Origin of the sequence: Paraburkholderia sp. IW21 (assembly GCF_041321145.1) — a bacterium.
In the GTDB taxonomy this organism is placed as follows: Bacteria; Pseudomonadota; Gammaproteobacteria; order Burkholderiales; family Burkholderiaceae; genus Paraburkholderia.
Genome location: NZ_JBGGWA010000023.1, coordinates 1 through 50292, shown reverse-complemented (window position 1 = coordinate 50292; position 50292 = coordinate 1). Strand labels below are relative to the sequence as shown.

General features: G+C 61.0%; 41 protein-coding genes and 7 pseudogenes. 17 read left to right on the top strand and 31 right to left on the bottom strand.

Features of this window, described 5'->3' with window-relative positions:
- Nucleotides 1-445: 445 nt before the first annotated feature.
- From ACAX43_RS32425 to ACAX43_RS32390, 8 genes are all read right to left on the bottom strand, one after another.
- On the bottom strand, nucleotides 446-1450 hold the full coding sequence (locus ACAX43_RS32425) for a transketolase family protein (RefSeq protein ID WP_370712403.1): 1005 nt from the start codon (nucleotides 1448-1450) through the stop codon (nucleotides 446-448).
- Entirely contained in the window at nucleotides 1447-2289 is an 843-nt protein-coding gene (locus tag ACAX43_RS32420) for a transketolase (protein ID WP_370712402.1), read from the bottom strand. The genes ACAX43_RS32425 and ACAX43_RS32420 overlap by 4 nt, the downstream gene beginning before the upstream one ends.
- Before the next feature lie 44 nt (nucleotides 2290-2333).
- Nucleotides 2334-3662 carry an MFS transporter gene (locus tag ACAX43_RS32415; RefSeq protein ID WP_370712401.1) on the bottom strand — a complete coding sequence of 443 codons (1329 nt, stop codon included), beginning with the start codon at nucleotides 3660-3662 and terminating at the stop codon, nucleotides 2334-2336.
- Nucleotides 3663-3742: 80 nt separating this feature from the next.
- Complete coding sequence (locus tag ACAX43_RS32410) at nucleotides 3743-4492, bottom strand: SDR family NAD(P)-dependent oxidoreductase (protein ID WP_370712400.1); 750 nt, start codon at nucleotides 4490-4492, stop codon at nucleotides 3743-3745.
- A gap of 189 nt (nucleotides 4493-4681) precedes the next feature.
- Nucleotides 4682-5572: a LysR substrate-binding domain-containing protein gene (locus ACAX43_RS32405; protein ID WP_370712399.1), complete on the bottom strand. Its 891-nt coding sequence runs from the start codon at nucleotides 5570-5572 to the stop codon at nucleotides 4682-4684.
- Nucleotides 5573-6067: 495 nt separating this feature from the next.
- Complete coding sequence (locus ACAX43_RS32400; RefSeq protein ID WP_370712398.1) at nucleotides 6068-6223, bottom strand: hypothetical protein; 156 nt, start codon at nucleotides 6221-6223, stop codon at nucleotides 6068-6070.
- Between the two features lie 51 nt (nucleotides 6224-6274).
- Nucleotides 6275-6439 (bottom strand): hypothetical protein, encoded by a 165-nt coding sequence (locus ACAX43_RS32395; RefSeq protein ID WP_370712397.1) that lies wholly within the window; start codon nucleotides 6437-6439, stop codon nucleotides 6275-6277.
- A gap of 257 nt (nucleotides 6440-6696) precedes the next feature.
- On the bottom strand, nucleotides 6697-7080 hold the full coding sequence (locus tag ACAX43_RS32390; RefSeq protein WP_370712396.1) for a hypothetical protein: 384 nt from the start codon (nucleotides 7078-7080) through the stop codon (nucleotides 6697-6699).
- Between the two features lie 241 nt (nucleotides 7081-7321).
- Between ACAX43_RS32390 and ACAX43_RS32385 the strand changes: the two genes are divergently transcribed.
- The 3 genes from ACAX43_RS32385 (at nucleotide 7322) to ACAX43_RS32375 (ending at nucleotide 9170) form a co-directional block, all read left to right on the top strand.
- Nucleotides 7322-7774, top strand: a complete 453-nt coding sequence (locus ACAX43_RS32385) for an Hsp20/alpha crystallin family protein (RefSeq protein WP_370712395.1) — start codon at nucleotides 7322-7324, stop codon at nucleotides 7772-7774.
- Nucleotides 7775-7798: 24 nt separating this feature from the next.
- The gene (locus ACAX43_RS32380; protein WP_370712394.1) at nucleotides 7799-8206 is read left to right on the top strand and encodes an Hsp20/alpha crystallin family protein; all 408 of its coding nucleotides are present in this window, start codon (nucleotides 7799-7801) and stop codon (nucleotides 8204-8206) included.
- 400 nt (nucleotides 8207-8606) lie between these two features.
- A complete protein-coding gene (locus ACAX43_RS32375; protein WP_370712393.1) occupies nucleotides 8607-9170 on the top strand; it encodes an Hsp20/alpha crystallin family protein in 564 nt (187 codons plus the stop codon).
- Between the two features lie 180 nt (nucleotides 9171-9350).
- On the opposite strand, the gene ACAX43_RS32370 is transcribed toward ACAX43_RS32375, so the two are convergent.
- The 6 genes and pseudogenes from ACAX43_RS32370 to ACAX43_RS32345 all read right to left on the bottom strand — a co-directional run bounded on the left by ACAX43_RS32370 (nucleotide 9351) and on the right by ACAX43_RS32345 (nucleotide 14922).
- Entirely contained in the window at nucleotides 9351-9509 is a 159-nt protein-coding gene (locus ACAX43_RS32370; protein WP_370712392.1) for a hypothetical protein, read from the bottom strand.
- Between the two features lie 479 nt (nucleotides 9510-9988).
- Nucleotides 9989-11011, bottom strand: a complete 1023-nt coding sequence (locus ACAX43_RS32365) for an IS110 family transposase (RefSeq protein WP_370712391.1) — start codon at nucleotides 11009-11011, stop codon at nucleotides 9989-9991.
- A gap of 335 nt (nucleotides 11012-11346) precedes the next feature.
- Nucleotides 11347-12675, bottom strand: a complete 1329-nt coding sequence (locus ACAX43_RS32360) for an NAD(P)/FAD-dependent oxidoreductase (RefSeq protein ID WP_370712390.1) — start codon at nucleotides 12673-12675, stop codon at nucleotides 11347-11349.
- 617 nt (nucleotides 12676-13292) lie between these two features.
- A pseudogene (locus ACAX43_RS32355) lies at nucleotides 13293-13906 on the bottom strand (TetR/AcrR family transcriptional regulator); the annotation flags it as partial.
- Nucleotides 13907-14059: 153 nt separating this feature from the next.
- Entirely contained in the window at nucleotides 14060-14473 is a 414-nt protein-coding gene (locus ACAX43_RS32350) for a hypothetical protein (RefSeq protein WP_370712389.1), read from the bottom strand.
- Between the two features lie 23 nt (nucleotides 14474-14496).
- The gene (locus tag ACAX43_RS32345) at nucleotides 14497-14922 is read right to left on the bottom strand and encodes a hypothetical protein (protein ID WP_370712388.1); all 426 of its coding nucleotides are present in this window, start codon (nucleotides 14920-14922) and stop codon (nucleotides 14497-14499) included.
- Between the two features lie 680 nt (nucleotides 14923-15602).
- On the opposite strand from ACAX43_RS32345, the pseudogene ACAX43_RS32340 reads away from it, so the two are divergent.
- Nucleotides 15603-16151, top strand: a pseudogene (locus tag ACAX43_RS32340) (DDE-type integrase/transposase/recombinase); the annotation flags it as partial.
- A gap of 369 nt (nucleotides 16152-16520) precedes the next feature.
- On the opposite strand, the gene ACAX43_RS32335 reads toward ACAX43_RS32340, so the two are convergent.
- From ACAX43_RS32335 to ACAX43_RS32305, 7 genes and pseudogenes are all read right to left on the bottom strand, one after another.
- A complete protein-coding gene (locus tag ACAX43_RS32335; protein WP_370712387.1) occupies nucleotides 16521-17234 on the bottom strand; it encodes an alcohol dehydrogenase catalytic domain-containing protein in 714 nt (237 codons plus the stop codon).
- On the bottom strand, nucleotides 17231-18100 hold the full coding sequence (locus ACAX43_RS32330) for a 4Fe-4S dicluster domain-containing protein (RefSeq protein WP_370712386.1): 870 nt from the start codon (nucleotides 18098-18100) through the stop codon (nucleotides 17231-17233). The genes ACAX43_RS32335 and ACAX43_RS32330 overlap by 4 nt, the downstream gene beginning before the upstream one ends.
- Nucleotides 18101-18110: 10 nt before the next feature.
- A pseudogene (locus tag ACAX43_RS32325) lies at nucleotides 18111-21093 on the bottom strand (molybdopterin-dependent oxidoreductase).
- A gap of 271 nt (nucleotides 21094-21364) precedes the next feature.
- Nucleotides 21365-22105: an OmpW family protein gene (locus tag ACAX43_RS32320; protein WP_370712385.1), complete on the bottom strand. Its 741-nt coding sequence runs from the start codon at nucleotides 22103-22105 to the stop codon at nucleotides 21365-21367.
- 507 nt (nucleotides 22106-22612) lie between these two features.
- Nucleotides 22613-24634, bottom strand: coding sequence for an acyl-CoA synthetase (locus ACAX43_RS32315; RefSeq protein ID WP_370712384.1), 2022 nt, complete (start codon nucleotides 24632-24634; stop codon nucleotides 22613-22615).
- Nucleotides 24631-25587, bottom strand: a complete 957-nt coding sequence (locus ACAX43_RS32310; protein WP_370712383.1) for a fumarylacetoacetate hydrolase family protein — start codon at nucleotides 25585-25587, stop codon at nucleotides 24631-24633. Before ACAX43_RS32310 ends, ACAX43_RS32315 begins: the two co-directional genes overlap by 4 nt.
- A 34-nt stretch (nucleotides 25588-25621) precedes the next feature.
- Nucleotides 25622-26692, bottom strand: coding sequence for a VOC family protein (locus ACAX43_RS32305; protein ID WP_370712382.1), 1071 nt, complete (start codon nucleotides 26690-26692; stop codon nucleotides 25622-25624).
- Between the two features lie 349 nt (nucleotides 26693-27041).
- On the opposite strand from ACAX43_RS32305, the gene ACAX43_RS32300 reads away from it, so the two are divergent.
- Nucleotides 27042-27797 carry a TetR/AcrR family transcriptional regulator gene (locus ACAX43_RS32300; protein WP_370712405.1) on the top strand — a complete coding sequence of 252 codons (756 nt, stop codon included), beginning with the start codon at nucleotides 27042-27044 and terminating at the stop codon, nucleotides 27795-27797.
- 20 nt (nucleotides 27798-27817) lie between these two features.
- On the opposite strand, the gene ACAX43_RS32295 is transcribed toward ACAX43_RS32300, so the two are convergent.
- From ACAX43_RS32295 to ACAX43_RS32270, 6 genes are read right to left on the bottom strand one after another with little or no spacing between them, the layout of a single operon-like run.
- Complete coding sequence (locus ACAX43_RS32295; protein ID WP_370712381.1) at nucleotides 27818-28522, bottom strand: membrane integrity-associated transporter subunit PqiC; 705 nt, start codon at nucleotides 28520-28522, stop codon at nucleotides 27818-27820.
- Nucleotides 28519-30114, bottom strand: a complete 1596-nt coding sequence (locus tag ACAX43_RS32290) for an intermembrane transport protein PqiB (RefSeq protein ID WP_370712380.1) — start codon at nucleotides 30112-30114, stop codon at nucleotides 28519-28521. The genes ACAX43_RS32295 and ACAX43_RS32290 overlap by 4 nt, the downstream gene beginning before the upstream one ends.
- Before the next feature lie 25 nt (nucleotides 30115-30139).
- Nucleotides 30140-31519, bottom strand: coding sequence for a paraquat-inducible protein A (locus tag ACAX43_RS32285; RefSeq protein WP_370712379.1), 1380 nt, complete (start codon nucleotides 31517-31519; stop codon nucleotides 30140-30142).
- A gap of 11 nt (nucleotides 31520-31530) precedes the next feature.
- Nucleotides 31531-32994 (bottom strand): efflux transporter outer membrane subunit, encoded by a 1464-nt coding sequence (locus ACAX43_RS32280; protein WP_370712378.1) that lies wholly within the window; start codon nucleotides 32992-32994, stop codon nucleotides 31531-31533.
- 2 nt (nucleotides 32995-32996) lie between these two features.
- Nucleotides 32997-36170 (bottom strand): efflux RND transporter permease subunit, encoded by a 3174-nt coding sequence (locus ACAX43_RS32275; protein ID WP_370712377.1) that lies wholly within the window; start codon nucleotides 36168-36170, stop codon nucleotides 32997-32999.
- Nucleotides 36167-37231 (bottom strand): efflux RND transporter periplasmic adaptor subunit, encoded by a 1065-nt coding sequence (locus ACAX43_RS32270; RefSeq protein WP_370712376.1) that lies wholly within the window; start codon nucleotides 37229-37231, stop codon nucleotides 36167-36169. Before ACAX43_RS32270 ends, ACAX43_RS32275 begins: the two co-directional genes overlap by 4 nt.
- 430 nt (nucleotides 37232-37661) lie before the next feature.
- On the opposite strand from ACAX43_RS32270, the gene ACAX43_RS32265 reads away from it, so the two are divergent.
- Nucleotides 37662-38435 (top strand): TetR/AcrR family transcriptional regulator, encoded by a 774-nt coding sequence (locus ACAX43_RS32265; RefSeq protein WP_370712375.1) that lies wholly within the window; start codon nucleotides 37662-37664, stop codon nucleotides 38433-38435.
- Between the two features lie 10 nt (nucleotides 38436-38445).
- Here ACAX43_RS32265 and ACAX43_RS32260 read toward each other — a convergent pair whose 3' ends face one another.
- On the bottom strand, nucleotides 38446-39501 hold the full coding sequence (locus ACAX43_RS32260; protein ID WP_370712374.1) for an AI-2E family transporter: 1056 nt from the start codon (nucleotides 39499-39501) through the stop codon (nucleotides 38446-38448).
- Nucleotides 39502-39804: 303 nt separating this feature from the next.
- On the opposite strand from ACAX43_RS32260, the gene ACAX43_RS32255 reads away from it, so the two are divergent.
- From ACAX43_RS32255 to ACAX43_RS32235, 5 genes are all read left to right on the top strand, one after another.
- A complete protein-coding gene (locus ACAX43_RS32255) occupies nucleotides 39805-39987 on the top strand; it encodes a hypothetical protein (protein WP_370712373.1) in 183 nt (60 codons plus the stop codon).
- Nucleotides 39988-40016: 29 nt separating this feature from the next.
- Nucleotides 40017-40919 carry a LysR family transcriptional regulator gene (locus ACAX43_RS32250; protein ID WP_370712372.1) on the top strand — a complete coding sequence of 301 codons (903 nt, stop codon included), beginning with the start codon at nucleotides 40017-40019 and terminating at the stop codon, nucleotides 40917-40919.
- A 1079-nt stretch (nucleotides 40920-41998) separates the two neighbouring features.
- Nucleotides 41999-43459: an ISKra4 family transposase gene (locus ACAX43_RS32245; protein WP_370712371.1), complete on the top strand. Its 1461-nt coding sequence runs from the start codon at nucleotides 41999-42001 to the stop codon at nucleotides 43457-43459.
- 72 nt (nucleotides 43460-43531) lie between these two features.
- Nucleotides 43532-44707, top strand: a complete 1176-nt coding sequence (locus ACAX43_RS32240) for a tyrosine-type recombinase/integrase (RefSeq protein ID WP_370712370.1) — start codon at nucleotides 43532-43534, stop codon at nucleotides 44705-44707.
- A gap of 131 nt (nucleotides 44708-44838) precedes the next feature.
- Nucleotides 44839-45108, top strand: coding sequence for a DUF1488 family protein (locus ACAX43_RS32235; protein ID WP_370712404.1), 270 nt, complete (start codon nucleotides 44839-44841; stop codon nucleotides 45106-45108).
- Nucleotides 45109-45277: 169 nt separating this feature from the next.
- Here the strand turns inward: ACAX43_RS32235 and ACAX43_RS32230 are convergent.
- A pseudogene (locus ACAX43_RS32230) lies at nucleotides 45278-45575 on the bottom strand (HU family DNA-binding protein).
- Between the two features lie 389 nt (nucleotides 45576-45964).
- Between ACAX43_RS32230 and ACAX43_RS32225 the strand changes: the two are divergent.
- From ACAX43_RS32225 to ACAX43_RS32200, 6 genes and pseudogenes are all read left to right on the top strand, one after another.
- Complete coding sequence (locus ACAX43_RS32225; protein WP_370712369.1) at nucleotides 45965-46279, top strand: hypothetical protein; 315 nt, start codon at nucleotides 45965-45967, stop codon at nucleotides 46277-46279.
- A gap of 194 nt (nucleotides 46280-46473) precedes the next feature.
- Nucleotides 46474-46767, top strand: coding sequence for a nitrilase-related carbon-nitrogen hydrolase (locus tag ACAX43_RS32220; protein WP_370712368.1), 294 nt, complete (start codon nucleotides 46474-46476; stop codon nucleotides 46765-46767).
- A 337-nt stretch (nucleotides 46768-47104) separates the two neighbouring features.
- Nucleotides 47105-47347, top strand: a complete 243-nt coding sequence (locus ACAX43_RS32215) for an antitoxin (protein WP_370712367.1) — start codon at nucleotides 47105-47107, stop codon at nucleotides 47345-47347.
- Nucleotides 47347-47760: a type II toxin-antitoxin system VapC family toxin gene (locus ACAX43_RS32210; protein WP_370712366.1), complete on the top strand. Its 414-nt coding sequence runs from the start codon at nucleotides 47347-47349 to the stop codon at nucleotides 47758-47760. Before ACAX43_RS32215 ends, ACAX43_RS32210 begins: the two co-directional genes overlap by 1 nt.
- Nucleotides 47761-48161: 401 nt before the next feature.
- Nucleotides 48162-48251 (top strand): annotated as a pseudogene (locus ACAX43_RS32205) (Tn3 family transposase); the annotation flags it as partial.
- A 134-nt stretch (nucleotides 48252-48385) separates the two neighbouring features.
- Nucleotides 48386-49302: pseudogene (locus tag ACAX43_RS32200) on the top strand (LysR family transcriptional regulator).
- 7 nt (nucleotides 49303-49309) lie between these two features.
- Here the strand turns inward: ACAX43_RS32200 and ACAX43_RS32195 are convergent.
- Together ACAX43_RS32195 and ACAX43_RS32190 are read right to left on the bottom strand one after the other, a co-directional pair.
- Nucleotides 49310-50008 carry a sterol desaturase family protein gene (locus ACAX43_RS32195; protein WP_370712365.1) on the bottom strand — a complete coding sequence of 233 codons (699 nt, stop codon included), beginning with the start codon at nucleotides 50006-50008 and terminating at the stop codon, nucleotides 49310-49312.
- A 52-nt stretch (nucleotides 50009-50060) separates the two neighbouring features.
- Nucleotides 50061-50292, bottom strand: a pseudogene (locus ACAX43_RS32190) (MFS transporter); the annotation flags it as partial.

Here is a 50292-nt window from a genome sequence, read left to right as displayed (position 1 = left end):
ATAGCCGCGAAGCTCCAACCGCATCGGGGCACTCCGCGGTTTCCTCCATCGAGGCTTATTCGACGCCTGCCAACACGCGCAGAAACACCGTCACGTTCCTGTGGCCGATGGCAGGCATCGAATAACCCTTAACGAACCCGGAAGTTCGGCCAGCGTCCGTCAATCACCAGCTCGGTCCCGACGCGAATTTCCCTTGTCGACCCGTTGCTGCCAGTCACTTGCTCATTCCGAGGGGCCGAACACAAGCGGCAAGCGGCCGGTCAGAGCTCTTCTTCAGTCGGGCAGGCTTTGCTTAACAAATGTCAGCGTTCTGTTTTTTTCCGGTAGCGGTGCGTCGACGGAACTGACGCACCGCCTCCCTCTCAAGCTAGCGGACGACTCGTTTCACACGCAGGCGGAGCGATGTCCGCCATGCTGCAGCGTCTGTCTGGATGACACCGTGGGCTCATCCAAGCCAGCCCTTGATGGTATTGGCCATGACGTTGGTGGAGATGCCATAGCGATCGTGCAAGGTCGGCAGCGCGCCCGCACCGAGGAACTCATCGGGCAGTGCGATTTGACGGTACATCGGCGTGACGCCGGCCGTGAGCAGCGTGGTCGCGACCGCTTCGCCAAGGCCGCCGATCACCGAGTGATTTTCGGCGACCACCACCATGCGACCCGTGCGCCGGGCTTCGTGCAAGATCGTCTCAGTGTCGAGCGGCTTGATGGTCGGCACGTGCAACACGCCAACTCCGACGTTGTCCGCTTCCAGCATCTTTGCCACCTCCAGCGAGCGCATCGCCATGATGCCCGACGAGATGATCAGCACCTCGGCGCCGTCGCGCAGCAGCTTTGCCTTGCCCAGTTCAAACTGATAGTCGTATTCATCGAGCACGGCCGGAACGTTGCCACGCAGCAGACGCGCATACACCGGGCCGTTATGCGCAGCAATCGCAGGCACCATTTGCTCGGTGTCGAGCGCGTCGCACGGATCGATGACCGTCATGTTCGGCATCGCGCGCATCAGGGCAAGATCCTCGGCCGCCTGATGGCTCGGTCCGTAGCCGGTCGTGAGGCCCGGCAGCGCGCAGATGATCTTCACGTCGAGGTTGTCCTCGGCGATGGCCTGGTGCATGAAGTCATACGCGCGACGCGTTGCGAATACGGCGTACGTCGTGACGAACGGCTGGGCGCCTTCATGCGCCATACCTGCGGCCGCGCCCATCAGCAACTGCTCGGCCATGCCCATCTGATAGTAGCGGTCTGGAAACTCCTTTCCGAAAATATGCAGGTCGGTGTACTTGCCGAGGTCGGCCGTCATGCCGATCACGTTCTTCTTCTCCCGGGCCAGTTGGGCCAACGCATGGCCGAACGGCGCGGAACGCGTGACTTGTCCTTCGCCGGCGATAGAAGCGATCATCGCCGAGGTCTTCAGGCGCGGCGTCTTGGTGAGTGTGGTGTCGCTCATGCTTGTCTCCCTGCTTCGAGTGCTGCGAGCGCCAGTTGCCACTCATGGGCATCGACGCGGATGAAATGGTTCTTTTCCCGTTCTTCGAGGAACGGCACGCCGCAGCCCATGCGGGTATCGCAAACGATGATCCGGGGCTGCTCTTTCGGATGATTGCGTGCAGCATCGAAGGCCGCCTTCACTGCATCAATATCGTTGCCGTCCACGCGCTGCGTGAACCAGCCAAATGCTTCGAGCTTCTCGACGAGCGGCTCGAACGCCATGATCTTCGAGGAGGGACCGTCGGCTTGCTGGTTGTTGACGTCGACCATGGCGATCAGGTTGTCCAGCTTCCAGTGAGCGGCCGACATAAGGCCCTCCCAGATGGCGCCTTCATCGAGTTCTCCGTCAGAGAAGAGCGTGTAGACGAAGGCGTTTGAGCCCTTGCGCTTCAGTCCCAGGCAGCGACCCACCGCGATCGTGAGACCGTGGCCGAGCGAGCCGCCGGACATCTCCATGCCGGGTGTGTAGCTCGCCATTCCGGACATGGGCAACCGGCTGTCGTCGCTGCCGTAGGTTTCGAGTTCTTCCGGTGGCAGGAAGCCGGCTTCGAACAGCGCGGCATAGAGCGCAATCGCATAGTGGCCGTTGGACAGCAGGAAGCGGTCGCGGCCTTCCCAGTCTGGGTTGTCAGGCTGGTAGCGCATTGCGCCGAAGTAGGAAACCGCGAGTACATCGGCGATATCGAGTGCCTGGCCGATATAGCCTTGGCCCTGTACTTCGCCCATCAGCAATGCGTTTCTGCGAATCCGATGGGCGCGCTCCGCGAGCGTCACCGCATCTGATGACGGACTGTTCATGGTGTCTCCTTGATTTTAAAAGTGAGTCTTTGCAGCGAACGGTGTCAGCGATTGACGGTTTTGGCTGGCACGAGGAAAACAAGCCCGGCACCGATGACGATAGCGACGGAGATAAAGATGAGCCCCGCAGTCGACTTACCGGTCAGGTCGTTCAACCAGCCGACGATGGCCGGCGAGAAGAAGCCCGCGAGATTGGCGAAACAGTTCACCGCGGCGATACCCGCTGCAGCGGACATGCCGCCGAGGAGCGCGGTCGGCAGCGACCAGAACTGCGACGACGAAGCGAGGATGCCCGCGGCGGCCACGCTGACACACACCAGCGACGCGCCGACTCCGCCCAGCATGGGAAGCGCTGCAAAGCCTGCCGCCGATACGAGCATCGGGATCGCAAGATGCAGACGACGTTCGCGATGGTGGTCAGCGCTTACTCCCACCAGCGGCAGCGCAATGATGGCGCACAGGTACGGGATGGCCGTAAAGACGCCCACCCACAGCGGGTCGGCCACGCCGGATTTGCGGATGATCGTCGGCAGCCAGAACGTCAGCCCATACTGACCGAGCACGACGCAGAAGTAGATGCCAGCCATCAACCACAAACGACGATCGCCGATGAAAGACCAGATCGACACATGGGCGATCTTGTGGGCATTGTCGTTCGCCACGTTGCGTGCGAGGAGCGCCTTCTCCTGATCAGTGAGCCACCTGGCGGCAGCGATACCGTTGTCGAGGTAGAGCAGGATGGCGACGCCAAGGAGCAACGACGGCAGCGCTTCGAGGATGAATAGCCACTTCCAGCCGGCGAGACCGTGTACGCCCTGGAACGCATGCAGGATGTAACCGGACAGCGGCCCACCGACAATGCCGGCAAGCGGAATCGCCATGAAGAAGAGGGAGAGCGCCTTGGCGCGCCGCGCAGAAGGAAACCAGTAGGTCAGGTACAGGATGACGCCTGGAGCAAACCCTGCCTCGGCCACGCCCAATAGAAAGCGGAGGACATAGAACGTTGTGGGCGACTTGACGAAGACAAAGCAGGCCGAGATCACAGCCCATGTCAGCATGATGCGAGCGAGCCAGTTTCGTGCGCCCACTTTGTGCAACATGAGATTACTCGGTACCTCGAAGAGGAAGTAACCGAGGAAGAAAATACCGGCGCCGAAGCCATACACGGTTTCGCTGAATCGAAGGTCGTTGAGCATCTGCAGTTTCGCGAAGCCCACGTTGACACGATCGAGATAAGCGCCCAGATAGCACAGCATCAGGAACGGTATCAGGCGCCGTCCCACTTTCGCATACGTTTTTGATTCGAAGCTCGCCGGATCGGCGAGCGATGTCACATCGCCCGTCATTGACGGCGCAGTGGCCTTCGTTTTCATGGTTGTCTCCTGCCATATCGCCCCGGGTTTTACCGCCGGGTGCATTGACCCATCCGCCGCAATCGCGACGGATGTCGTACTTAGTGGATCAACATGCCGCCGTTGACGTCGAGCGTGATGCCGGTGAGGTAGGCCGACAGGTCGCTCGAGAGGAACAGACAGGCATTCGCGACGTCGGCCGCATCGCCGAGTCGGCCGAGTGGAATGCCCTTGATGATGTCGATGCGCATCTCGGCAGTGAGCTTGTCGCCCGTGATATCCGTCTGGATCAGGCCCGGCGTGATCGAGTTGACGCGGATGTTGTCCGCCCCGAGTTCACGCGCCATCGCACGAGCGAGACCGAGTACCCCCGCTTTGGCCGCGCTGTAGTGAGGACCACCGAAGATACCGCCGCCGCGTTGCGCGGAAACGGATGACATGCAGACGATGCTGCCGCTCTTTTGCGCTCTCATTTGCGGAATGACCGCTTGCGACATGTAGAGCGTACCGCGCAGGTTCACGTCGACGACTGCATCGAAGTTGTCGGCTCCGATGTCCATCGTCTTCAAAGGCTGGGTGATACCCGCGTTGTTGATCAATCCGTCGACACGACCGTACTTCTCGATGACCGCCTTGGCGGCAGCCATGCATGCGGCCTTGTCGGTCACATCGCAGGCGAGGCCGAGGTGTTCTTCGCCGAGATCGCGCGCGGCGCTCTCGGCGTCTTCCTGTCGAAGGTCCAGGATCACCACTCGCGCGCCCTGCGCGGCAAGCGCTTTTGCGGTTGCACGGCCGATGCCGCGCGGCGAAGCTGCCCCCGTGACGATTACCACTTTGCTGTCGAGCAACATATTTGTCTCCATCAATCGTGTTAGTTGGTAGACGCAGTTTCTGCGCTTCAACCATCTCGATCAATGCAGTCCGGCTCAACTATTGCTGAAGAATTTTCAGGTGTCGCTGCACCGCGAAGTCACAGCCGTCAGAAAGCAGCCCTTTCGCGTAAGGTAGGGCGCTGGCGTCATGCCGGGCGCGGCCTGGCGCTACACGGCGTCACGGCTGATCTCTTGCTCGACCCAGGCTAAAAATTTGGCCACGCGCGGCAAGTCCGCGTTCTGGGAAGGGTAAACGAGGTGATGGGCTCCGACCTCGACCGCATACGTGCGATCGAAGACCGGTACGAGCGAACCTCGTTTGAGATGGACCGATGCGAGCATCGTGCTTTCGAGCGCGACGCCGTGTCCCAATGCCGCAGCCTCGAGCGACATGTACGAGCGGTCGAACGCGAAATCGTATGCCTTGCGCGACACCGCGACGCCAAACTTGCCGAACCATTGCTTCCACTGCACGAGAGGCGTCTCCGAGAAGATCAGGCGCTGCTCGCACAGATCCTCGGGGGTACGCACCGGGTGTCTTCTCAGGTATTCCTCCGATGCAAGAGGCGCGATGAACTCGTTGCGTAGCGTTTTGATCTCGCCATCGGTCCAATGAGCGTAGCCATGCCTTACGTCGATGTCATAGTAGCCAGAGGTGAACGACACATCCTCATACGAGCACGCGAGATTCAACTGAATGTCGCCGTTCGCTTCCTGGAACAAAGCCAGCCGCGGCAGCAGCCACATCAACCCAAAGCTGGGACTCGAGTGAATGCGAAGAATCTCGACACCCGACTGGCTCGATGCGCGCTCCGTCGCGCGGCTCAGATCGGCGAGCGATCCGGTGACATCCGCCAGATATTGCTGACCCGTTGGCGTCAGCACCAGTCCCCGCCCCAGTCTCGTGAACAAGGGTCTTCCGACCATGGATTCGAGGTTGGCAATTTGATGACTGACCGCGGATGGCGTTAACCCTAATTCATCCGCCGCCCGATTGACGCTCTTTGCGCGGGCGACACTCTCGAACGCGATGATGGCTTTTAGTGGAGGGATGCGCATTGTTCCTAGATGCAGAAGTTACGAACCGTCCTGGACCAGGTGGTCAGCTTCGCTACTGGCGATTCCAGAAATGTCGCGTATTCGAGAGGTAAAGGCAAGCCGGGGTGGGGCCGGTAAGCAATCGGTTCAAAGGGGTGCGAGACGTTGTGCGAATACGAGGGCGAGCCCGGCGACCGAACGTATCCGGTAGTCGGAAAGTGGCAGGTCTCGGGCCGACAGCCGACATTCAGATTTTCTGACGGTCTGGCGGCTTTTGGCCGGGTGCCGTCCGATGCAAATCGCATATCACGTGGATCGCGGCTAGAGGGAGGTGGTCGGCAGCACGCGACCCGGAGCGGCCGCCGAGCTTTCTGCAAAGCAGCCATTCGGAATCAAGACGGGCTCGCCCAGACAGCAAGACCGTCGGCATTACGTTAGGTCGTCGCCGGCTGAACGGAGGAAAACGAGTGTCGCGTCCCGGACCTTGTTATGGTCCGGGAGGTCCCGCGACTGCCGTCAGTAGATCGGAAACACGAAGTCCGGCGTCGGCGTAAACCGGATACCGGAATCCAGACAGATGACGCGTCCCCTGACCGCGACCCGCTTCCCCAGACAGGGCTGCAGAAGCAAACGATCCGGTACGCCGGCCTTCCCGAGCACGATATCGGTCACGACCTTGTCGTTGCAGGGCGAGGTTGACGGACGGTCCAGCCGGAGCGACGTCTAGTCGCCCGGCGCGTACTGTCCGCTGCCCCGCTGGATCGTGCCGGTGATCCAGATGTCCTGTTGCGACGGCAGTGTTTTCAGGGGCGGCTCGGCGGCCACCGCAGCAGGTGAGCCGGCGGCCAGGACGGCCGACGCCAGCAGTGCCGATGAGCGTTCTTTCATGATGCTGCTCCCATTCGGCTTGCGAACCGCCTGGTTTACCGGAGGTTGGCTGGTTTGGGTCAGAGGCGGTTCACAGCACACCCGTCAGCCAGCCTTCCCGTTCTTATGCATCGCTCTACGGGCTTTGGCGTGATAAGCGCTACGCTCGTCATGAACAGGATCTTCATTTTGGTCTCCTGTTTGCTGATGATCCAGGGTGTAGTCTCTGCCCTGTTTCGGGGAGGCCGCCCCTGTGGCTCAGCGCAGTCGCCCAACGATCACTGGATCGGCGGCACCACGCCCAGTTTCTCGGCCAGCATCCGCTCATACACGCCGAAGTGCAGGTCGACTTCCTCCTGACTTACTGTCGTCACGGCGATGTTCACCTGATCCGGCAGCAGGCCGAGCACCACCGCAATCGCCGCTTCCAGTTGCGGCGCACAAACGCGGTCTTCGGTAAGTGTCGTGCCGACAGCGATATCGTAGGTCTGTTCGTGCTGGAAGACGATCTCGACCAGCCGCGCGCGGGCGCTCATGTTGTTGCCGATCGCGAGTTGCACGACCTCCGCCACGCTACGCATCAACTCCGTCGGAAAGCCTTTGGTCGAGCGCAGCCGGACGCGGTGTCTGCCAAGCGTGAGCCAGTCCGAATCGATTTCCATAGTGTCCTCCGGTTCCGTTGCAATGCACCGCGATAATAGGATTTGGCAGGCGATTTTCAAGACCGGAATTTCACCAGCACCCCTTGAAATTTTCGCCAGAGGTCCTATCTTAGATTTCGCTCAGGCAGACGCGCCGGTTACATCCGGTGCGCTGCGTGTTTCGATTTGTTTGCCAGCGGCCTGGCAGGCGAACTGGAGCGCGTAGGCCCGTTCGCCTCCTCGCTGCTCGAAGGAGGATACGATGAGTGATCTCTTTTCCGGAACCGACCTGATCAGTGAGTTTGACCGTCTGCAGCGGCAGATCGACAGCCTGTTCGGCGGCTTCCCGTCCAGCATCCGCTCGGGCCGCTTCGGCGCCTTCCCGCAGCTCAACATCGGTACCACCGAGGACTCGATCGAAATCGTCGCGTTCGCGCCCGGTCTCGAGCTGGCCGAGCTCGACGTGTCGATCGACAAGGGCCTGCTGACCATCAGCGGTGAGCGCAAGCCCGCCCAGGCCCGGAACGATGACAAAACCCGCGACGACGCCTGCACCTATGCACAGGAGCGCTTCACCGGCACTTTCCGGCGCGTGATCGAACTGCCTCAGAACGCGGACCCCGACAAGGTGCAGGCGCGCTACACCAACGGTTGCCTGTCGATCAGCGTGGGCAAGCGTGAAGCGTCGAAGCCGCGAGCCGTTACCGTCCAGTAATGCCAGCCATTCAAGGAGCAAGCCATGAACGACAGGACCCAGGTTGCTGAGCGCGACCAGAAAGCGGTAGCACGATGCGAGGGCGAGCAGCCGGCACGGCGGATGACGCTCACACCGGCAGTCGACGTATTCGAGGACAGCCAGGGCATCACGCTCTGGGCGGACCTGCCAGGCGTCACAAAGGACAAACTCGACGTGAAGGTGCACGACGGCAATCTTTATATCGAGGCCGAAGCGGTGGTGCCGACGCCCGCCGGTCTGCGGCTGCAGCACGCCGAGATCCGTGAACCGCATTTCGCGCGCGCGTTCTCGCTGAGCCCGGACTTCGACACATCGAAGATCGATGCAAACCTGCAGGACGGCGTGCTGAAGCTGACGATTCCGCGTCGCGACGAAGCACGCCCGCGCCGGATCGAAGTTCAGACGAACTGAGCCCGGCAGAGCCGCAACGACGACAGGAGAAAAGACCAGTGGCGGCCGCGAGGTCGCCATCGCCCGTGCGTGGAGATGTGGATACAGAACATCATGGAGGAAGGGTGATGCGGATAAACGATCAGCATATGGGCCGTGCCGGTGCGTCAGTTCGCAAGCGGCCCGGCCCTCGCTGATGGTGGATATATCGGCTTGGTCACGAGTGGGCGCGATGCCCGTCTGCTTGCCGACCAGCATCTGCCGCGTCACACCCGGGCGGTAGACGCAGCGCGACGTCCCGCCGCACGCCGTCAGTCTGACTGCATGCAGACAGTGTGTCTAGGGACGTCGGCAGAAACGTGGCAGTGTGAACGCAATGATGCACATCCGGTTCTCCTGTCAGACTATCGAGGAGCATACGATGAACACCGACCTGAAAAAGTGGAACCCTTTCAAATTTCTCCGCGGTTCAGGACACAAGCCCGAGGCGGACAGTGCGCAAAGCCCGCCCGACAGCGAACCGTCACGTGTTCCGTGGCCTGACATTTCGCGACTTTTCCCCCGTGATTCGTGGCGTGCGATGGAGGATTTCTTTCATGATCCGTTCGCGGCGCGCGGCGCGCTCGAACGATGGTTTGGCGACTTCAGTTCATCGCGTTTCCAGCCGCGCATCGACGTGGTTGACGAGGGAAAGATACTGCGCGTGACCGTCGAACTGCCAGGCATGGAGCGGGAGGACTTGACCGTTAGCGTCGAGGACGGAGCGTTGGTATTGCGTGGCGAAAAGAAGCAGGATGTGCACAGTGAGGAGGACGGTTGCTATCGGCTTGAGCGCGCATATGGAGCCTTCACGCGCACGATCCCGATGCCGGAAAATGCCGATCCCGACCACGCTCTCGCAAAGTTTGACAAGGGCGTCCTGACGTTGACGGTCCCGAAACACGAGCAGCAGCGATCCACGAGCCGCACGATCGATATTGGCTAACGTTGGCCGGCGACTTGGCGATTGCGAGTTGAATCAATGGGAGTAGCCGGGTGGTTAGCTCAGCTGGAAACTACGGTCTAAAAAATGCGCGCCGGCCGCCGGTTCGCCACGCGTGCCATCCGACCGGAAGATCGGCCAAGTCGCGAATTGTATCGTCCAACTCAACGATGTTCTGCAAACTTACCACGAGGGCATCGCCTTCTTGCCGGCTAGATTGAGAGCGTGAAATTGCCGCGCGCCATCCTCATCGTCAATCCAATCGCGTCCGCAAAGGACATCCTTGCTTGCGATAGCTGCGACGTTTGGCGGGTCATTGAAAAACCACAGGTCGCTTTTCATGTGCTCGTCGCCGGAATGTTTCGCGCGGTGGATTGTCGACGATTTAGGCACTGATGTAGAAGGTCCGAAACTGGCCGAGGTTGTGTGAAAACACTTGCTGAATGCGGCGGCCTAAGAAATCGACCCCTCAGATTGCGCCGTATTGGCTTGGCAACGACTCGGGAAGGGCAAAGTGACACCCGAAAACCGAATACTTTTGCGTTTTCACACAGGCTTATATGGACACCGCCCGGTTTGCCAAGTTGATCTTGATGTGACGCGTGAACGAGGTATCGGCTGCGGTCTTATATGCGGCCTTTTGCAAGCCGAAGCTGCGGGCTCTGATGGAATTCGCCAGGAACGTCCTCATCTCGGCCACGTGCTTGAAGCACAAGACTGTGTTCAGGTTTGCGTTCCTGCGGTCCGACCTGTCTCGCCATCACATTGAACTCAACCCTAGCAACCTACCAGTTTCTCAACGCTTCAAAGTGCCAATTCTGCTATGCGAGTCTGTTGCTTACATGATGCGCTTCGTACGAAGTCTCGTGAGCGAGGATCGCCCAGGCGATTCGCGCCATTTTGTTTGCCAAGGCCACCGCCACTACATTTGCTGGACGTCGTACCTGCATTGCCTTTTGCCATGCGGTTGGCACCTTGGTGTGACACAGAACTGAGCGCGCCCCATGTATCAACAACGTACGCAGGTATGGGTCGCCTCGCCTGGAGATCGAGCCCAGCCGGATCTTTCCGCCTGTACCATTCTGGCGAGGAACAAGCCCCAGAAACGCTGCGAACTCGCGTCCCGACCTGAACGTCTTCGCATCTCCAATTGTTGCCACTAAGGCCGTTGCAGTCAGGCGGCCGATGCCCGGCACTTCGGAGATCGCACGACATGCCGCTTCGTGCTTCTGCCAGGCGCCAATCCGCTTCTCGAGCTGATCGATGTCTTCTTCGAACGCGTTGATGCGGCGCAATTGTTCATGAAGGGTTAGGACTATTGATTGAGGTAGTGCGTCTTCGAGGTCTGCCATGCGCTCCCTGATCTCGGCCAGTCCCGCCACGCGTCCTGCACGAAACGTCACGCCGAATTCATACAGCAACCCACGCAACTGATTTATCTGCATCGTCCGGAACTTTACGAGCAACGAACGCATACGGTGAAGGCTTAGCATCGCTTGCTGATCTTCAGTCTTGGCAGCAACAGTGCGCATGCCAGGTTGCTGCACTGCAGTCCAGATTGCCCGGGCGTCCGCCGCGTCGGTCTTGTTCGTTTGCACGAAAGGTCGAATAAATTGGGCATGCAATAGCACCACCTCGTGTCCGAGCGCGCGGATCTTACGCGCCCACCAGTGAGCACTTCCGCACGCCTCGAGGGCGACCCGACCGGCGGGGCGCTGCGCGAGAAACGCGATTAAGTCGTCATGTCCGAATTTCCGATTCGCGATCTCGCCGGTTTGGGCGTCGACCCAGTACAGCTGGAACACCCGTTTTGCAATATCGAGTCCATATGTCGTAGCATTCATCTGGGGCCTCCGTTCCTCAAGTGGTTGTGTCGCAACTCCACTTTGGCACATTGATGCCGTTCGGTCCTGGGGGCCCTCGATCGTGCCCACTTCCCCGGAGGGAGGGCGGTGTCCATTCCATCTCGACCGATCACTGCCTCATGCAAGCGGCATGGAACGCCCGAATGTCACACAGTTGTGATCGGCAGCACGCCACCCTTCTCCGTCATACGAGGTCAATCAAGATCCCCGGCCGCTTTTAGAATTGCAATAGCCGTTAATCAGTACAGTTGAATCGTAATGGAGGTTCAATCTCCCGAAGCGGGCTGCCGCGATAGCTCGCCCGCGGCCTCGACTCACATCATTTGGGGGCTGCTCAGTTTCGTTCCGTCGGAAAAGCGGGCCAGTCTGTAGGGAGTAATGTCGAACTGTGGCGCCTCGTCCATTACCAACCGGCTCACGAGCACGCCTGCGCCTGGCCCTAGTCCAAAGCCGTGTCCGCTGAAGCCGGATGCGATCACGAGACCGGGTTTCGCATTAACCTTCGAGATGACGGGGACGAGGTCCGGCGTCGTGTCGATCGCGCCCGCCCATGCGTGAGCGATCCGCAAGCCCGACAGCTCGGGAAACACGCTGGCCACGTTATGCAGGGCACGTTCGAGCCACTCGGTATCAGGCCGGGGACCCAGCACCCGTGTTTCTTCGAACGGCGAGACATCATCGTCGCGCCAGGTTGCGCTTGCCTCCGGTCCGTGGAAGAAGCTGGCACCGACGCGAATCTTCAGTTTTTTCTTCAGCTTGCTTCGGAACATGGTGCGGAACTTCACCGAATGCCGCAGATTTTGCGGCGCGAGTTCCACGCGCCCGTAGCCGGGAACAGCGATGGTGTAGCCGCCGTCCAACCGTCGCCTCAGCGCGAAGTTAGGTCCGGAGAAACAGCCTTCGATGACCCCCGGCGCCTCAGCGGTTCGCAACGCCGTTCCCATCACGTTGATGGAGGGCAGATCGATGCCGTGATGTTGGCAGAACAACGCGCTCCAGGCGCCTCCCGCGAGAACGACGGTGTCGGCTGCGAGCCGGCCGCGCTCCGTCCAGATGCCGGAGACACGCCCCGCACTCGTGTCGAGATTTCGTACCGCGCAGTTCTGATACACCGCCGCGCAGAGACCTTGTGCGCCGCGAGCAATCGAAGGCGCGGCTTTCGACGGCTCGGCGCGGCCGTCCGTGGCCGACCACAGCCCTCCAGCCCACGCCGCACGTCCGGACGGAATGCGCGCTGCCAGTTCGCGCGCACTGAGGATCTCGCTGTTAAAGCCGACTTCCCGGGCGCGGGCAAGCCACGACTCCCATTGCGCGATGTCAGATTGATGCTCCGTGCCGTACAGGATGCCCGCCTTACGAAACCCAATGTCCTCGCCCAGTTCTTCGCTTAGTTCGCTCCAGCGCTTGAGGCTCTGCACCGCGAGCGGCAACTCATAGAGGTCGCGGTTCTGCTGACGCACCCAGCCCCAATTGCGCCCCGACTGCTCGCCGCCGATGACGCCCTTTTCGAGCAGAGCCACCTGGACGCCGCGTCGCGCCAGTTCATACGCCGTGCTGACGCCAACAATGCCGCCGCCTATTATCGCGACATCGCATCGCTCCGGGAAACCTTCGTTATCCGTGACTGCGTCGATCCTTAGCATTTCATAGCCGTTGGTTGCCGTTTCTCGGGAGGTTACTGCAGTCAAGACCTTTGGAAATGCGCACCTAAAGCGCGATTTCGCCATCCGCAGATAGTGGCTACGATTTTGGTATTTTGGTATCTTCCACCGCTTCGCTGATAGGACGATCCTGTTGTATCCGAAATCAAGGCACGGTCACCCACGGGGCTATCGCAGGAAACGGACTGCCAGTCCATCCAGTCATATGAGTCCCTGTGGTGCGCCCATGCCCAGTTCCTTGCCGGAGTGGGATTGATCACCTCGACGATATCGTTCGCCGCAGAACCCACGTCGCGCCGATCACTCGTACCGCTTCGGTGATCGATATCTTGGGAATTCGTGTGGTCGTAAAACATGGTTATCTCCTTTGACAGCTTGACATACACAACTACCCGCCCCAACCGTACGAGACCGAAGGGCTCTGTCGGGGCACCGGGTTCTGACGACCGACAGGCTGAGCGAGGTACAGGGCGTTGCCCAGGCAGTTGCCTTCAATTTCATCGTGCTGGACGCTGGTCACGGATATTGTCGGCGCCCGCGGTGGGCGTCCCACGTCTGCGGCCGGGCACGCCCGCGCGATGATCGGCGTGCTGTATTTCTTCCGGTTGTCGCCACATTACGCACGAAAAAAATCCGGCAAGCACGGTCTGTATCCCCTTGTCGCTCGCCGTCTGCGGATCGCACATTCCGGAGAACTGCACACCATCGCTCAGGCTCACCAAGCCGAGCGCGAGCGCGTCCGCCTGCAGGGGCAATGGCCTGCCGTCGCGCTCCGACACCGTGCGGATGTACGCGCTGATCTGGTCGAGCTTTTCGTGCCGGAACGCGTTAATGCGCTCCTGAAATGCGGTGTCCCGATACGCGAGTAGTTTGGCTTCGACCCAAAGCAGAAAGCAGTCTCGATCACGAAAATGCCGGCTGTAGTACGCTATGGCGCGCGCCTTCATTTCCGCGGGCGTGCCGCCCTCTTCCATAATCGCCCTCAGATTGACCTGCGCGCTATCGTGGTCCGGCACAGCAACTCAAACAGCAGATCCGGCTTACCGTCGAAGTTCGAGTAGAAGGCGCCGCGCGTGTAGCCGGCCGCCTCGGCGATATCCTCCACGCTGGTAGCGGCCAATCCCTTTTTGACGAACATCTTCCGCGCAGCCTCAAGCAGACGCTCTCTCGTCTGCTCCCTGCGCTGTGCGTGTGTCAGGCGTTCCCGTTTCATGGCATAACGTACCGGTCAGATCGCCATCTGCGGCGCCATCACATGCCCGCGCGTGTCAGATGATGGTTTTCGCAATGATTCTCTCGACAGGAGATTTGACAGTGTCAGGCTCCAGCCCCGGCGGTTCGCACAACCTCCGGGTTGAGTCGTCACTCAGAATTGCTGCGCCCGCAGCGAATCGAATTCGGCGCGGCAAACGTCGCTGAATCGGCTGAGGATGTCGATCGAACCGTCCGCGAGCATTTCGCGAAGTTGAAGGAACGTCTTTTCCGGGGCGTGATAGGTATCCACAATCTTTCGTCCAACCTGATCGGCTTCGTTCACAACCTCTGTCGAGGATTGGACACGCATACGGCTTATTTTCGCGAACAGACTGACGAGAGCAGCGAGGTCCGGCTCATCGTGCCGAAGCGCGTGGACATAGCAATGCGACGCCTCCTCGATGAACTCCTTGTAGAGGTCCTGCCGGCGGATGCGGTCGTGCGCAAGCCACTCTGCCTTCGCCTGCGTTCGTTGCGTCACAACAGATGTCAGGCCAGCGATCGATGCACCGAACAGTGCTGCCATTGCGGATAGGAGCGTTGCGTTCATCAAGTTGCCTCGGCGAGCTCTATCAGCCTGCTGAATTTGATGCGGTTCGGCTTTCTGCCAGGGTATTCGAAGGCGTAAAAATGCCGTCGCTCGACGATGCACACGGAGCTCACAGCACGCCGGCTGGAGGTCTCGTCGACCAGCGCTCCGAGGTAATCGAGCGAAGCCTGCACAGCGCGGGCAACGCGAGCGCCCCAGAAACGGAGGGACTGCTGCGCGACTTCAACCGCTTCATGCCAGGTCCTCCAGGTAGTGAGTGACGCCACGAGCGGCTTGACCTCAGGGCTGCGATTGCCCCAGCACCGAGGGTTCTGCACAAACGTTTTCTCGCGCGACTCGAGCACGCCCCGTGCACGCTTTTGCGGTACACGCATGATGGTCCCGGCAACTTCCCGGCTGCACGTCAGCCACGTGGCTGCGTCCATGACACCGCTCTCCATTGTGATATCGGCTAATCGATACAATGATATTAAACTCATTTTTGATGTTTACGTCAATATAAACGACAAAATTTACAACGAGGTGAAGGCAAAAGGTGGAATCGTCATACCGAACAGCGGACCGGTCGGATGCGGAAGCGGCCCATCCCATCCCGGGCGGAACACTCACAGGCACCGAAACGGGCGGGAGTCGAAGCGGACGTCGGCAGCCTGGTGCGGCAGGCGAAGCCACTCACTGGAGCTGCACGCTGCGTGTCGCCATGTAATACCAACCCGTCCCGCATGCAGGCGACTTAGGTCCTGCCTGCGCAGCCCGTGCGGAGCACGGAGTTAGCCTCGCGCCGTCTCTTCCCTCTCGGTGTGGCTCGCCCTCCTTCTTCATCTGCGGTCCACGCAACGCTCCCTCGGAGCGTAACCAGCAGCCATCTTTAAAATCTGTAGACGCGGCCCAGGTGCGTGATGAGCGGATTCGTAAGGATGCGCAGCTTCGTCACACCGTGCATACCCATGGCATTCAATGCGTCGATCGTGAGGGGGGCGACATCGGGATATAGGTCACCGAGGCGCTGATCCAGGATACTTGCTCAGCTCAAGGTTGTCCCACCTCGAACGTTGGGTTTCACGAGGGGCTGAGGGCTCTCTCAGGTTGGTGGGGACTGCTGTCGTCCGCGCGACGCACGCCGGGCGGCGCCTGGCATCTGAACGAGATGTTCGTGACGCTGCGGGGCGAACCTTTCTGTTGTGGCATGCGGTTGACGAGCATGGCGCCGAACTTGACGTGCTGGTGCAAAAGCGGCTCAAGGCCCCGGCAACGCGCTTTGCGGCGGGTGCTGCGCTCTGGCACGGTGTCGCGCAGGCACGTTACCGACCGATTGCACAGTAATCCGGCGGCGAAGGCTGATATTCCCGAACTCGCTCAGGTAAAGCACGTTTTCGTCAAAGCGGCTGCTCGTGTGAACAACCGCGCTGAGAACGGTCACGCACCGACTCGCAGGCGCGAATACGAGATATGCCGCTTTCGCGATGCGCGTCGCACGGGGGCCTTTCCCTCATGCTCCGGCCTGATTCGGCAGCACTTCGTGTTGCCGAACCTCGGACGAGCGCGGCATGTCATCGCGCCATGCGGAAAGAACGCTTCGCCATATGGCATGGTTGGACTATCTCGTCCGCAGTGGAGAAAGTTAGATGATATGGATAACTACGCTTCAGCCGCCCCGGTGGTTTGCGCCCGTCAACTTGAGAGGGCCCGCATTGGAAGCAGGATGGCGCGCCCTTTTTTGTGGCTGACGGTGTGCTCGAACGCCAGGAGTGCATAAAGAAAGGCTCCGAGACGCCGACGGACAGGGTCAGCGTGCCCCTCGTGAGGAACTGGTGCAGCATATCGAGAGCGCCTTCGTCCGGTTGAAACACGATCCAGCGATAGTGCGCCCTTTGGGTCGGCCAGCGATTGCATACGCCGCCAGTCCTGGCGTGAACGCCACGCTCCCGGCAGAAGACCGCAACAGTCGATGTTACCCAGGAGGGGATGAACGGTCGTGACATATCCTACGGCTCCTTGCCGGAGGCGATCCAGAAGGGTCGCCTCATCTTCCCAAGCGCCAAAAATTCAGGCCGGCATCGAAATGATCGGGCAGTTCTTCCAGCCGGCAGCGGGTTCTGTCCCATACTGCCGTCGCGCCGAGATTCCGGCAGAGTTCAATATTTGCGGTGCTACAGATGGCGGTGACTGAAGCTCCCCCGATCCCAAGGATCTGCAGCGCCAACTGGCCAAGGCCCCCCGATGCACCGTGCACAATGACGCTCCGACCTTTTGCGTTGCATTCATTGATGCCAGCGCCGCGTAGCGCCAGCCAGAGCGTGGTAAAAGTATAGGGAAGAGCCGCCGGTGCCCTGGATGCAAGGCCGCTGACCGCCGGCCGCACGAAGCGGGCGTCCACCGTCGGGGGCGTGGCATGCGTGCCTCCTTTCTTGCCGGTCGGCACCAACCCCATGCCCCTGTCGCCCAGTCGGCCAGTCGCCCAGTCGCCCAGTCGCCACGGGCTGACACCGGCGCGCACGGAAACGATCTCTCCAGTAAAATCGTTTCCGAGGACCAGCGGAAACTTTCCTGCTCCCTTGAGACTCAGGAGACGCCGGCCGTACCCCTTGGCGCGCTTGACGTCGATGGGATTGACCGATGTCGCCTGGACCGGGACCAGCACCTCGCCTCTTCCCGGTCGGGGCATCGCGGTCCTTCGTGTTTCCAGATGGATCGGGTCCGCCGGTCCCAGGCAAAGCAGCTTCGTTGCGGTGCTCATGAACGCGCGACCTCCGCGTCGTTGGTCGACCGGGCGAGGCTGACCTCGCCCAGATAAACGCTTTCGGCCAGTTCGCATTCGCGCGAAGCGTTGCCGAGGTCATGACGGATCTCGATCCGGTAGATCCCGCTTCCCTTGACCAGGCCGCCGAACCGGAAATCGCCGAAGCCGTCCGTGACGGTTTCGGCCAGCTTCTGGTTGCCGACGTACAGGGCCACCGCCGCATCCGTGACGCACTCGATCACGTCTCCCATCCGGGCGCTAACGCTTCCGCCGATGAAGCAGGTTTCCCAGCGCTCGAGGCCGCTGTACCAGACGCGAGGCTTCGTGCCCAGGTTGGGCCGCAGACCCTTGAGCCCCTCGCGCCGGGCCTTCTCGGCCATCGCTGCGTCATCGAGCTTGACTGTCTCGAACACATCGGTCGGGCATGACTGCTGGCAACGCGGCTGGGGCCAACCCTGGTCGAGCAGATGGGCGTCGAAGATCCAGATCTGCGGCAGTTGCAGCTCTTCATTCCAGACGATCGCCTTGTACGGGCACGACTTCACGATGTCCTTCCGGCCCCGCGCCTTGTCCGGGTCGATGATGACGATGCCGTCTGCGCGCTTGCGAATGGCGTTGCCCCCCACCTTCATGCACGGCGCTTCGTCGCAGTGATTGCACATGACCGGCAGATATGTTGTCTCGACCATATGCGAGTCGCCCTGGACACGGCGCAGGATGCGAACGGGGCTGTCGGCGTTGGCGTAGGCGGGCGCGGCATAGCCGGGAAAATCGTTGCCGACGTGCTCGTCGCGTGCGGCAATGACGCAGTTCTGGCAGTTCTCGCAACGCCCGACCTTGATAACCAGGTTCCACTTGCTCATTCCATGTTCCTCACGCTGCGCGACCGAGCTTGAACGCCTCGGCACTTCGCCACTTTTCGACCTGCACCAGGCAGGAGTTCGGGCTCATGCTGCTCGTGCCGGCAGTTTGAGGCCGGTCCGGGGTCAGCATATTCATGCAGCCGCCGATTTCGACGCGCTCGCCGTCGATTTCAATCAGCTGAAATTCCGCGCTCGCCTCGTACGACTTGACCACTCCCGCGTTGACCAGCGGCGAGACGTCGGCCGCGCAGATCACCGCGCCCCGGTCGTTGTAAACCTTCACGAGGTCGCGATGGGCAATGCCTCGCACGGCTGCGTCTTCCCGACCAAGCCTCAGCAGCCAGAAGCGGTGCCCGCCGATTAGCGCGCGATGGTCCTCGATGCTGTTAACCGAGGAATTCTTGCCGTCGCTATGGGTATGGAAGCTGTAACGACTGTGAGTGGCGATCAACTGCAGCGGATAGCGCTGAGCCAGGTCCGAGCGCAGCCCCTCCCAGGAGGGGATGTACCGGTTGAGCGCCGGGCGCTCGGGATTGTCCGCTGTGTGCCGCTTCAGCAACTCTGGTACGAACTCCAGTTTGCCGCTCGGCGTCTGCAGACCCGTGCCGAATTTTTCGGCGAACTGGGACGGCAGCGGGTGGGGCTCCTGGAGGTCCTTGCGCCGGCCCTCCGCAAACCAGCGCATGTCTACCGGATGGCGCAATTCGGGCTTCTCGGGCGGCACGACGAAATAGCCCTTGCGGCAGAACTCGCGCCACGAAATATGATCGGGCAGATCCGACGAGTCGAAGACCCGCTTGACCCAGTCAAGCTCACTGCAGCCCTCGGTGAACACAGCGCCCAGGCCTAACCGGGTCAGGATCGCGGTGAAAATGTCGTAGTCGGAACGGGACTCGCCCAAAGGCTCGATGCACTTGTGCTGCAGCGTCATGATGCGATGATTGACCGTGCTGTAGCCATGATGGGCGTAGCCGCCGGAATTCGACCATTCCCCGATGTCCCAGCGCTCCAGCGAAGTGCAGGCAGGCAGGCAGGATAATGTCGGCAAACTGAGCCTCACCCTCCATCCAGATGGACTGGTTGACCACAAACTCGATGCTCGAGTGCCGGTAGGCGTCGGCCCAGCGTCCGGAATTCGTCACCGTGCTGAAGGCGGATCCGCCGTAACGGTAGATCATGTGGATCGGCGAATACCCGGGCATGGGATAGGTGAACGGCGCGAACTGGGCTTCCTGCGACATGCCGTCCCAGAGGTAGCCCGTGGCATGGCCGTTGATGATGGCATCGGGAAGTTGCTGCCGCGGCACCATCTGCTTGACGGGATTCATGGTCAGGATGTGCGGCATGCGCTGGTAATTGTTGACCGCATTGGCGGTCCACGCCAGGTCGCCGGAAATGCCGCCGTCCGCGTAGCCGGGGAAACAGAAATGGAGGTCGTGAGGGACACCGACTTCAAGGCAGCCGAAGTTCACGCCCGGCTTACCCCAGCCCTGCATCGCCATCATCATGATCATGCAGCGCGCCCATTGCGCTCCCGTCGCGCCTCGGCCCGCACCACCGAATCCCGCACCGGTCATCCCGACAGCCAGGTGGACCTTCCTGTTCCCCCAGCGGCGCGCAAGCGCGCGGACGTCCTTGGCGGGCACGCCGGTCTCGCTTTCCTGCCACTCGGGTGTCTTGGCAACGCCGTCGGTTTCGCCGAGAAGGTAGGCTTTCCACTCGTCAAAGCCGGTCGTGCGGGCAGCGACGTAATCCTTGTCGTACAGGTTTTCCACGGCCCACACGTACATGATGGCGGTGGCGAGCGCAGCGTCGGTTTGCGGTCGGACCGGAATCCATCGCCCGCCGAGCAATTGCGCGGTGGGGTTGCAGTGCGGGTCGATATGAACGAACTCAACGCCGAGTTCCTTGGCCCACATGCGTCGCGGCGTCCCCTCGAATCCCGCATAGGCGCCATTGGTGCTTTCGGGATCGCAGGACCAGAAGACAATCATGTCCACTTCCTTGAGGCAATCCTCGACACCGCCATAGCCGGATGGAACGCCGATGCGCATCGAGTTACCGAAATGATGCATGGCGCCCCAGTACCAGCCTTCCCAGCTGTCCGGATTCGCGGCGACCCGGGTGAAGCCGATCAGGTTGGAAAAACGCGTCAGCGCGCTGAGGTAGTAGCCCACATTGCCCCACTGGTGGTGGGACGACAGCGGGAACGTAATCGAACCTGGTCCATGAACGCGCTTCTGCCGGTTGATCTCCTTCGCGACGATGTCCAGCGCCTCGTCCCAAGTGATACGCACATAGCCGGACTTGCCGCGGTTCTGCGGATTGCGCTCGCCGTCAGGATCGAAGTCGACCCGCTTCATGGGATGAAGGATGCGCTTGTCCGAATAGACGAGCGACTTGAGCGTCAACGCGTGGGGCGCGACCAATCCACGCCGTGGCGGACTGAAGCGGCGCCCGCGCGCCTCGATCACATAGCTTGGAGCATCCGTGCTGTCCAGATCGATGGGCGTCACCCGGACGACGCGACCATCCTTGACGTAGACGAACAGCGGGCCGCCATTTGTGCAAGTGGTGTAGCGGCGCGTGCCATCGCGCATCCGCGTGCCCATCGGCAAACCGATGGTCTGCATCATGCTCAGAGTTTGCATGACCCAAACCAGCAGTTCGTCTTCGCCTTCGGTCACCACCTTGAAGTTCTTCGCGGCGTGGATGATTTCACCCTGGTCCGGCTTGGGGGAAAAGAACTTCAGCGCGGTGGCGACATCCTTGAAGGCCATGCGCACGTCGGAGCGCCGATGATTGCCGGCACGCGACCGAATGTGACCATTCTTGAACTCGACGACCCGATTGATGCTTCCGTCCATGAGCCCGATCGAGACGACGAGATCGCGCTCCTTCAGGCGTTCACGATAGGCGGGAAACCGGCGTGCCGTCAGCTCAAGGAGCTTGGGCAACGCAAAAAGAATGGTCTTGAGGACCTGTCGTTTCATTATTCGATCCAAAGAGAAGCTTCGTTTGCTGCGCAAGCGCTGGAATGACGGCATGACTGACCACTTTTCATAACGTGCGAGCGGCGTGGGCGAGTGCGGTCATGCCGCGCTGTGGGTCAGAGACCCGGCACTGCCGGGCCCCATTGCAGCAACATGTCGCAATCGACCGTGAAGTCGCGGACCGCAGCCAGGTCCGGGTGGCGAAAGATAACGTCCATGTCTTCGATGAGCGTTCAAACCTCTCGATTCGCGCATTAGCGACCTGTACGCGCTAGAACGTATAGGCGACGTTCAGGAAGACGTTAATGGGATTGATTCGCAGCGTCGATCTGGAAACGATGTGCGTTCCAGTTGCGGTCGTCCCGTCCAGGGCAAGGTGAGTCTTTAGCGGAACGTAACCGACAGCGGTTCCGACAGACCAGTGTTTTGTAATCGCATAATTTGCCCCGATCTCGAAGACCGGATTCCAGGATGAACTGAGTGACGCGTGCGCCGAGCCGCCCGGACCCAAGCTATCGGTTACGAACTGGCTATTGGTTGTCCGAACCTGCGTGAACCACGTATAGTTCACACCTAATCCGACGAAAGGACGGAATTTTGACTGGGCTGCAAACAGGTGGTATCGAAGGACGATGGCGGGCGGCATCGGCCTTGTCGTGCCGAGGGTTCCATACTTCTTGAGCGTGCCATCACCAACCAAGTTCACTGTGAGTGGCAGTCCAATGAGCGTGGCGACACCGATGTTGTCGGTGACGTAATACTCGGTGGTAATTCCCACCGTATCCGTTGAACTGGCATGCGCTCCGGTGCCGGAAAGTTGCTGATTCACCGCAATGCCGCCGACGCTTTCTACTGTAAGCGGCGTTGCACTGCCCTGTGGCGCGACGTGAAGCCATCCTGTCGACAGCGTTATGCTTCCTGCCGACTGCGCATTGGCATTGTTGATAAGCGCAGCCGAGCAGATGCAAGCCGCCACACAGACTGAACTGATCGCGCGTTTGTAATTCCTCATGTCTCTTCTCCTGTCGCTCTGTTTCGAAATTTTTATGAATCGTTGGTGTTGCCGTTGGATCTGCTCAATTGATTGTTGTCCGCCTTTCGTATGGCTACACCGCCGCCTACTCCGGTCGCCCGCACTCTAGTAAGCGTGCATGGCCAGGCGTTCCGTCTCGGGCGGGAACACGCACCACGTACCGTCGCGGTGCCGGAAGAAAAAGAACCCAAGCGGACCTGTCGGCAACAGTAGCTCGATACGCACGCACGGTCTCTGATTCGAGCGTGTGCGGCTGAATCGGGTAACCCGAACCGGCGTCGAGGAAGTCGGTCCGAGCCATTTCTCAACCTGCGAACGCAAAGACCTTTCTGACGCAATACTCATCATCTTTCCCTTCCAAACGAATAGGTGTACTAAATCCAATACGCTGGCAGGCATTTCAATGCGGCATCGCGGCGGGTACTTCCGATTAACCTCTAATCCGGTCGCACGACCGAACACGTCCCTTTGATGTCGTGGCTCGTGTCACGTTGGCCTGCCCTGCGCATCTGTTGCTGCCGGGTCCGTCCCGGTCGGTTGCTCCGCCCGTGCTGGCCTCGCGGCGGCCGAGATCGAAAATGCGAACGGAAACCGCCCCAGCACGGAAGTCGTCAATGCTTCCAAAGCGGGGTCGGCAAGTTTCACGTAGAGTGAAATCCCGCGCGAGGTGTCATCAATGAGGATAACGGTTGCATCCTCGACGCCAGCCTCTACAAGGGCCGACTTTAGGGCGTCTTCCGTTTCGCTCCGTTTCAGCGCCGGCTTGAAGATCTTGCCGACGCCCGTCAGCGGCATCGCGTCCACGATCCGTATCCCCTTTGGCAACGCGGCGCGTTCGTTGATCTCGTGACGCAGAAACTCGACCAGTTCCGCTTCGGTGGCGGTTGTGCCTGGCTTTAGCTGGACATAGGCGACCGGCAACTCGCCCGCATGCATATCGGGGCGTCCTACAGCTGCGGCGATCTGGACTGCGGGATGGCGATGCAGTGCTTCCTCGATTGCCGCAGGGTCAATGTTGTGTCCGCCCCGGATAATCAGTTCCTTCTGCCGGCCGGTGAGCCAGAAGTAACCGTCGGGGTCGCAGCGTCCGAGATCGCCGGTATTGAGCCAGAGTCCGCCCTCACCACCTTCCATCCAGATGCCACTGTTCTGATCCGCTCGGGTATAGCCAACGAACACGTTTGGGCCGGAGATAACCAGTTGACCGACCTCATCCGCAACGCAATCCCGCACATACCGGCCGGTTTCATCGACCACCACTGCTTTCATCGCCTGACCGGGCAGACGAAGACCAATCGAACCGACCCTGCGCTCGCCAAGCGGAGGGTTCACGCTGCTAACGCAGGTACCTTCCGTGAGGCCGTAGCCCTCAAGGATTCTTATCCCTGTACGATCCTGGAAAGTGCGAAGTAACTCCACCGGCATCGGGGCGGCGCCGCACAGGCCATACTCGAGCGAGCTGATATCGTGCTCGCCAACAGGAATGTCCAGCAGCGATCCGTAGAGTGTCGGAACAGCGCTGAAGAAGTTGATGCGGTAATGCTCGACAATTTCCCAGAAGCGCTTTACAAGACCCTCGCTCCGATACCCTTGCGGTGTGCCGAGCACGACGTGGGCACCACGCGAGAACGCCAGCAGACCTGTCACCATCACGGCGTTGACGTGGAAAAGCGGCAGTCCGCAAAAAATCGTTTTCCCCGGACCAATGCTTTCGCCGAAGAACTGACCCGCGTTCCACGCATTGGCCACCTCGTTGCCGTGCCGCCGAACCGCAATCTTCGGCAGTCCGGTGGTGCCGCCCGTGCAGAAGAAGGACGATACATCATCGACACCGATTTCAACCACGCTGTCGAGCACATCGCCGTCTTCGCTGGCTATCGCGGTGCTGAAATCGTGAATGCCCATATGTGAAGGAACGGCACTATGAATGCCGCCAGGTCCATGCAATCTTGAAGACTCATCACGCTGCAGCGTCCGGGCCACGGAACGCTTTTCGCGCGGCATCCGGTCGGCCAGATTGACGAGCACAAGATGCTTGAGGGAAGGCACTTTATGCAGCACCGCTTGCACTTTTTGCCAAAGGTCAGTGCCTGGAAATGGCGCCAGTGTGACGAGCACGCTGGCACCCGAAGCATTGAGCAGTTCCCCGATAGCTTCCCCCTCCAGCAGCGGATTGATCGCGCAGACGATCCCCGCCGCCTCACCGCCCCAGATCACAAAGTGCGTCTCCGGGAGGTTGGGCAGTACATAGGCGACAACTGAGTCGCGCTGTACTCCCAGCCGCGAAAACAGGTTCGCGGTCCGCGTGATCTCGCGCACCAGTTGACCATAGGTCCAGCACTCGCCGTTCCGGTGCTCGTCGGCCGTTGCAAAGAACGAAAGTGCGGGTGCCGATGGATTGATGGCGGCGCCCCGACAGATCATCTCGTAAGTACTCGACGGAAGATCCGCTGGCTGCCCCTGCGTTTCAATGGCAAGGACATCGTGTACGTTTGCGACGCCTTTCATGCCGCCTGTTCCATAACGACGTTATGCTGTACGCCCAGATCGATCGAGCGGTCATGGCTGGCGATATGCGCCTCCACGACGTCACCCACGCGCAGATACTGAGGCCTTTCCTCCTGCATCTTCAGGAAGAGACGCCATTTTTCTGCATCAGGCAGCTGCGCCGCGGCGCGCATCTTTTCAGGTGACGGAATGCTCAGCGCACAGCCGGAGGGCGTGCCGGTTGCGAGCAGGTCCCCGGTGCGTAGATCGTGTATGGTAGAAAGCTCCGTCAAGGTCTCCGCCGGTCCGTAGACGAGGCCCGCTGTGGAGTCATTCTGGCGAACCGTTCCGTTTACCGTCAGCGTCAGCACAAGCTCCTTCAGCTTTGCAATGTCCTGTTTCTCCAGGAGACAAAGATAAGGACCGATGGGGCCAAACGTGCGATAACTCTTGCCCTTGTAGAACTGCATTTGCGGAATCTGAATATCGCGCGCGGAATAGTCGTTGACGATCACGGCACCGGCGATGTACTCGTGCAGATTCTCCTCGGTGACAGTTTCGCGGGACGTAATGTCGCGTTTGAGGACGAGACCGAGTTCGATCTCGTAGTCGAGGAACTGCACCCCGTTTGGCTTAAACACCGGCGAGTCGGCCGGCACGATGCAGCTCGTCGCCTTCGTGAAGATCATGTTGAATTTCTTCACATCCGGGTCCATGCCGGACTCGATCATATGCTGGCGATAGTTTGCGCCCTGGCAGATGAACTGCTGATTGCGGGTCACGGGCGACAACCATTGCACTTCCGACTCGGGAATCGTCGGACCGCTTAGCAGGAACAATCGCTCGACCGGGTTGGCCTCGATAAACTCCGCGGTCGACTTGAACTCGCCGGGAATCGGCGTGATTGCGCCATTAGCGACCACGCCCCACTGGGCGCGGTCTTGATGCAAATAATGCAGAACGTGAAGTGCCATTTATCGATCTCCGGATTCTATGGAAGAGGTTGGTTCAAGCGAAAAGCTTTGCCAGCGTCCGCAGCTTGCTCAGCGTCAGGTCGGGGCTGCGGCGCAGGTTCCTGAAGAGCGCCACGATGCTCGCGGGCGTGAATTTGGGTTTTGTGAAACTGCGCGGCATCGTCGGCCCCCATTGCGCCATTGCTTCGCGGCTCACCGCGTGCAGACCCGACGGCGCATCGGCCGTAAAGAGATCGCCGTCGCAATAGTGCTCGTGCTTGTTGCCCCACGGGTCCTGCCAGTAGTCGAAGATCTGGCTGCCCAGGATATGGCGTCCGATTCCCCACGCATGTGTCCAGCCCTTCTCGCGCAGGACGCGCTGGCCCATGCCGACCGCGTCGGCGTCGACGACTTCGTAGGCGCTATGGCTGTAGGTGGGCAGGAAGCCTTGTGCAAGCGCGAGCGTATGGTGATCGGCCGGCTTGTCACCAAGATCGAGCCGCATGAACGCGACGACGGGTGAGCCATCGGGAAGCACCTGCACATCGCTCGGGATGAAGCCGAAATGCTGCGTATACCATGCGCAGGTTTCCTGATAGTCGGCGAGTTCGAGCACGACATGTCCGAGCCGGATAACTTCAGGCGCGCGCTCGGGCGGTCGCTGCGTCCCGTTAATCCGGACGGCCGCATCCACGGAGTTGAACGGCAATGGCGGCCGATGGGACAGCGTTGAAGCTGGCGCCTGGCCCCATATTGCATCGACGCGAAAGCCGGAAGGGTCGGTCAACCGTACGATATAGCCGCCGCCGGGCAAGGACGACCGCTCGGCCTCGGAGGCGCCAGGCAGATTTGCAAGCGCATCAAGATCGGCCCTGCTGTCGACCTGCAGTCCAAAACCGACGAACCGCGATTTCGGCGCCTTCCGGACGACATAGCAGAAATGCGAAGCACCGGTTCCCCGCAGAAGCAATAGTGCTTCACCGCGCGATACGGTCTGTAGCCCGAAATCATTGAGAAACTGCTCGGCTTTCACAAGATCCGGCCGATCGAATATCAGGTAGGTCAATGCCGATGCTTTCGTCGTGGGATGGGGATGACGGGCCGGCTGTACGGTGGTCAGTTTCATGGCAGGACGGAAATCAAACGGTTTGAACGGCGTATTCGGCTTCGATAGCCGGCGCGCGCCGATGAGATTCGACGTGACGAGCTTCGGATCGCCATTCAGGCTGCCGAGCGAATTCACGCTGCCGGGCAGGCCCAGCCCGGCCGACCTCATGCGCCGACGGCAGAACCGGGTTGTGCGGGCCGGACCGGCCGGTGGTGTTGATTGCTCCTGTCTCCACTGTCACTCCATCTGTCTATTTGTTTATCGGGCGTCAGCATGCGCCTATGTGACATTAAAGTCATCGCTGATAGTTTTGTCAATAGAGACATTCCAATCTATACTTGGGTATGAGCAAAGACTGGAACTCGTCATGGCGAACTCTTTAAACCGGCCCGCGCCTAAGCGCGCCAGCCGTGCGGCCCCCGTTTCCGCGGCCCCCGTTCCCGAGGAGCGCGAGCCGCGCGGAGCGCGCCGCAAGCGCGAGACGCGCGCCCGCCTGCTCGACGCAGCGCTCAGGCTCATGGCAGAAAAGGGCATGGAGGGCGTGGCAATCAACGAAATCACCGAGGCCGCTGACGTTGGCTTCGGTTCGTTCTATAACCACTTCGAGTCGAAAGAAGCCATCTACGCGACACTCGTCGACAACGTGTTCGAGGAGTTCGGCGGCATGCTCGATCGCCTCACCGGCGGCCTGTCCGACCCGGCGGAAGTGATCTCCGTCTCCGTGCGTCACACCCTGATGCGGGCGCGGCGCGATCCCGTCTGGGGACGCTTCCTGATACGCGAAGGTTTTTCGGCGCACATCCTGAGCCGTGGGTTGGGCCAGCGGCTATTGCGGGACATCGGAAATGGCATCGCAGCCAAGCGCTTTGTGGTCGCTGACCCCTTCATCGGCTTTCTATCGGTGGGCGGCACAGTGCTTGCGGCAATTGCAGCCGAGCTGAATTTCGTCGCCCCTGGCGCGCCGGCGGCAGCGCTGCTCGACGAACTCGGCTTCAGCGGGGAACACTTTGCCGAGCGCACGGCAGCAACGCTTTTGCAAACACTCGGGCTCAAGCGCGCGGAGGCCGAGAAGACTTCGACGCGAGCATTGCCGCACATCGAGGCAGCAGTCGAGGCGGAATAAGGCGGACGCGAAAAGAACCGTCAGGGGCTTCGGGTCGCCCCGATCCCCGTTTCAGCGTAGGCCATCAACGGGCAGGATGCTGGACGGGTCACCGTTTGCCGGCTCCCGTGCAATGCAGACGTCCTGGCAAGCTCGCGGAGGCCCCGGGCAATCTGCGTGGCCATTCGTTGCAAGGCCTGCCGGTGACCATCTGCGATTGCATCATAGCCAGCCGAGACCGGCTGGCTGGCTATGCTGCGGCAGATCATCGTTTCCTGACCATTTGACGGCTGTATGCTCCATACGGCTTCAATCAGCACGTGCGACCCAGGCCACGTCTCAAAGCGCTGCACGTCCGCCGAAATACGGTACAGCGGAACGTTGTCCGTGCGCGCCATGTCGTGCACGTCGAGCGCGCCCGACTGCCGTGTCACCGTTGCCAGCACTGCGGTGCGGATTTCATCCGGCAGCGGCGACGCCCAGCGATCGTCCTCCAGCACCTTGACCTGGGTGGCGTTCACCTGAACGACGAGCTGGCTCCTCGCCAGCGCGGAAGGCACGGTAACGGGCCGCATATCGATCAGAACGGCGGAGCTTCCCATGCGATCCGCCGTGGCCGAACCGCCGCCGGAGCCAAGCGTGTAGAACCGGCTCGGCGGGGAACCACATGCCACCAGAGCGGCGAGACAGATCCCTGCGGCCACACGAGCGAAAGCGCGCGACGAAAAAGACTGAAGGAAAATCACGGCCGGTCTCCTTTCTTGCCGAACAGAAGCGCCTGGGGATGGCGTTCCAGATAATCCGCGAGCGCATTGAGAGACTGCAGCGTACGGGTCAGTTCCTGCATCGCATCCTGCACATCCGATTGCAGCGGTGCCGCCTGGTGAAGCGTCGCCTCAGCGGTGCCGAAGGTCCGCTGCGCTGCCGCCAGCATGTCCCGAGCCTGTGGAACGACCTCCGTATCCAGATGCCCGAACAGCTTGTTGGCATTTTCCAGCGCGCCATTCAGGTTGGCGCCGATCTTGTCGAACGGCACCTGATTCAGCTTCCTGGCAATGTCCGCGATCTGCACCTGCAGTTCATCGAGCGTGTTCGGCACGGTGGGCAGTTCGATCGGATTCTGATGCACGTCCACGGTCGCACGCGGGGCTTTGGGGAACATGTCGAGCGCCACATAGAGTTGCCCGGTCAAAAGGTTGCCGGTTCGCAACTGGCCACGCAACCCTTCCATCACGAGGTGCTGAAGCAGCTCATGGCCGCCCGGCGTGTTGGGGGCCGGTAGCGCCTCGCTGCTGCGCCGGTTGAGCCGGTCGGGATAAAGTGCCATCGAGACCTTCATGCTGAAACTCTTGTCCATTTCGCTGTATTCAATACCTATTTCCGTCACCTGGCCCAACGCGATTCCGCGCAGGTCCACCGGTGCGCCAACGGACAATCCGCGCAGCGACTGGTTGAATCGCATCACCACGTTGAGGGGTTGTCCGTCCGGCTCGCGCATCGCGTCCGACTCGTCCGCCGCGAGTCGAAACACCGCCTTGTCAGCCGCCTGTTGTCCGGCGTCCTGACCCGGCGGTGACTGAAACGCGAGACCTCCCACAACCACCGTCGCCAGCGATTGCGTGTTGATCTTAAGCCCGCTCGAGTCGAGCCGAAGATCGACGCCGCTCGCATGCCACCACCGGGTGTTCGTCCCGACATACTGGTCGAACGGTGCATTGACAAAGACGTTCACGATCACACCCGAGCCGTGCGGGTCGAGCGAAAAGCCGACCACCTGGCCCACCTGCACACGACGGTAAAAGACGGGCGCACCGATATCGACCGACCCCAACGAATCCCCTCGCAACGTGTACTGGTGCCCCGGTTGGCCGCTGGTGACGATGGGAGGATTCTCGAGTCCGGCAAACTCCGTCCGTCTTTCTGACGATTGCCCGATGTCGACGCCGATGTACGCACCGGAAAGCAAAGTACCGAGGCCCGAAATGCCGTTGGCCCCCACGCGCGGGCGAACTACCCAGAAACGCGTGCCCTGTGTCGCGAATTTTTCGGCCTCCCTGGTAAGTTGAATTTTCACCATCACGTGCTGGAGATTTTTCGTCAGCGTAATGGCCTGCACGGAGCCGATTTCGACATCCTTGTACTTGACCTTCGTTTTGCCTGCCTCCATTCCGTCTGCGTTATTGAACGAAACCGTGACCGTCGGCCCTTTTTCTGAGATGGATCGGGCCACTAGCGCAATGCCGATCAACGCCGAGATCAGGGGAACTAACCAGATCAAGGAGGGAAGCCAGCGTTTTCGCGGTTTGATATCGGGCAGGGGTAGATCAGGAAGATGCATCGCTAGAGGATAGTGTTTGCTGATTTCAGTTTATGGATGCGACAGAGCTATGAACCCGTGCGGACCCGGCTTCGTCAGGCTGGCGCTGTGCGCGACGGACGTTGTCCCAAGTGAGCCGCGGGTCAAACTGATGCGATGCCAACATGGTGAGGATCACGACCGCCCCGAAAGCGAGTGCGCCCGGACCCGCGGTAATGAAGGCAAAAGAGCCGAAGTGCACCAGGGCAACCGTCAGTGCGACAACAAAGACATCGAGCATCGACCACCGGCCAACGCGCTCGACGATACGAAACAGCCTCGCGCGTTCGAACGGCCGCCAGTCCGAACCCCGGCGAGCGGTCAAGGTCAGCAGCGCGAGAACCGTGAGTTTGAGCATCGGCACCATGACGCTGGCCACGAAGATAACGACCGCGAGAGGCCAGTCTCCCGAACTCCAGAAGTAGCCGACACCGCCGAGGATCGTGTCGTCCTCCGAGCGGCCGAGCGACGATGCATGCATGATCGGCAAAAGATTCGCCGGAATATAGACGAGCGCTGCGGCAATAAGTAGACTCAGCGAACGCGTCACACTGTCCGGACGGCGCTCGTGCAGCAGCGAGTCACATCGCGAACAGTGCTGGTGCGGCTGATGCGCGATCGCCGTCTGAACCAGGCCGCAGGTATGGCACGCGAGAAGTCCTGCATTTCTTGCCGTGACATAACCCGTGGCTCCTGTTTCCCGCGAGCCGGAGGTGTCACTCGGCCCAATGCGGCTGTCACTCACGCTCGACCGGGAAATGTCTGCGGGCCGACGAATCTTCATTTCGTCGCAAACCTCCCACAACACGGTTGGGTCGAACGCGGCAACGATGGCCAACATCACGGTCAATGCGCCGAATGCAAACAGGCCCGGCCCAGGAATCACCTGAGCGATGCTCACCATCTTCACGATCGTGATGAACACCCCGAGCATGAATACTTCGATCATTCCCCACGGTCGAACGAATTGAATGAGGCGAACGACCCGATTGAAGCCAGATGGCCGCTTGCCCATCAAAACGGGAACCAGCACGTAAAGAACGGCGAGCAACTCAGTCAGCGGAAACAGCATCGACGAACAGAACACCATGCATGCGACAACACGCATGTGTTCGCCCCACAACGATTGCACTGCACCGAACAGCGTGGTCTGCGAGCTAATCCCGTTTGTCTCCAGTCTCAATACCGGGAACGCCTGCGCGATGACAAAAGTAATCAACGCCGCGACGGTCAAAGCGCGGATCGCCTCCAGCGACAGACCACTGCGAGGCAGTCCTTTGAAACCCGCACCGCACCGCTGACACCGTGCAACCAGCCCCGCCAGGCGCGGCGGCTTGCGGAAAAGCAGATCGCACTCGTGGCAGGCAATCAGGTTCTGATGTTCCATGCTGGGACACGTCACTCTTTTGACGTCACGTGCTGCTCAGCGGCCGGCAATTCGCCCATCGCCTGGAACAGTGCGGCGGTATCGCTCATACGCTGGCTCCCGGCGCGTATCGCGCCAAGCTGTGCATTGAGAAATCGCTGCTCGCTGGCGTGCTGTGCCGCTGTCGGCAGAGAACCCAGGCGGGCGCGCGACGCCGTTTCGTCGAATGCCGCATGCGCTGCCTTTGCCGCTGCTTCCGTTGATACGAGTGTCTGTGCGTCGTTATCCAGTGCGGCCAGCGAATTCGCGACATCCTGGAATGCCGACAGAACTGCCGATTTATAGTGCAGAACCGCCGCATCGTAGGTATCGATCGAGGCTCTGCGTTGTGCGAACAACGCCCCACCATGGAAGAGCGGCTGCGACAGGCCCGCACCGATTGCCCAGAGCCCGCCCGCGCCTGAGAGCATCGCGGGCCAGCTAAAGCCGCCGCGGCCCATCGAGGCCGTCAGCGACAGGCTCGGAAAGAGCTGCGCGGTCGCAGCACCAACGTCGGCTGCGGCGGCCTTCACGGCGGCGTCGGCTGCCTGAATGTCCGGACGCGAACGCAGGAGATCCGACGGCACGGCGACGGGCACATGGTCGGGCAAGGACAGGCTATCGACGTCGGGAACGGTCGGTGCGTTATCCGGCGTCCGGCCCATCAGTACCGCGAGCGCGTGGACCGCTGAGGAGCGCTGCTGGCGCAAGGCCGGAAGACTCGCCGCGATCGAATCTGCATCCTGCGTTGAATTGAGGGCCTGCACATGCGAAATGGACCCGAGCGTGTACCGTTGCTGATCCTCGTTTGCGGTTTCGCTGGCCACGGCGACGAGCCGTTCGGTGAGCGCGATCTGACGATCGAGCGCCGCCACATTGATCGCCGTGCCGACGATATTGGCGGCGAGCGTGCGCCGGGCCGCTTCCAGTTCATACGCCTGCACGTTTACGCGAGCGGCGCTTGCGGAGTTCGCGTATCGCGTCTGGCCGAAGAAGTCGAATGTGTAATGCGCCTGAAGCTGCCCGGCGAAAAAGTTGTACTGCACCTGCTCAGGGCCGAGCCCCGGCGCAACGGGGGAACGCGCGCGTTCGACCTGGGCGACACCGTCGACTGACGGCAGCGTGGATGACCCGATCTGCCCGCGCAGTTCTTCTTGCGCGGCGGAGAGCGTCCGCCGCGTGGCCGCAAGCGTCGGGCTGTTGCGCAGCCCTTCCTGGACGAGCGCATCGAGCGCGTCGGACCGGTAAAGCCGCCACCACTGCGGCACCGATGTCGCGCCGATATCGAACTGCTGCGCAATACCGCCTGCGGCAACAGTCTTCGACGGCTGCGCCTGCGCCCCGTAGTGCTCGGGCGAAGGCATCGCCGGCGGCTCGCCGCTGGGGCCGAACGAGCAGGCCGTCAGCGCGAGCGCCGTAGCCACTGCGAGAACGGAGGTCTTACAGGCAAGCTTCATGATCAGATCTCCGTAGGCTCGACGACAACCGGTTGCATCCCGCGCTCATCGCGCCGGATCCTGAAGCACGTCGCATAGAGCGCCGGCAGGAAGAAAATGGTCAGTCCCGTGGCGATCGTGATACCCCCCATCAGCGCGGTCGCCATGGGCCCGAAGAACGCTGAACGCAGGAGCGGAATCAAGGCGAGCACGGCGGCTGCGGCCGTCAGCATGATCGGCCTGAAGCGCCTTACGGTTGCACCGATAATCGCGTCGAAACGCCCGTGCCCCGCCGCGATGTCCTGGTCGATCTGGTCGACCAGAATCACGGAGTTGCGCATGATGATGCCGAACATGGCAATCACGCCGAGCAATGCGACGAAACCGAAGGGCTTGCCGAACAGGAGCAGCGCGGCCACGACGCCGATCAGCCCGAGCGGCGCCGTCAGCACGACGATAAACGTCCGCACGAAGCTCTTCAGCTGGATCATGAGCAGCGTCAGCACGGCGATGATCATGAGCGGCATCTCGGCGTTGATCGAGGTCTGGCCTTTCACGCTTTCTTCTACCGCGCCACCTACGTCGATGCGATAACCCACCGGCAGTCTGGCTTTTTCCCCAGCAAGCGCATGCTCGATATCGCGGGTCACGTCGATGCCCTGCGCGTCGCCCCGAATGTCAGCCTGCACGGTGATCGTCGGCTGCCGGTCGCGCTGCCAGATCACGCCGTATTCGAGCGTGTCCCGAACGTGTCCGAGGGAACCGAGCGGAACCGGGCCGTTCGGCGTCGGAATCGCGAGGCTCGTGAGCTGCGCAGGATCGACACGCTCGCTCTTTGGCGCGCGCAGATCGACGTTGATCAGCTTGTCCCGCTCGCGGTACTGCGTGACCGTATAGCCGGAAAGCGTCATGGCCAGGAAGTTCGATACGTCCTCCGACGACACGCCAAGCTGGCGCGCCCTGTTCTGATCGATCTCGAACGAGATCGACCGCTCCGCCGGCTCGTCCCAGTCGAACTGGACATTGCGTGTGCGGGAGTCGGCACGGACCTTCCCGGCGACCGTTTCGGCAATCGAGCGCACGGTTGCAATATCGTCGCCGCTCACCCGGAACTTTATGGGGAAGCCCACGGGCGGACCGTTCTCGAGCCGCGCCACACGCGTGCGCACGCCGGAGAACTCTCTCCCGAGTTTGGCATCGAGCCAGCGCATCAACTCGTCGCGGTTTTCGACGCTTTTGGCCGTGATCACGAACTGCGCAAAGTTAGGCTGCTGAAGCTGCTGGTCGAGCGGCAGGTAAAAGCGCGGTGCGCCGGTGCCCACAAAGTCGACGAAGTGGTCGATCCCAGGATTGCCGTCGAGCGCCTTTTCCAGGCGCTTCGCTTCACGCAGCGTCGCCTCAAACGAAGCGCCTTCAGGCAGCCGCAGGTCCACGAGGAGCTCCGGCCGTTCCGAGTTCGGGAAGAACTGTTGCGGCACGCGTGTGAAGGCCGCCATCGCGATCGCAAAGAGCACGGCAGTGACGCCGAGCACGGCCCAGCGACGCTCGATACACCACGAGACCCACCCCGACAGACGCCGGTAGAAGCCCGTGCTGTAAAGATCGTGCTCGTGATGGTGCCCGCCACGCTCGTGGCTCTTGTGCTCGGGCAGCATGTGGAATCCCAGCAAGGGGACCAGCACGACGGCCGCGAACCACGATACGATCAGTGCAATGGCCGACACTTCGAAGATCGAACGCGTATATTCGCCCGTGCTCGACTTCGCGAGTGCGATCGGCAGGAAGCCCGATACGGTCACAAGCGTGCCGGTCAGCATAGGGAATGCCGTGCTCGTGTAGGCAAAGGCCGCCGCGCGCGTGCGACTCCACCCCTGCTCGAGCTTCACGGCCATCGTTTCGACGGCGATAATCGCGTCGTCGACAAGCAGCCCCAGCGCGAGCACGAGTGTTCCAAGGGAGACCTGGTCCAGCCCGATATTGAACACATGCATGCACAGCGCCGTCACGGCGAGCACGATCGGAATCGAGATCACGACGACCATGCCGGTGCGCAGGCCGAGCGAAACGAGGCTCACGACCAGCACGATTGCTACCGCTTCGGCGACCGACTTTACGAACTCGTCCACGGAGTGCTTGACCGCGTGAGGCATGCTCGAGACGGGAGCCAGCTTGAGTCCCGCCGGCATGGCCGCCTGCAGTTCGGCGGTTTTCGCGTCGAGCGCCTTGCCGAGGCTGATCACGTCGCCGCCCTTTTGCATCGTCACGCCGATACCGAGCACTGCCTGCCCCCCGACGCGCATCTGGGTGACCGGCGGATCGTCATAGCCGCGCGTGATCTTCGCGATATCACCGAGCCGGAACGCGCGTTTGTTCACAGTGATGAGCGTGTCGGCGAGCGCCTGCACGTCCTTGAACGCGCCGCTCGGCCGCACGAACACCCGGTCGTCCATCGTAGTAATGGTGCCAACGGGCGCAACGGTATTTTGTGCGTCGATTGCCTGGGCGAGCTGCTGCGGCGTGATGGAGAGCCCCGTCAGCTCTGCATTCGATATCTCGACGAAAATGTGCTGGTCCGGGTCGCCAAAGTAGTCGACTTTGGCGACGCCGGGCACGCGCAGCAGGATCGTGCGTAACTGGTCCGCGTAGTCGTGCAGTTGCGCAGGCGTAAAGCCGTCGCCTTCAAGCGCATAGATGTTTGTGTAGACGTCACCGAACTCGTCGTTGAAAAACGGTCCAACCGCCCCCTTGGGCAGCGTCGCTGCGATGTCGCCCACTTTCTTGCGCACCTGGTACCAGGTCTCTGGGACCTCCTTGACCGGAGCGGAGTCCTTCATTGCGAAGAAGATCATCGACTCGCCGGGCCGCGAGTAGCTCTTGATGTTGTCGACGTAGGGCGCCGCCTGCAACTGACGGCCGATCCGGTCCGTGATCTGTTCCTGCACCTCACGGGCGGTCGCGCCCGGCCAGTAAGTTTTGACCACCATGGTCCGGAACGTGAACGGCGGGTCTTCCGACTGGGCAAGCTGCGTATAACCGATCACGCCGAACAGGGTTGCAAGCCCGATCAGAAAGATCACGAGTTGCTGATGGCGCAACGCCCACGCGGAGAGATTGAAGCCACCTTCGCTATGTGCCTCGGCGCCGGACGGGGTGACGGGCGCGCTGTCACGCGCGGTTTCACGGTCGCGTGCGTTCATGACGAAAAATCCTCGGGATGCAACGGGGCCACCACCTGCACATGTTGGTCTGCGCTCACTGCGTGCACGCCCTGCATCACGACACGGTCGCCGTCGTGCAGGCCGCCCATGACGGAGACCGTGCGCTCTTCGTAGCGCGCGATGCTGACCGGACGCAGCTCAAGGGTGTCGCTGCCCGCGCGCACCACCCACACAGCGGGGTCCTCGCCTTTGTGAAAGAGCGCCGTCACAGGCAACACGAACGGACGTGCCGCTGGCGCGTCGCCGACAGCATCGAACACGACATTAGCCGTCATGCCGAGGCGGACTTCGGGGCTCGGCGCAGCCAGCGTGAGCTTCACGCGCCAGGTGCGGCTTTGCGGGTCCGCGGCGGGCGACACCTCGCGCGCGCGCGCCTCGAAGGTCTTACCAGGCAGCGCAGACAGGCTCACGCGCGCATTACTGCCGATGGTCAATGCGCCAAGCGTCCGCTCGGGCGCGTCGCAGACAACATCTACGTCTCCCGTCCAGTCGAGGTGATAGACGGCTTGATCTGCCTGAATGTTCTGGCCGGTGTCGGTGTCCTCCGACGTGATGACGCCGTCGTGGTCTGCCGTGAGCGTGGCGTAGCGCAGGTGATCCGTGGCGAGCGCCATCTGGGCGAGTGCCGAATCGCGCTGCGCGAGGGCGGAAGCGTAGGCGTCCTGGGTCTGCTCCATCTGCGCCGTTGCGATCAGGTTTGCCTGCGCCTGAGCGCGGTCGCGATCGAGCTGCTGTTTGGCATACACGAGACGATGTTCGGCGGCGTCGAGCTGCGCTCGCGCGTTGACCAGGTTGTTGCGCAGGTCGGTAGGATCGAGCAGCGCAACGGTCTGTCCCGCCTTGACGGTATCGCCGATGCGCACCCGCCGTTCGGTGACCTTGCCTCCAACCCTGAACGAAAGAGGTGTCGAATACCGCGCCTGTATCTGAGCCGGCAACGAGGCGCTCGCCGTACGCCCGTCGGGATGAGCCGTGACAGCAACGACGGGCTTGAGCTCGGGAACGACGGCTTCGCGCTGGTGGCAGGCCGCTAGCAGCATTGCGCCGCATGCAGCAATCAGAAGACGTCCCCGGAGGGATGGCCGGCCGACGGACGGCAGGAAAGGACGCGCAGGCGTCTGCACGTTAAGACCGGAAAGTTTCACGATGTTCACAAGGCAGGTGATGGTCCAGCAATAAAAATGGGCGAGGCATCGCAAGACACGGTGCGTCTGGCAGCATGCTTTGCCGTATGCGCTAACGCTCGATTCGGCATGTCCGTATCTTAGTAGTCCTATTCGCCTCTTCTGATACAAATCGCTTGCAACTCTTCGTACTTCGTCATCGCACGCGGGTGGATACCGGCGCTTCTCATTTCGTCTACGCGGCCGCCGATTGTCCGGCGAAGGTGACATTAGACACATAGTTGATTATATTGTCAACCATGACACATAATTCTAAAATATGACGATACCAAGACCTGGAGCCGAGATGCCTGATATCCCGAACCCCCGTGCAACCCGGCAGCGCGCGCAGACGTTGCGCGGCCCGGCCCAAGCGGTTGAAGGGCGCCAACCGCGCGGTGCCCGCCGCAAGCGCGAAACCCGCGCCCGCCTGCTCGACGCCGCACTGAGGCTGATGGCGGAAAGAGGAATGGACTCGGTGGCCATCAACGACATTACCGAGGCCGCCGACGTCGGTTTCGGCTCGTTCTACAACCACTTCGGGTCGAAGGAGGGAATCTTCACCGCGCTCGTCGAATGGGTGTTCGAGGAATTCGCCGATACGCTCGACCAGCTCGCCCGCGAACTGTCCGACCCGGCCGAAATAGTCGCCGTCTCAGTGCGCCACACGCTGATGCGCGCACGTCGTGAACCGATATGGGGACGGCTTCTGATCCGCGAGGGATATTCGGTGCATGCACTGGGCTGGGGGCTCGGCCAACGATTGCTGCGCGATAGCCAAAGAGGCATTTCCGCGAAGCGCTTTGTCGTCCCTGATCACTTGATGTGTGTTGTGTCGGTCACGGGCATCATCTTCGCGGCGATCGCCGCCGAGTTGCACTTTGCCGTATCGGTTACGCCGGCGGTCCGGCGGCAAAAAGCGTCAGGAGTCGGCGAACAGAACTTCGCGGAACGGGTGGCGGCGGTCGTGCTACAGGTGCTTGGACTCAAGCGCGCGGAGGCGGAAAGAATTGCGCAACTACCGTTACCCACGGGCAGGCCGGAAACCAAGGTTTGCAGAGCAAAATCCCGCGCCTGCTGATCAATGCCGGCTATTCCCCGTAAAACACGCTCGCCAGATAACGGCCGCGGAGTTCTCGCAGGCCTGCGGCCAGAATTGCGCTGGCTGGAAGCGCGAGCAGGACACCAAAGAAACCGAAAAGCTGATCGAATGCGAGCAAGGCGAAAATCACCGCGAGCGGATGCAGGCCAATGCGCTCGCCGACGAGGCGTGGCGTGAGAATGAAACTTTCGAGAATCTGGCCGATGCCGTACACAACCACCACTGCGCCAACACCATACCAGCTACCGAATTGCAGCAGCGCGGCGAGAAGCGCGAGCGCCAGTCCGGTCACGAATCCGATATACGGAATGAACACGGCGAGCCCGGTAAAAAGACCGACGGGCAGCGCGATCTCGAAGCCCGCGATCGTCAAAGCGATTGGATAGAACGTAGCGAGCACCCCCATCACAAGCAGTTGGCCGCGCAGGTATTGCGACAGCATCTGGTCTATGTCTGTCAGGTACTTTCGCGTTTTGCCCAGCCAGGGTCGCGGCACGAAGCTTTCCAGGCGAGCGAATGCCTCGTGCCTGTCATAGAGCAGATAGAACAGGACGAGCGGCACCAACACGATGTTGCCTACGACAGTAACCATCATGTTGCCGCTCGTGCGCAGTGACTGCCACGCAGCCACTGTGATGGTCCGTTCGCTCACCTTGAGGTCCATCGTCAACATCTCACGGACATGGCTCAAATCGAATGAATAGCTCAGGCCAAGCAAGGCCAGTTTGGGTCGTAACCACGCGTTGAGTGTGGCTGCCAGAGAAGGGAACCGCAGGATCAGTTCAGGCCCCTCTTTGTGGATCACGGCAAACACGAGCAGAACGAGCAGCGTGGCCATCAAACCAAACAGAAGCATCATCAGGAGCGCGGCAAGTCCGCGTGGCGTGCGATGGCGTACCAGCCACTCGACTCCCGGTTGAAGGACATATGCGATGAGCCCGCCAAGCAGGAACGGCGTGAGGACCGGGCGCAAGATCCAAAGCAGGACGCCAGCCGTCAAGGCGGCCGCGCCCCATAGCAAGGCGTGGCGATTGTGCAAAGTCATAAGCGCAACGTGTGGGTGAATAAATCGGGTGTTCCCGCATTGGGGCGTCGCCTGGTGCGGCCGGACACGCCCGTTATAGCGATATCGTACTCATATTTGATTATTACGTCAATTTTGATACATATGAAGAATTATGCGAATCCTGCGGATTTGGTTGCCCTCTGGCGTGTTTCGGATGCCTGTCATGCTTTAGTTGACATTATCATCAGTTATGAGTCTAATGACATAAATGCTTGACGCCAACCGCCGGCGGCAGCCAAACCGTTCGTGAGACGCAAGTTAAATTTTTTTGCAGGATTTTCTATGGCGCAACAATCCAGACCCCAAGGCGTGCAGCCGAAACCCCACGCCGTTCACGAAATCGTGCAGCATGCATTGCGCAGTGCCGCGACAGCCGCAACAGCCAATGGCGCTATCGACGCGCTTGGCGAAGCCCTTCTCGAGTTCGAACGCCTGGTTGGAAACAGCAGCCAGCAGACGCACTGAGCCGTTACTGGCTCAGACAGGACGTCCCAATGGAATATATCGAAAGCTTGCGTCTGTTTCGCACTATCGTCGAGGTCAAAAACTTTAGACGAGCGGGGGAAATTCTGGGCTTATCGCCGTCGGCGGTCTCTCGCGCGATCGCTTCTTTGGAAGACCGCCTGAGCTCCCGCCTGTTCCATCGCTCCACCCGCCAGTTTTCGCTGACAGAGGTTGCGGAGCGCTTTTATGACGGGTGTTGCCGCATCCTCGACGATCTCGACTGCCTGGAAGCCGACGCCGCGAATCATGGCCGAGTGCCGGCCCGCGTACTTCGGTTGGTCGCCCATACGACTGCGACGCTGACATGGCTCGCACCACTGGTTGCATCGTTCAAACGCAAGCATCCAAAGATCGCTCTGGATGTCACGCTCACCGAGCGGCCAGTTGATCTGACAGCCGACGGCTACGATCTCGGTATCGTCCTGCCTTTCATGCTCGCGACGGATCTGGCCGTGACCCGGCTTCTCCAGCGTTTGCCGCTGGTTATCGTCACAACGGAGACCTATCTGAGGACGCGATCTCGACCCCGGCATCCAATGGATCTTGTGGACCATATGTTCGTCACCGTGCCTCCTTCCATGCACAAACCGATCGTGACGTTTCGAACGGAACGGGAGAACATTGCGGTGCCGATCAAATACGAGATCACGTCGAACAATCCAGTCTTCAATCGCGGCGTTCTGCTAGAGGGATTGGGTGTCGGCGTACTGCCGGCAAGCTTTGTTGAGCAGGACATAAAGGCCGGCCGGTTGGTGCATCTGCTGGAAGAGTTTGAAATCGCGGATACTGCGGCCGAGGTCCGCCTCGCCTACAGCGCGCGGACGCTTCTACCCGCCAAAGTGAGAGCGTTTATCGACCACGCCGCGGAATTTCTCGAAGGCGGGGTAAAGTAAAGCGCTCAAGAGCAGCCTCGCTGCCGCCGTGCACGATATTTCGGATCACTCATGTTTTTCCAGTATGGCCCGTACCTTGACCATTCGGACCGACGAACCGCAGGATTGACAATATAGCTTGCGGTCGGAACGAAAACACAAAATTGTGAAAAGCCGGCATTAAATTGAAAGAGACTTCTTCACGTGGCACCGAATAGGGTTAATGTAGTTGTCAGCGCAACGTCTCACTCTGCATCGGAAGCCGCCAACACCGCCAGGACCATTGCCGTAATACTGACGCTGGGTCGACGATTCGTCAGTGGCGAGCGAACGGGCGGTACGAAAATGTCCGGTCGCGCGTTACGTTTCGCGACAGGCGCCGGCCAGTTTTCCGGTGCTTGGGTTTTATGAAGGTTTGCGACGTGATGTCTGTAGTGTTCCGCTCCCGCTTGTAGTGCTTCCAAGGATGCGAACGGTCGTGGTCGTGCCGGGGCGATCACCATCCTGTACTGCTTCCGGTCAGGAGCTGCGTCAAGCACGACCCACTCCCGCTCCGGATAGTCGATTGCTGGAAACGGCATCCATAGAGGTCCCGATCGCTCGCCTCCGCCCCTGGGCGCCTCAAGGTAGCAGAAAAAACTGTCGAGGCAAGCCAGTGCAAAAACACGCAGGATTGTCCAGCGCTCGACCGACGAGGCCCATCCGGGCAAGCCAACTGGCGCGAAGAGCGAAAGCCAGACAAGAACACCAAGCAGCCCATGTTCGCATCGCCCGAACAGATGCGCCGGTCGTCGAACGTAATAAATGTGTCACCGCCGCTCCCCAGCAGCTACGGGCGAAAACGCGGGCGTGTTGACACTTTTACTAGCGCACCGAACGTAGTGAATGTGTCAATTCGCGTAAGTCGAGAGTGAACCAAACCGTGGGAGGCTGTCCCCGTCGTCGCGACCGCCGTCACAAACGGCGTGACGGCGGCGTAGCCGATGAAATATGGGGCATGGACTCTGCGAAATATTTAACGAAAGTAGGCCAGCGGGCCTGCCCCGGCGCGCTGGCCTTATGAGCTATGCTGACGACGTTGCCAACTGATCGGAGTTGCTATGCGACTGATCATCGAGGCCCGCCTGGAGGGTGGGGAAACCAGCGAGACTGAAGCGACGGTTGTTGCGGTGGTGGACCGAAGAGACCGGAGCGTGACCGAGTTGGGACTTACGCTTGCCGAAGGTCGCGCTATGCTCGCTGAGGTTCAATCGTTACTGGTGAGGGAGCAGACTGTCTTGTGGATGAAAGGACAATTGGCTTGCGATCGTTGTGGCTCGGTCCTGGCGCACAAGGACGCACGGTCGATCGCACTGCGAACCGTGTTTGGCAAGGTCAAAGTGCCGAGCCCGAGGCTGTGGACGTGTGGCTGCGCGGCAAAGCCAGGGCAACCGCGTCGCTCCGTGAGTCCGCTGTGTAAGGCTGTGCGCCAGCGTGTGACGCCGGAATTGCAATACCTGCAAGCCAAGTGGGCCGCCCATCTACCCTACCGTCAAGCCACCGAGTTGCTCCGGGAGGTCCTTCCGCTGGACAAAGGGATATCCATCGGTAGTACCCGTCGTCGGATCCTTGCCGTTGGTAGCGCGCTGGACGCGCAGATTGAGCGCGATATCGCGTCTGGACCAAAAGTGGAGGGCGCAGTGCAGGTTCGCGAATCGACCACCGTGGGTTGCGTGAGCGTTGACTCGGCGTGGTTGCGCTTCAGCAGCAGCCCCAGGAGCCGCAAAGCGGCGCGCGACCTTGCCGAGCTGAAATCGCCTTGGGCGCAGAAGTTGACTCAAGATCGACATGTCAACGTCGTCGCGGGCCGAGCAACCCTCGCTGATCGCACCCCGCGTCTCTTTGCGTATGTGCATAAGATGGTGCCATCGGCGCCCGCACGGCTAGACCAATTTCTCTTTGCAAGCGGCGTGACTCAAGACGAGCGGGTCACCGTGATCAGCGATGACGCTGGCGAATTTGGCAAGGCTGTGGACGGCAGCCAGCTCGCCAGAGCAAGGATCCTGGACTGGTTTCACATAGCGATGAAGTTCAAGGCTGCCATGAACTCGGTGTTCGGAAACAAGACGATGAAGCCCGACGACCGAATTGCAGTAGAGACAGCGATCGATCACGCCAAGTGGCTGGTTTGGCATGGAAAGGGCCGGCAATCAGTATTTCGTATCAAAGGATTGGATGCCACGCTCATGGTGAACGACGGCTATGAGTATTCGACGTTGTACTGGAACCTGCGCCGTCTGTATTTCTACATCGAGAACAACGCCGGTGCGCTCGTGAACTATGGCATGCGTTATCACAAGGGGCAACCGATCAGCAGCGGCATTGCCGAGTCCGCGGTGAACCTGGTGGTCAGCCACCGCATGGCGAAGAAGCAGCAAATGCGATGGACGGACAAGGGAGCCCACTATCTAGCGCTGGTGAGAGTTGCAGTTCTCAACGAAGAATTTTCCGTCGAGAGACTTGCCGAGTTAGCCAAAGCTTCTGTAGCTGCGAACTCACCGAATGTGCACCGAGCGGCTTGAATTCACCTCCCACGGTTTGGTTCACTCTCTTTGACAACACTCACAGCCCGCCCCGAGTCCCCTCCATCGCCCATGAAAACCGCCCTGGTCGCGCCGCGTCCCCTCGATGTGCTCGAACTGCCCGCCGATCTCGACGGCCGGGACGGCACCAACCGCGCGCACGGCCACGCGCAGATCGCCGCCAGCGACGACCTGAATGCGGTACGCGCGTGGCTTGCGCGGGTCGCCGACAAGAAAACTACCTTCGAGAACTACCGCAAGGAAGCCGAACGGCTGCTGCTGTGGGCGATCGTCCAGCTCGGCAAGCCGCTGTCCTCGCTCACGCACGAGGACCTTCAGCTGTTCCGCGAATTCCTGAAGAACCCGCAGCCGCGCTCACGCTGGGTCGCCGAAGGCGGCCGCAAATTCCCGCGTCATGACCCGCGCTGGCGCCCGTTCTACGGTGAACTGGCCGCGAGCAGCGAGCGTCAGGCGATGGTGATCATCAACGCGCTGTTTGCGTGGCTGGTCGAAGCCGGCTACCTGGCCGGTAACCCGCTGTCACTGTCGCGCCAGCGCACCCGCCGCACGAAGCCGCGCATCACGCGCTATCTCGACCGCGAACTGTGGCAGGAAGTGAAGGCTTATATCGACAGCCTGCCCAAAGACACCCAACGCGAGCGGGAGCGCTACCTGCGCGCACGGTGGCTGTTCACGCTGTTCTATCTCGGCGGTCTGCGCATCTCCGAGGTCAGCGGCAACACGATGGGATGCTTCTTCTGCCGGCGCGACGCGGATGGCCACGAGCGCTGGTGGCTCGAGGTGCTCGGCAAGGGCGACAAGGAGGGGCTCGTGCCCGCCTCCGCGGAAATGATGGTCGAGCTCGGGCGCTACCGGCGCGAACGCGGCCTGTCCGCCCTGCCCTCCCGGCATGAGGACACGCCGCTCGTGCTGCCGCTGGGCCAATCGATGAAGCCGCTCACGCGCGCCGCACTGCACACGATCGTCAAGGGCATCTTTGCCGGCACGGCCGAGCGGCTCCGGTTGCGCGGCGACAGGTTCAAGGGACAGGCCGATCTGCTCGATCACGCCTCCGCACACTGGTTGCGCCATACCGCAGGCTCCCATATGGCCGACGGGGGCACCGATCTGCGTACGGTGCGCGACAACCTGCGTCACGCGTCACTGACGAGTACCAATCCCTACCTGCACACACCCGACGACGAGCGTCACCGCGAAACCGAGGAAAAGCACCGCATCGACTGGTGAGACGGTCAGGATTCACGCCCGGGGTCGACCACTGCCTCGCCGCACGACTCCCGCCAACAGCCCGATACTCAAACCGCATCGGGTATGCAAAAATCCTGTCGACCCACCCGACAGCCTTGTCCCCCACCGCCATGGAAACCGTTGAAGTCAAACCACACGTACTCGCAGACCGCCGCGGCGTGGCGTTTGGCCTCGTACGCCAGAACAGCACGGTCGAATGCGTGATCACGATCGCGACACTGGAGACCCATTTCTGGCTTGAACCAGGGGCCAGTGAGGCCCGGACCATGAAGACCTTCCGGGATGGGTATGGCCGCATCCGGGCGATTGCTGAGCGCAAGCTGCTCGCCCATCCGGCAGCGCGTCTCGAACTGACGCCGGACGATTTTGCGCGTCCCTGACCGCAGGCAGGCTGGCGGCAACGGCACCCGACTGTTCCCCTCGACGTCCGCTTCTGCGTCAAACGACCGACAACCGAAGCGAAGGTTTTTGCTTCGTCAACCCGGTCATGCGGCGAAGCAGGGGGCACATTGACCCAGAAGCCTGACTGGCGGTGCGCGCACAGACTGCTCAAACAGCATTCACAATATCCTCGCATGCGTTGCCGGCGGTAAATCTGATGGTTTTTGCCGCTGGGATCGTGGCGGTCTCGCCCGCCCACGGATGGCGCCACCAGCGTTCGGCACGGTCTCCTGTCGAAAAAACGGTTCGAAGCCGATCATCTGCACCGCATCGCCGCGCGTCACTGCATCTGTCACGGCATCAAGGCCGTCACTGCCTCAACGATCGCTTCGATGGCAGCACCGGTGCGGGACCTGCTTTCGCCCGTCTGCGCCGCGACGGCATCGATGAGTTCCTGTTTATCCATATCTGCGCCCCATTGATCAAACGCCGGCGCACCGCAGACGGGACGCTCGCCCTATCGCACGTGTGCAACAAAAAATGCAACCTGTGAAATAAGCGGGAAGGGGCCTTACAGAGAGTGAACCATTCCGGGGGCCGGCGTCTTCATGCCGCCTGCGGCTGAGCCGACAATAAATGTGCTGGAACAACAGGACGCGGACGTCAACACGGACAGTTCGAATAACGTACGCCCCCCGCTCGGCGGCGCATTGGCTCGTATGGCGATCCAGGTGTGGATGCGCTGAAGCAACCGGGATCAACCGGGCCGTTTGGGCGGCTTACCGTGGAAGCAGATCCACCGACAGCTATAATGAAATCCAGCATCCACCGCACAACCTGGACAGCAGGTTCGCCATGTATCTTGCCCGTTTTTCGTATGACGTACTGCCAGTGAATCGCCAGCGTGCGATCGATTTCATTCGCCGGGAAGTCGAGGCAGCCAGGGGTAACGGCCTCAACGCACGGCTGCTCATACCAATGACACGCCGGGGAGGTGGGGCAGCGCTCCAGTTCGAGGTCGAGTTGACCAGCCTCGATCAGTTCGACGGTCTGCGCCATCAAGGCGCCGGCTCCAGCGAAGAGACTGGGAGCTGGATGCACGCGTTCAGCGAGATCCTTGTCTCCCCGCCTGATGTCGAGATCCTGCGACTGGATGGCACGGCGCAGTGATTGCGAAGCTATGCGTCTGGCCTGGGTTGTCGTACTTTCCGTGCAAAATCTGGCGGTAGCCGCGCGCAGAGCCGCTTGCAGCAAGGCTCGGCCGTTCGGTCGCAATCGCTGATTCAGCGATTGCGCAAGTACGTGATCAATATGGATTTTCAGGATCAAAGCGCCAGTTTCTGCACGGAAAGTACGACAACCCCATGCAGCATGTTGCCTTGGAGGGGTGTTGCTTTGTGTTATCGGCCTGCCAGCAAGTGCGCCGATTGGATTGCCCAACCGACTATGCCGCAATCCAGGGTAACGATCCGTCCACTGTGCTGATGAGCGGTGGAAGCTGCATCGTCGGCCCGCTTGGCGAGTTCATTGCTGGCCCCATCTTTGAGCGAGATGCATTGCTCGTGGCCGACCTCGACCTCAATGACCTTGCCCGGGCGAAATATGACTTTGACGTCGTCGTCTACCGTCGCGAAGCTCTCCAACGGTCTGATCAGTGAAGACGCACTTCGGAAGATCGACGAAGCCCTCAAAACACTCGGCTAACGTCATCGCTTCCGGGCCATTTCTGATCGGTGTGATGCTCGGCAGCGGACGCGATGCTGTTTCCGGTCGGTGTCCAATTCAGGTTCAGAGGGACGGCCGCCGCGCGATGGGATCGTTGAGATAAATATCCCGGTTCATGTGACGAAGGAGGGCTCGTGGAGACAGGACTGTAAGGCCGAGAGCGCGCCCTGCATCCCGCGGAGGACGGGTCTGAGCGAGATCGAAGCCGGCGGCGCTTTGCGTTGCGAGACAGAATGACATATGCTACGGCCTATGCCAAAGGAGAACATCGTGACGACAACCACCGAAGGCCGGCACGTCCGGCTATTCCGCAACGGCCGCAACCAGGCGATCCGCATCCCGCGCGAACTCGAACTACCGGGCGATGAGGCCATTGTCCGCAGGGAAGGCGCCTGCCTGATCATCGAACCGGTGAAAGCCACGCCGCTACGCGAGCTACTGGCGCAGTGGTCGCCGCTCGACGAGTCTTTCCCAGCGATTGACAGCCTGCCCGCCGATCCGGTAGACCTGTAATGCCGCTGTACCTGCTTGACACAAACATCATCTCGGACGCGATCCGGAACACGCGCGGTTCCTGCGCCACCCGGATAAGGGAGATGGCGCCGGAGAACCTCTGCACATCAATTATCGTCGCGGCCGAACTGCGTTTCGGGGCGGAAAAGAAGGGCTCGCCCGAACTGGCCGGTCGCGTCGATCGCGCCCTGGCCAGTCTCCCAGTCATGGCGTTGAACAGCGACGCCGATCGGTTCTATGGAAAACTGCGTGCGGACCTCGAGTGCCGGGGGCAACTGATCGGCGCGAACGACATGCTGATCGCTGCGCACGCGCTGGCGATCGATGCCGTGGTCGTCACGGACAACACCAACGAATTTTCGCGCGTGCAGGGTCTCCAGATTGAAAACTGGCTGGTCCGCGGTCCGGACTGACGCGGGCCGCACGGCGCTGGTCAGGAGATCCGCTACTGCACGCCCGCAGGAATGGCAGTGCCGCGCCTGACAGTCGAAAACCGGTCGGTGACGCCAGCCCCAAATAAGGACGCGCTCTCCGACCTATCGCGCTGCATCGAAGTTTGTCGAAAATGCATTGTGAGAAGGGGCGCGCTGGCCGGGCACACACTACGTTCGCAAGGTTGACTGCTACTGCACAGCCGCAGGGGGCAACCGCTCTACGACGGTGGCGTTCATCTTGGGCGGCTGTGTTCGCCCCCTATTCCAAAGTGACGCGGGCCAATATCGACGCCGTGCGCAATTTGGTTTGAGCCCGGACCGATATGAAGATGGCCCGCCCGTGCTTATCGGGCGGCCTTATCCATCCTTGCGCGACGGCGTTCCAGACAATCTTCCTGATCGACTACTTTACCGTGCCGGTATTTCGCGGCGAACTGCAGCATGCGCTTAATCGTGGCGAGGCCGTCCACAAGGGGGCTGACCAAGATAAGCGTTAATGCTCTGCAGAATATTAGGCCAGACCTTGCATCGACCTCGACCCCACGCGCACTTCGACTTGTGGTTACACTCGAAGTCTCCGGCTTTTCCCCCTCGCTCGGGCCTCATGGACCTCAAGCAAATCCAGTATTTCATCGCCCTCTTCGAGGACGGCTCCGTCACGCGCGCGGCCAAGCGCCTCGCCTCAATATCGTGCAGCCCGCGCTCAGCATGCAGATTTCGAAGCTCGAAGCCGAACTGCGGCAGACTCTCTTCGAGCGCGGCCCGCACGGCATGACGCCGACCGAAGCGGCGCGCCTCATGTATCGCCTCTACACGCCGATCATGCGCGACATCGGTCACGCACGCGAGCAACTGAGCCGGCGCGACGTGATCATCACGGGCCGCGTGTCCCTCGGGATGGTGGCGTCGGAAGCGGAAAGCGTGTTGCCGGAGTCGCTCGCGAAGTTCGACGCGCTCTTTCCGCAAGTCGAGGTATCGGTGGCCGATGGGTTCAGCGCGCAACTCATCGATGCCGTCGAGGCGGGCCGGCTCGATGCCGCGATCATCAACAAGCCGCGCGGGCGCCTCACGCTCGACGTGGAGCCGTTGCTGGTCGAAGAGATGGTGCTCGTGACGAGCGTCGCGCATGGCCCCGACCTGCCGCAGGACATCGATCTCGCGAGTTCGCCCGGCTTCGAACTGGTGCTGCCCACCCGCCGCAACGGCTTGCGCGGCGTGCTCGACGCCGCGCTGATGGCGGCCGACATCGTCATCAAGCCGAAATTCGAAATCGACCTGCTCAGCACCATCGTGCAGTTCGTCGAGCAGAGCAACGTCGCGACGATCCTGCCGCGCGTCGTCGTGCAGCGCAAGGTGGATGAAGGGCTGCTGTGCGCCCACAGGATCGCGTCGCCGCCGATCCTGCGGCACATCATTCAGGTGAGTCATCCGAAGCGGCCGATCGGGCCCGCCGCGCACGCGTTGATCCAGATCATCACCGACGAAATCCGGCGCGTGACGACGGGCGTGTCCCCTGAATGAACCTTGCTTATCGATTCCCTTCGAATGGCTCGCGTGCAGTGCGCGCATCGCTGCGCGTGCCGAACAGCGTGTCGCAGATCGGGAACGTCAGGTTGAAGTTTTGCGTCGCCATCACTTCAGGATCGTGGTGCGTGGCGTGCAGGCGCCGCACGGTGTTGACGAACGGAACGCGGTCAAGGAACGGGCTGTCGGTGAAGTGCGAGAGCGTATGCAGGCCCTCGTACATCAGGAAGTACGCCGCCATCGTGAACAACGCGATGTAGCCCGCGTTGCGCGAGAACACAAAACCGATCACGAGCGCGAACGGCACTGCGGCCAGCACGAAGGCCACGGGCGCAAACGGCGGAAACAGCAGCGCACGCCAGTGCCGCTGGCCCTTGTATTCGAGCGTGACGTGCGTGAAGAAGCGGTGATGAACCGCGCAATGGCGCTTGTAGATCATGCTGAAGTACTTTGTCGGACGATGCAGCACGTAGCGATGCGCAGCCCACTCGGCCCAGTTGCCGAACAGGAAGAGCGGAATGACGGCTAGCCATTCGGCGAGTGTCGGCGCATGAAGCTGCGTGAGGCAATACGCGATCACACCGCCCGTGAAGAGCAGCGTGAAGCCAAGATGCATTTCCCCGCGGTACCACGCGGGCGTGGCCGCGACGTACTCGTCGCGAAACTTGTATGAGCGGGCGCGGATGTCTTCGTCGTATTTCATCGATGTCTCCTGTCTGTGATGGTGATGGGCGCCTGATAGCGCCCCCTGCGCGCTAGGCCGGTTCGCGGGCGGCGCCGTTGTCGAGCTTGCCGAGCGTTTCCGGCACGATGAACGCACCGATGAGGAAGATCACGCTGATCGCGCCAACGAAGATCGCGAGTGTCATCGGCAACTGACTCGCGTCCTTCGCCACCAGCGACACGGCCGTCGGCATCATCCCGCCGATCGCGAAGCCGATGTTCCAGGAGAGGCCCGTGCCGGTCGCACGGATCGAGGTCGGGAAG

What these genes read in the sequence shown, in the direction of transcription:
- ACAX43_RS32425 (WP_370712403.1), bottom strand. Translation starts at nt 1,450, where the DNA reads ATGAGCGACACCACACTCACCAAGACGCCGCGCCTGAAGACCTCGGCG.
- ACAX43_RS32420 (WP_370712402.1), bottom strand. Translation starts at nt 2,289, where the DNA reads ATGAACAGTCCGTCATCAGATGCGGTGACGCTCGCGGAGCGCGCCCAT.
- ACAX43_RS32415 (WP_370712401.1), bottom strand. Translation starts at nt 3,662, where the DNA reads ATGAAAACGAAGGCCACTGCGCCGTCAATGACGGGCGATGTGACATCG.
- ACAX43_RS32410 (WP_370712400.1), bottom strand. Translation starts at nt 4,492, where the DNA reads ATGTTGCTCGACAGCAAAGTGGTAATCGTCACGGGGGCAGCTTCGCCG.
- ACAX43_RS32405 (WP_370712399.1), bottom strand. Translation starts at nt 5,572, where the DNA reads ATGCGCATCCCTCCACTAAAAGCCATCATCGCGTTCGAGAGTGTCGCC.
- ACAX43_RS32395 (WP_370712397.1), bottom strand. Translation starts at nt 6,439, where the DNA reads ATGAAAGAACGCTCATCGGCACTGCTGGCGTCGGCCGTCCTGGCCGCC.
- ACAX43_RS32390 (WP_370712396.1), bottom strand. Translation starts at nt 7,080, where the DNA reads ATGGAAATCGATTCGGACTGGCTCACGCTTGGCAGACACCGCGTCCGG.
- ACAX43_RS32385 (WP_370712395.1), top strand. Translation starts at nt 7,322, where the DNA reads ATGAGTGATCTCTTTTCCGGAACCGACCTGATCAGTGAGTTTGACCGT.
- ACAX43_RS32380 (WP_370712394.1), top strand. Translation starts at nt 7,799, where the DNA reads ATGAACGACAGGACCCAGGTTGCTGAGCGCGACCAGAAAGCGGTAGCA.
- ACAX43_RS32375 (WP_370712393.1), top strand. Translation starts at nt 8,607, where the DNA reads ATGAACACCGACCTGAAAAAGTGGAACCCTTTCAAATTTCTCCGCGGT.
- ACAX43_RS32370 (WP_370712392.1), bottom strand. Translation starts at nt 9,509, where the DNA reads ATGAAAAGCGACCTGTGGTTTTTCAATGACCCGCCAAACGTCGCAGCT.
- ACAX43_RS32365 (WP_370712391.1), bottom strand. Translation starts at nt 11,011, where the DNA reads ATGAATGCTACGACATATGGACTCGATATTGCAAAACGGGTGTTCCAG.
- ACAX43_RS32360 (WP_370712390.1), bottom strand. Translation starts at nt 12,675, where the DNA reads ATGCTAAGGATCGACGCAGTCACGGATAACGAAGGTTTCCCGGAGCGA.
- ACAX43_RS32350 (WP_370712389.1), bottom strand. Translation starts at nt 14,473, where the DNA reads ATGGCAGCACTGTTCGGTGCATCGATCGCTGGCCTGACATCTGTTGTG.
- ACAX43_RS32345 (WP_370712388.1), bottom strand. Translation starts at nt 14,922, where the DNA reads ATGGACGCAGCCACGTGGCTGACGTGCAGCCGGGAAGTTGCCGGGACC.
- ACAX43_RS32335 (WP_370712387.1), bottom strand. Translation starts at nt 17,234, where the DNA reads ATGAGCACCGCAACGAAGCTGCTTTGCCTGGGACCGGCGGACCCGATC.
- ACAX43_RS32330 (WP_370712386.1), bottom strand. Translation starts at nt 18,100, where the DNA reads ATGAGCAAGTGGAACCTGGTTATCAAGGTCGGGCGTTGCGAGAACTGC.
- ACAX43_RS32320 (WP_370712385.1), bottom strand. Translation starts at nt 22,105, where the DNA reads ATGAGGAATTACAAACGCGCGATCAGTTCAGTCTGTGTGGCGGCTTGC.
- ACAX43_RS32315 (WP_370712384.1), bottom strand. Translation starts at nt 24,634, where the DNA reads ATGAAAGGCGTCGCAAACGTACACGATGTCCTTGCCATTGAAACGCAG.
- ACAX43_RS32310 (WP_370712383.1), bottom strand. Translation starts at nt 25,587, where the DNA reads ATGGCACTTCACGTTCTGCATTATTTGCATCAAGACCGCGCCCAGTGG.
- ACAX43_RS32305 (WP_370712382.1), bottom strand. Translation starts at nt 26,692, where the DNA reads ATGAAACTGACCACCGTACAGCCGGCCCGTCATCCCCATCCCACGACG.
- ACAX43_RS32300 (WP_370712405.1), top strand. Translation starts at nt 27,042, where the DNA reads ATGGCGAACTCTTTAAACCGGCCCGCGCCTAAGCGCGCCAGCCGTGCG.
- ACAX43_RS32290 (WP_370712380.1), bottom strand. Translation starts at nt 30,114, where the DNA reads ATGCATCTTCCTGATCTACCCCTGCCCGATATCAAACCGCGAAAACGC.
- ACAX43_RS32285 (WP_370712379.1), bottom strand. Translation starts at nt 31,519, where the DNA reads ATGGAACATCAGAACCTGATTGCCTGCCACGAGTGCGATCTGCTTTTC.
- ACAX43_RS32280 (WP_370712378.1), bottom strand. Translation starts at nt 32,994, where the DNA reads ATGAAGCTTGCCTGTAAGACCTCCGTTCTCGCAGTGGCTACGGCGCTC.
- ACAX43_RS32275 (WP_370712377.1), bottom strand. Translation starts at nt 36,170, where the DNA reads ATGAACGCACGCGACCGTGAAACCGCGCGTGACAGCGCGCCCGTCACC.
- ACAX43_RS32270 (WP_370712376.1), bottom strand. Translation starts at nt 37,231, where the DNA reads ATGCTGCTAGCGGCCTGCCACCAGCGCGAAGCCGTCGTTCCCGAGCTC.
- ACAX43_RS32265 (WP_370712375.1), top strand. Translation starts at nt 37,662, where the DNA reads ATGCCTGATATCCCGAACCCCCGTGCAACCCGGCAGCGCGCGCAGACG.
- ACAX43_RS32260 (WP_370712374.1), bottom strand. Translation starts at nt 39,501, where the DNA reads ATGACTTTGCACAATCGCCACGCCTTGCTATGGGGCGCGGCCGCCTTG.
- ACAX43_RS32255 (WP_370712373.1), top strand. Translation starts at nt 39,805, where the DNA reads ATGGCGCAACAATCCAGACCCCAAGGCGTGCAGCCGAAACCCCACGCC.
- ACAX43_RS32250 (WP_370712372.1), top strand. Translation starts at nt 40,017, where the DNA reads ATGGAATATATCGAAAGCTTGCGTCTGTTTCGCACTATCGTCGAGGTC.
- ACAX43_RS32245 (WP_370712371.1), top strand. Translation starts at nt 41,999, where the DNA reads ATGCGACTGATCATCGAGGCCCGCCTGGAGGGTGGGGAAACCAGCGAG.
- ACAX43_RS32240 (WP_370712370.1), top strand. Translation starts at nt 43,532, where the DNA reads ATGAAAACCGCCCTGGTCGCGCCGCGTCCCCTCGATGTGCTCGAACTG.
- ACAX43_RS32235 (WP_370712404.1), top strand. Translation starts at nt 44,839, where the DNA reads ATGGAAACCGTTGAAGTCAAACCACACGTACTCGCAGACCGCCGCGGC.
- ACAX43_RS32225 (WP_370712369.1), top strand. Translation starts at nt 45,965, where the DNA reads ATGTATCTTGCCCGTTTTTCGTATGACGTACTGCCAGTGAATCGCCAG.
- ACAX43_RS32220 (WP_370712368.1), top strand. Translation starts at nt 46,474, where the DNA reads ATGCAGCATGTTGCCTTGGAGGGGTGTTGCTTTGTGTTATCGGCCTGC.
- ACAX43_RS32210 (WP_370712366.1), top strand. Translation starts at nt 47,347, where the DNA reads ATGCCGCTGTACCTGCTTGACACAAACATCATCTCGGACGCGATCCGG.
- ACAX43_RS32195 (WP_370712365.1), bottom strand. Translation starts at nt 50,008, where the DNA reads ATGAAATACGACGAAGACATCCGCGCCCGCTCATACAAGTTTCGCGAC.